Source organism: Kiloniella sp., assembly GCF_048270245.1.
Lineage (GTDB): Bacteria > Pseudomonadota > Alphaproteobacteria > Kiloniellales > Kiloniellaceae > Kiloniella.
The window spans coordinates 1-57,671 of record NZ_JBLWTH010000005.1 but is presented as its reverse complement, the minus strand read 5'-3'; the positions used below and the strand labels follow the sequence as shown (position 1 = coordinate 57,671).

Below are 57,671 nucleotides of genomic sequence, written 5' to 3'. Positions count from 1 at the left end.
TTATCAAAGACAGAGAAATTGTCGCCGTGTGGTTTAAAGGGATCGCCCATCAAATAGGCAACATCTTTGTAGTCATCTGCGACTTTGCGGGCTTCACGGCTGATGCCAAATGCTTCCCCGACGATCAGATCGACTTTGCTTTCAGAATATTCTCTCAACACACGGACATAGTCGGTATTGGCAACTTTTTCTGAAAAGACGTATTCGATTTCACCGGCTTCTTTTGCGGCAACCAAAGCTTCGTGCAGGCGTGCATCCCATTTTTGCTGAATAGGTTGTGTATAGATACCCGCGACTTTAATGGTTTTTGCAAAAGCGCCCGTTGCGCCAAGGGTTGCACTTGCTAGGCCTGCAGCGGCAAGCGCAAGAACGGTTCTTCTGGATAAACCTGTCATGTAATCCCTCCCTGGATAGATGTAAAACAGCTCTGAAAGCGCTCAAATACAAGATCGGTATCTCACCGTTAGTCGTTATTTATTTGCTTTCAGGAACTGTGGTTCCTGTTAATCGACTTGTACAGAGCTCTTTACTTCTACAGTCAGGGCAAATTGTTCCGCCTCTTTTAAACTGTGTTCCAAATGCTAAATTTTTTTTATCACTTGGTCAAATAAAACAGCGGAAAATCTTTGTGTATTTTGAACTCTGTACTTGGCCTTGGTGTGGATTACTTATCTTTATATTATTAATGTGTCAATATTATCAAAGTTTTAGTGTTTAGGCCTTCCGAAAATAGATGGCTGATCTGCGGGGGACGATAAACAGGAATACTTGACCTAATCGCTCAAGTAGTTAAAAGGGGGCAACAGATTTTGGCTGGGCATTGATCGTTAGGTTTTAAGATCGTGCTATAATAGCCAGGCGGCAATGACCGCAATTAATCGTCAGAGAGAAATTAGCGAAGGCCAGAGTAATGCCCGAAGCCCGCCCCGAAGCCCAGAATGTTGCCCAAAATGGTACCTGCAACTTAGCTAAGAATGCTATGAATAACGAACCTGCTAAGGCCGTTAATTCTGGTAAGCTTGCGAAGAAAGAAGCGGACATCGACGCCAAGAATATCTTTTCCTATCGTAAGTATTGGGCGCAGCGTTTTGGCATTGCGCCGTTCCTTCCCATGTCTAGGGAAGAAATGGATCTGCTTGGCTGGGATAGTTGTGATGTCATTATTGTCACGGGTGATGCCTATGTGGATCATCCCAGCTTCGGCATGGCGATTATGGGACGGCTTCTCGAAGCACAGGGCTTTCGTGTTGGTATCATTGCACAGCCTGAATGGTCAGACTCAGAAGCTTTCAAGGCGCTGGGCAAACCCAATCTCTATTATGGTGTAACCGGCGGTAACATGGATTCAATGATCAACCGCTATACGGCTGATCGTCGCATTCGTCATAATGACAGCTACACCCCGAATGATGAAGGCGGTAAGCGCCCGGACCGTTCGGTCATCGTCTATTCACAGCGTTGTCGTGAAGCGTACAAGGATGTGCCGATTGTCATCGGTGGTATCGAAGCTTCCCTGCGTCGTACAGCCCATTATGATTATTGGTCTGATAAGGTCCGTCGTTCCGTCCTGATTGATAGTAAAGCTGATATTCTTCTTTATGGAAATGCAGAGCGCGCCATTGTTGATCTGACCCACCGCGTCGCTGCAGGGGAAGCGCCAAAGGATATTGATGATATCCGCGGCACAGTGATCGCCCGCAAAGAAATCCCCGAAGGCTGGACCGTTGCTGACATGACGGACATTGATGATGATAATGATCTTCATCACATTCCCGATCGTGCCGAAGCACGTAAGAAACTGCGTGACGCAGATAAAAATAAAACCGCTGTACGCCTGCCGTCTTACGAAGAAGTTATTGCAGACAAAGCCTTGTATGCTCAGGCATCCCGGGTTGTTCATCTGGAAAGTAACGCAGGTAACGCCCGCGTTATGGTGCAAAAACACGGTGATCGCGATATCTGGATTAACCAACCGCCGATCCCGCTGACGACACCTGAAATGGATGGCGTGTTTGATTTGACCTATGCCCGTGCACCGCACCCGGTTTACGGTGATGCCAAGCTTGCTGCGTGGGATATGATCCGTTTTTCCGTGAATATTATGCGCGGATGTTTTGGTGGTTGTTCTTTCTGTTCTATTACCGAGCACGAAGGCCGGGTTATTCAAAGCCGGTCTGAGGAATCAATCCTCAAGGAAATTGAAGATATACGCGACAAGGTTGATGGCTTTACCGGGCAGATTACCGATATGGGTGGCCCGACGGCCAACATGTACCGCATGGCCTGTAAGGATGACAAAATTCAAAAGGTCTGTCGTCGCTTGTCTTGCGTCTATCCTGACGTTTGTAAGAACCTTGATACCAGCCATGAAAGCCTGATCCAGCTTTATCGCAAGGCTCGTGACATCAAGGGTGTCAAAAAGATCTCTATCCAATCCGGTCTTCGTTATGACATTGCGGTCAAAAGCCCAACCTATATCAAGGAACTGGTGACCCATCACGTCGGTGGCTATCTGAAAATTGCGCCGGAACATACCGAAGAACGTGCACTGTCCAAGATGATGAAGCCGGGTATTGGTACCTATGAGCGTTTCAAGTCCATGTTCGATGCGGCGGCGAAAAAGGCAGGTAAAGAGCTATACCTCATTCCTTATTTCATCGCGGCACATCCGGGCTGTGAAGATGAAGACATGATGAACCTAGCTGTCTGGCTCAAGCAAAATGGCTTCAGGGCTGATCAGGTTCAGAACTTTATCCCATCCCCAATGGCGCTTTCCACAGCGATGTATCACAGTGAACGTAATCCATTGCGTCCGATCCGTCGTCACAGTGGTGAAGTGGTTCACACGGCAAAGGGCATGAAACAGCGTCGCTTGCACAAAGCTTTCTTGCGCTACCACGATCCTGAAAACTGGCCAATCCTGCGGGATGCGCTTAGAAATCTGGGGCGTGCTGACCTTATTGGGCCAGGTAAAAAGCATCTGGTTCCTGCGCATCAACCCATAGGTACAGGTGATAATAAGCCAGGTGCCAGAGGTTTCGCGAAAAAGAAAGACGGCAACAGCGGTGGCAAAGCTTTCTTTACCACACATGCCGGGCAGGGACGCCGTCGTGCTCATGACAGGACATCTGTTGCAAGTGGTGCCGGCGCTTCTGAAGGACCAGCCCGGGGCGCAACAGCACACGGCAAAGCCAAACCCGGCGGCAAACCTGCGCGAGGTAAACCAACTCGGGGCAAACCATCAGGTCAAAGGCGGCGGACACGGACTTAAACCGAAGTCTGTTTTGTTTTAGGAAAAGAAAAGACCTGGAATCTTGTGATCAATATTTCAGATCTTTTTTCGTTTAGTGCACGTCTTAGTATTTGGCTTCTACCAGATAGACGATCTCGGAATGGACGCCGTTGATTTCAACAAAATGGGCATCACCTGTGCGTTGGTTATGTTCGACGCGATGCCAGAATTCCTGATAGTGGTCTCTGATTTCCGTTTGAAAGACGCCGATGATTTTATAGTTAAAGCCCTTGTTATGGGCGTAATTTGCGGCTTTGTTGATTGACGACAAGCTGGTTTGCAGAAAGAAAATTCGTCCGTCTTTTTTGAGCTTTGTAACGCTGAAATCAAAAAGATCCTGGATCATTTCGATGCCATAGATCCCTCCGCTGAAAAACTCTTTCCCGGATGCTTTTACAGTCGGTAGAGACGCAGGGTTAGAGATGATAAAATCATATTTTTCATCAATAACACTGTCATCAATGAGATGAGGTTGAAAATTAGAACAGTCATTTAAGGCAATGTTTTCTTTGCTTAAATCTACCGCATCTGGATCAATATCAAATCCGGTTACTGAATGCGCGCCCCGTTTGGCGGCATAGATGCCAAGTACCCCGGTGCCACAGCCAAAATCACAAATTCGCTGGTGCGAAAATTCCAGGTTTTCCAGATAGAGCAGAAGAAATTCAGAATAGCGAGTGACACGAATTTTCTCAGTTTCGAGAATGGATAGTTCCTGTAGCCCTGCACTGAATTTCTTCATATAAAATCACCGATGCTGTTTATCCGTTTTATCTGCTCGTTGCTCGTTGCTCGTTGTTTTCCATTACTTAGTGTTTCATGATATTGAGGATATCATATGGGTTTCCTTGATACTCACTATAACATATGGGGATGAATTTCGCTCTATCATCCCCAATCACGTATAGTTTAATAGAGTTGCTGCTTCAGTGTTTCCTGAACAGCGTGGTCAAATGAGTCCGTCTCGCCCTGTCTCTTTGCCTTTTCGGCGACGTAAGCATCATACTTTGTGATAAGCTTGCTCATGGCTTTTTCAAGCTGTTCGCGTTCTTCAAGTTTGGCATCGATATATGCCTGTTTTTCCCCCTCAGATTTATCCTGTAATTCTTTTGGAAGATTGCCGTCTTCAATTTTATCAAGCGTAACAGCGCCATTTTTGATATCAGCTACCAGATCGCCACCGCCTGTTATGACTTCCTTGACGGAAGAGCGTTTGGAATAAAACTTGGAATTTTCCACCTGTACAGAACTTGGTGCTGCTTCTTTTAGCTCCATTTTATCCTGCACAGCGGATTGTTCTGCCTCTGATCCATAGGGAACAACCGTGTCATCAATACGTTTTTGCAGGATAATGATATCACCATCGAAAGGTGTTTCGATAATTTTAATCTGCCCGCCATCCTGTGGAATGGGGATATAGCGTCCGTTACCCAGTTGGGCGATTTCTTTCCAGATTTTCTTGGTTTCTCGATCACCTCCGGCCTGTACAGCATTGACAATAATGCCTTCCTTTCTGGCCGTTTTGATAACGTCGGGGTATTTCGGGGCGTTGTCGTAATCCATGTGTGGCGGCGCATCCCCGACGAGGAAGACAATGCGTTGGGTATCTTCGCCTTTTGTCCAATCCAGTTGGCGAACAGACGCATCTAGGGCTTCATTGACAGCTTCGGGTGTATCACCGCCGCCATTGGCTTGGAAGTGAACCAGATTGCCATAAAGCCCCTGTATATCCGGGCTCATGTCATAAGACTTGATGACATAATCATCACCAATGTCCCGATATCCGATCAGGGCCATTTCGATATTGGCATTGGGGTGAATGTCCACGATGGTATTGGCGATGGACCAGATCTTGCGCTTTGCCCCGTCAATCAGATCGGCCATTGATCCGGTGGTATCCAGAACAAAGGCAACCTCTATGCGTGGTTGCGCCTGTTGATTATCTGCAAAGGCCGTAGAAGCCAATAAGGGGGACGTAAATCCATAAAGTGCTGTTGATGTTAAAAGCCCTGTCATTAATCCGCGTACTGATTTTTTCATCAGATTGGTCCTATCTTTTTGTGAGAATAGGTTTTCAAGATGAACGATTATTGTGGTGTAAAAGGGAGAGGAAAAAGGCAAGAAAAGGTTACTTTAAGGTGCAAATAAGACCGTGGAATAAACCCACAGTCTTATTTCCAAACTTAAATAGGGGTCAGCTTCTAGGTTGCTGGTCCCAAGCAACGGGCGTATTCCACATGATTATTTGCTTCGGAAACCTCATCAATGGTTGCGTGATAATCAGCAAAGAAACCAAAGCTTACTATGGGATGTGCGGTTGGTGACCAGGATACCGGATCAATTGGGTGTGACATCGCAAATTGTTGTCCGGGGGCGAGTGGCGGAACATTTAAGCTCTGTTGCGTTGGGTAGGTATCATTCCAAGGCTGACCAAGGGGAACATCAAATCCGACACTCACAACGCTCGCTGGGGCCATTCCTGTGCCGACATTTCTGATGAGCCAGCGAATGGATTGATTGCCGCCATTCCAGCTGCCGCAATAACCGCTGTTAGGCATGCCGTTTGTTCCTGCTGATGCAGGCAATACAACAAGGTCTGGCGTACCATTGGGCAGACCATAAACCGGACCATTACTTCGTTTGTTCAGGGATCTGGTCGGGGCGACGTTCTTTCTTTTCTGCACAATCGTTCTGGGCGCAGTGGGCCGGGGCGGCACAATAACTTTGTATTGTGTCCTTTTCGCGGACAATGATTTTGCAGTGGCTGTCCGTGGTGATGTCGTTGCCGCCGACGCGTTACGATTGCAGTTTTTCTGTGCTGACGTTTGCCCGCTAGCCTGAGTTGCACATTCTGCCATTACTGGTGTTGTTGATAATGTAATGTAATTCACGGCAACCAGGCCGGATGTAATGGCACAAAGAGTTTTCAGTTTTGGAATATTACTCATTTTTCGTACTCCTGTTTTAAAGTCAGGGCGGAAATCTGAGCCTTTTCCATTTCAGATATGGATGCTGAATTCCGCTGGATACCTAATAGGTCGGGCGTACAGAACATAAGGTTCAATTTATTTTTGTCTGATTGGTGATGGAATTATTCAAATCTTTGCAGATTGCGTTAACTGCTTTAAGAATAAATAGAATTATTACCCCCTTAACCCTTTAATGGTGGAATTCTGATGAAACTTTGTGGGATTGAGCTTAAAGGAAACGATGCCGTCTTCGTTGTTTTGGAAGCCAGCGATGCGGGACCAACACACATTGATTTTCCGACACGAAAAATAGCATTGGGGGACAGTGATAACGCTGCTGATGTCATCTGCTTTCAAAAAGAGATCGCAGCATTCTTTGTGAACAACAATATCTCTAAGGTAGCCATCAAAAAACGCGCCAAAAAAGGCAAATTCGCTGGCGGCCCCGACACCTTCAAAATGGAAGCTTTAATACAGGTTATTCCAGATCTGGAAGTAGAATTGGTGACGCCACAAGCCTTGGCCGCCATGGAGAAAAAGCAGGATATTATCTATCCAAACAGTCTGATGAAATATCAGGAAGTGGCGTATTTGGTTGGTGTCTGGTTGTTCAAGTGATTGTAAGGTTTGATCGTAATTTACGTGAACTATTGAGATGAATTGTATTAATGGACTTCTGAACTAATCCTTATCTCTCATCATTTGATAATGGAAGTTATTAGAATGGATTATACTGGAATTCTATACGGTAATGACAAGGAACAAGCAGAACAGAAAAGAGAACAGCTAGACGACAGGATGTTCAGAGTGTTTGTTGATGGCCATGCTGGTAAAGGAAACAAACAGACATATGAACAGGCGAAGTGGTGGTGGCGAAATGCAGGTGGAAAACCACTTGTTGTTGACGGCAGGGAATTAACAGTGTGGAGAACCAGTAAAAATAGTCAGATAGTAGCTCCTATGCCTCTTGATGATCTTAAAGTTCATGGTCATGTGTCCACCAATCCGGCGAATGGTCGAATATATGACGCAGGATATGATTTTGAACCCAAAGTAATGGCTATGCCCCAAAATGCAGATATTGTGGATAAAGTCAGGATCACTTCCAGAAATTTTTTAAATGAACTTGCGATAGATGAACATGGCAAGGGAACTCCTTTTAAAATCGTATATCGCTACGAGGACAAAGATTTTGAGTAAGATCAAAAGATATCTTATATATTTCAGTGTCATGCTTGGTTGGGGAATGCTTTATCTCGTTTTTCAGGCATTCAACTCTGATAAAGAATATTCCTATCACAATTTTACTCGGCCGGATAATTACACCATTCGTAGGGATGGTGATGTTATTATTCCGGCGACAGTCGTCGACCATGATATTATGCTTGGATATTACGTTGGTTTACAGCTTCCTGCGGAATATCTGGAATGTGATGGAGGACGTGACGGATATAAAATTCGTATCCGTAATGAGGAAAATTATTTCATTCTATCCACAGAGACAGGAGAAGCCCTCTTTTATAAATCCCGGGAAGAATTTGAAAGAAACCTCAAAAAATTGGGCCTCTATAACGATTTAGAGCTAGATTACACAGCTTTTAAGACTAGTTGGAAATATCTATCCAATGGCTATCACAGAATTGATTGGGACGACTGTGAGTTGACTGACAGCCGTCCCAATGGATGAAGATGAATATTTACCGCCTATACACCCGTTCCCCCGCCACATAGGTGGCTGAGATTGCACGGTCGTCGCCGAGGATCATGAGGGAGAAAAGGACGTCTTCGAGGTTTTCTGAAACTTCCTGACGGCTTTCAAGGACGGGCGTGGCTTTGGGGTCTAATACAACTATATCAGCGTACTTTCCGGCCTCTAGATTACCGATGTCTTTGTCTTGTTTGAGTTGCTTGGCATTGCCAAGGGTGGCGAGATAAAAGGCATCGTGGGCGGTAATTTTACGACCTTTGAGCATAGCGACTTTATAGGCTTCGCCCAGAGTTTGCAGCATGGAATAGCTGGTGCCGCCGCCGACGTCTGTGGCAACGCCGACACCCACGGGACGTTCCGGTTTGGACAGGTGGTCGATATCAAACAGGCCGGACCCGAGGAAGTTGTTGGATGTCGGGCAATGCACCACGGTGGAACCGCTTTCGGCAAGGCGCTGGCATTCCCGTTCAGACAGGTGGATACCATGGGCAAAGAAAGAATTTTCGCCCAACAGGTTAAAGTGATCGTAAACGTCAGTGTAATCCTTGGACCACGGGAACTGTTTTTGCACTGTGGCAATTTCTCCGGGGCTTTCCGACAGGTGGGTTTGCATCAAACAATCTGGATTATCTTTGTAGAGATCGCCTGTCACCTGTAGTTGTGCATCGGTCGAAGTAACGGCAAAACGTGGCGTGATGGCGTATTTTAGGCGACCCTTGTTATCCCATTTGTTGATTAGATCCTGTGAGTCCCTTGCCGCTGTTTCGGGCGTATCCAAAACAGCATCGGGTGCAAGCCTGTCCATCATTGTCTTTCCGGTGATCATGGACATGCCGCGCTTTTCAGCAGCGGCGAATAGCGTATCGGCACAGGCTTTGTGCACAGAGGAAAAGGCGAGGGCAGAAGTGGTGCCATTGGCAAAAAGGCGATCGAGGAAAATTTCTGCAGCTTTGGCAGCATATTCTTCAGAGCTATAGCGGCTTTCTTCGGGGAAGGTAAAGCGGTTGAGCCAATCCAGAAGGTCTTTACCGGGGGCCGCAAGAATTCTGTATTGCGGAAAGTGAATATGCGGATCAATAAACCCGGCCATAATGATTTTATCATCGTAATCATCACATGGCAGGTCTTTAAATTCATCCGGCAGTCGGGCAAAAGCGCCTTGCCAGAGTATACGCCCGCCTTCGCTGATAACCACAGCGCCCTTGGTTTCGTATTGAACCGAATTATCATCACCCTTGATGCGGGGATTATCGGTAAAGTTAACGGTCGCCCCGCGGAGTAGTTTGGCAGCTGTTTGATCTTTGTTCGTCATCATATGACCTTGGCGTTATCAGCCGGAAATTCGGCAGTTAATCTTCAATGCGATAAAGTATCTCTGTTTAAGAAAGTGTGGACACCTTTGACCGTGATTTACGCGCGGCTAATAGATGCCAAGTCTTTCCCAACAGGCACGACATAAATCCAAGGTTATCGACCTCTGCGGGTTTACCCACCAGACAACAGGCCTTGGGACTGTAATTTTGATTTTTTTATCTTGTTTGGATGGACGAATGAAAAGGTAACCCGTTTTAGGCCCTGATCTTTTCGATTATCCAGCTTATCTTTTTAAAGCTTATCTTATTATCTGGGCACCAACCCCCGATTTTTCAGGGGTTGGTGTTGTCCCAGTATTTTTCTTCAAGATGCCAAGTTCAAGATGTTAGGTTACTGGACACCTTTGTAACTTTTATTGTGGCAACTGATCGTCAACACCCTGAACATACCAGTTCATGCCAAGAAGATCGCCAACGGCAACTGTCTCGCCTTCTTTCACAGCAACAGAGCCGTCTTGTTTGGTGATTGGTCCTTGGAATGGGTGCAATTCACCAGACGTGATTTTGGCTTCAGTTTCCTGAGCCATCTTTTTCACGTCGTCTGGAAGGTTTGTGTAATCGGCCATCACAACCATCTTCTCGTTCAGGCCACCCCAAGTATCTTCGGATTTCCATGTACCATCCAATACAGCCTGTGTACGGTTTACATAGTAAGATGCCCAGTCATCGATAATGGCGGTCAGCTGTGCTTTTTCAGCAAAGGCATACATGTTTGACGCCTGACCAAAACCGTGAACACCCTGTTCCTGTGCGATTTGAAGCGGTGCTGTAGAATCAGTGTGCTGAGTGATAATATCAGCGCCCTGACCAATCAGAACCTTGGCGGCATCGGCTTCTTTACCGGGGTCAAACCATGAGTTTACCCAAACGACTTTCAGTTTGAAATCAGGGTTTACGGATTGAGCGCCAAGCATAAAGGCGTTGATACCACGTACAACTTCTGGAATTGGGAAAGAACCAATATATCCTGCTACACCAGATTTTGATTGTTTGGCAGCAATTTGACCAATGATGTAACGGCCTTCGTAAAACCGTGAAGAATAGGTCGAAACGTTATCTGAGCGTTTATACCCTGTGGCGTGTTCAAACTTTACATCCGGGAAGCGTTTGGCAACTTTCAGGGTTGGTTCCATGAAACCAAAGGAAGTTGTGAAAATTAGTTTGGACCCTTTACGGGCCAGACGCTCAATTGCACGTTCTGCGTCCGGACCTTCGGCAACTTTTTCAACATAAGTTGTTTCAATTTGATCGCCAAATTTTTCTTCGATGGCTTTACGTCCCTGATCATGTTGGTAGCTCCAACCGTGATCACCAACGGGGCCAACGTATATAAAACCAACTTTCAGCTTATCTGCAGCAGATGCCGGGACTATCGCGAGAGATAGTGCTATCGCGGCGGCAAATCCCAAGATTTTCTTCATGTGGGTTATCCTTCCCTGATTACTGAATTCCCTTGGGCAAGAGAACTCTTTGCGGCCGTTTCATTCTTTTGACGTCAACGCTGGCCGATGTATGCGATGACACCTGTATTAATTTCATTCTTCTCTCTGTTGGCCTCGCCTGAATTAACGCTTTGGGTGTATGGCTCAACAGGGAAATCATATTATCGATCGGGAACAAAGGTTTGACCGATACATGCTGGTGTATTTACACGAGTTAGCGTTTTGTTGCCAGAAATAATGACCAACGCAATGATGGTTACAACATAAGGCAATGATGACAGGAACTGTGATGGTATGCCAAAGCCAAGCGCTTGAACATAAAGGCCCATAATCCAAACGGCCCCGAACAGATAGGCACCAATCGCAAGACGTTTGGGCAACCACGTTGAAAAAACCACTAAAGCCAGTGCAACCCAGCCACGTCCGGCGGTCATGTTCTCAATCCACTGTGGTGTATAGGCGAGCGACAGATAGGCCCCGGAAAGACCGGAACAGGCCCCCCCGAACATAATACAGGCATAACGTACAGCGATCACATTGTACCCAAGTGCATGAGCTGAATTGTGATTATCGCCGACAGAGCGAATGATCAGGCCTATTCTGGTTTTAAACAGTACATAGGTCGTGCCAAAAATCAGAGCGATAGAGGTGTAAACAAGGATATCCTGTCCAAAGAGGATCGGCCCGACAAAAGGTATTGTACTTAGAAACGGAATGGAAAGCTGTTGTAGTTTTACGCCGGGAAGTCCAACAAATGATTCCCCGATAAGTCCTGATAACCCGAGCCCCAAAAGGGTGAGAGCCAGTCCTGTCGCAACCTGATTGGTGGCTAATGTTTGTGTCAGAATTGCAAAGAAGAAGGAGAGGGCAACGCCCCCAAGAACGCCAGCAAGAATGCCGATGTAGGGGTTACCTGTTGTGTAGGCCGCGGCAAATCCGCAAACAGCCCCCATAACCATCATGCCTTCGACACCAAGGTTGAGAACGCCGGATCTTTCGGTAACCAGTTCACCAATTGCTGCAAGGAGCAAGGGGGTTGAAGCGGTAATAATTGTCAAGATGACAGCTTGTGTTGCATCCATATGTCTTACTCCGCCGCTACTGATTGTTGTTTTGTTGAGCCCAGCATCTTTATCCGGTAGAGGATCAAGGTGTCACAGGCCAAAATGAAAAAGAGCAAGATGCCCTGAAAAACCTGTGCTGTTTTATCGGATACACCCAAATCAATTTGGGCGGCTTCTCCACCGATATAGGTAATGGCCAACATGACCCCGGCAAAAAGAACGCCGATGGGATTTAAGCGACCAAGGAAGGCCACGATAATAGCTGTAAAGCCATACCCAGGTGAAATGGTGGGCTGTAACTGTCCGCTTGGCCCCGCTACTTCGCCAATTCCGGCAATTCCGGCTAATCCGCCGGAAAGCAACAGGCAAAACCAGACGACCTTCTTTCTTGAGAAACCTGCAAAACGTCCTGCACGCGGGGAATTTCCGATGACCAGTATTTCAAAGCCTTTAAGTGTTCTGCTCATAAGAACTGTCAGGATCGCAACAACGATCACCGCAAGGATAATCCCGATATGGACACGCCCATCACCAAGCGTCGGCATAAGTTGCCAACCTTCAAAGGCAATAGATTGTGGAAAGTTAAAGCCTTTGGGGTCTTTCCACGGACCACGAACAACCCAATCTAGAAAGAGTTGCGCGATATAGACCATCATCAAAGATGTCAGAATTTCGTTGGCGTTAAATCTGTTTTTTAAGAAAGCAGGGATTGCGGCATAGAGCGCGCCACCCAAAGCGCCGAGCGTTATCATGGCGACGAGGGCAATTGGTGATTGCCATGATGTGAAAACGATCGGGATAATTGATCCCACAACCGCGCCCATGGTCAACTGGCCCTCTGCACCGATATTCCAGACGTTGGCCATGTAGCATACCGATAACCCGGCACCGATGAGGATGAGGGGAGCGGCCTTCACGAAGACTTCTTCAAGCGACCACATAGATGTCAAAGGCTCGATGAAATACACATAGAGTGCTTCGAAGGGGTTAAGCCCTTGAATAGCAAAAATGATGGCACCAGTAAGAACCGTTAGGGCAATCGCCAGCAACGGTGACATAAGGGTCATGAATTCCGAGTGTTCGGAACGTTTTTCCAACACGAGTTTCATGCGCTTACCTTTTCATTTGTCCCTGTTACATCAGGGTTTTTCTTCTCGTGAGCACCAGCCATCAGCAAGCCGATTTTTTCCAGTGTCAGATCGCCAGCGGGGAAAGCTTCTGAAAGCTGTCCGCGAGAGATAACCGCAATTCTGTCGGCTATTTCGAAAATTTCATCCAAATCCTGTGATATCACCAAAACCGCAGATCCAGCCAGAGCAAGGTCAATCATGGCTTGCCGGATCAAGGCGGCTGCCCCGGCATCGACCCCCCATGTGGGCTGGTTGATAACAAGTACCTTTGGCTTACGATCCAGTTCGCGACCCACAACGAATTTCTGTAGGTTTCCCCCGGATAATGACCTAGCTTCGGGATCAGGTTTGCCCTTGCGGACATCATAGTCCCGGGTGATCCGTTCGTTGATTGCAACGGCATTCTCACGGTTGATAAAGCCAGACTTTGACAGGCCAGCATCATCAGAATGACGGGTCAGAACGATATTTTCTGATAGGGAAAGTCCGGGAACAGCACCGTGCCCCAGTCGTTCTTCCGGCACAAATCCAGCTCCGTTGCGTCGGCGTTGGGTTATATTGTCCAAGCCACTGTCTCGTCCATCAATCTGTATTGTTCCGGCTGTGCCTGAGATGCGTTCCCCAGAAATAGCATCAAAGAGCTCTGACTGCCCGTTACCGGCAACGCCCGCAATGGCAACAACTTCACCCGCTTTGACATCCAGATTGATATCGACCAGAGAAACGCCAAAGGGACCATCGGCATCTTGGGATAGTCTGTTAAGTTTCAACAGGGTCTCGCCAGGTTTATGCTCTCTGTTTGCATTGATTGCATGAACATCAGCACCGACCATTAGTCTGGCGAGACTGGCTGCGGTTTCTTTCTGCGGATCCACCTGTCCAACAACTTTTCCCATTCGCAAGATTGTTGCATCGTGACAAAGCCGTTTCACCTCATCAAGACGGTGAGAAATGTAGAGAACGGCACAGCCTTCTTTTGCAAGGCGCTCTAACGTCAGGAATAGCTGATCAGCTTCTTGTGGCGTTAGGACGGCTGTTGGTTCGTCCATGATTAACAGACGCGGTTCCTGTAACAGGCAGCGAACAATTTCAATACGCTGCCTTTCACCGACGGAAAGGTCCGCAACCAATGCTGTGGGTTCTAGGGGAAGACCATATTCTTTGGAAACGTCGGAAATTTTTTGGGAAAGGTCTTTGATGTCTGTATCTTTGGGCAGGGCGAGGGCAATGTTTTCAACAACGTTCAAGGCTTCGAACAGGGAGAAGTGTTGAAAAACCATACCAATACCCAAGTTACGGGCCGCAGCAGGATTGGCGATGGACACTTCTTGCCCCAGCCAATGCAAGGAGCCTGTGGTGGGCTGTAAGGATCCGTAGATAATTTTGACAAGCGTTGATTTGCCCGCGCCATTCTCGCCGAGCAGCGCGTGAATTTCGCCCGGGGCTAGCTTCAGCGTGACATCGTCATTCGCTGCCAGATCCCCGAACATCTTGGTGATTCCGCGTGCTTCCAACAGATAATCTGTCGTTGCAGCTGTGCCGCCTTTTGTGGATACATGATCCCCCAATTGCTGGCCCTCCCAGTAAGCCTATGTTCCCAGTTCAGTAAGTTTTTAACTCTCCGGTTTTTAACTTACTAGTTTTTATTCATTTTTTTGTCTTATTGGACAAACTTTAGGGCTTTTTTATCCCTTACCAAGTCGATCCGATCATTAGAATCCAAGACTGTACCCTGTTGGGTTAACTCTTCATCCCTGATGAGTAATTCTGCTGTAACTGATGCGGCGATTGCCGCCGGGTGTTTTGATTTTATTCCGTGAATACCAATAGGACAGACGAGCTTGTTGATATTCTGGTTTGCCAGGCCGAATGATTTCAGACGGCTTTTAAAACGTGCTTTTTTGGTATCTGATCCTATAACACCGACATAGGCAAAGCGTTCGGCGGATAAGGCTGCATTGACCAAATCCAGATCAAGTGCATGGCTGTGGGTCATGATCACAATAAAGGTGCCGTCTGGCGCTGTAGCTAAGGTTTCCACAGGTGTTGGTGTATATATCTTTTCTACATTGCCGGGGGTAACAGATGGCAGGGCGTTGTGTCGTGAATCAATCCAGACAAGATCAAATGGTAGTGCAGCCATATTGAGCATCAAGGCCCGTCCGATGTGTCCCGCACCATAGAGATAAACCTGACGCTTCTTTTCGCCGAAACTTTCGAGAATATCTCCGTTGCGATCAAAGCTCAGTTTCTGTTGTGATTCCTCAGTTATCTTACGGACAACACGATCTGTGTTAAAACTGCCCCGTGTAGAAAAGGGTCCTGTTTCTTCCATAACTGCTAATTCTTTTACGTCGCTCAGTTGTTCTTTTGTAAAAATTTCGATGAGCAACTTTACTGCTCCACCACAACACTGCCCCAACTCTGGGCCAAGGGCATGTTGGCTAAAGTTTAGCAATGCTTTTTTGTTGCGCATGAGCTTTTGCGCGTCGGCCTGTGTGCGCCATTCAAGCGTGCCGCCGCCAATTGTTCCGTGAAAACCGCCATCTGGTCGAATAACCATGCGTGTTCCGGCTTCTCGCGGTGCAGAACCCAGCACCTCTGTCATGGTGACCATAGCGCAACAACCCGCGTCTTCCAGATGTTTTGCGATGAGCGACCAGACTTTCATTATTCTTCACCCATTATTTTTACACTGGCCTTTCTGTCTCGCTTCTTCATATCTTGAACGGAACGAAGAATATTCTCTGGTGTGGCTGGCGTGTTTATTTGCGGTACTTGTCCGGGAGAGAGCGAAGCGATGGCATTGGTTACGGCCGAGAAAACAGCCGTCGCCAACATGACTGGGGGTTCACCAACGGCTTTTGATCTATAGATTGTATCTTCTCTGTTTCCTGTTGAATTCCATAAGTTTACACGGAAATCTTCAGGTATATCCGACGCTGTTGGGATTTTATAGGTTGAGGGGGCGTGGGTCCGCAGACGTCCCTGATCATCATAGACAAGTTCTTCTGTGGTTAACCATCCCATGCCTTGGACAAAGCCGCCTTCGATCTGTCCGATATCTATGGCAGGATTCAGAGATTTTCCAACATCGTGCAGAATATCGATCCGATCCACTTTCATCTCACCCGTTAAGGTATCAATGGTAACCTCTGCACAACAGGCACCATAGGCAAAGTAGAGGAACGGGCGGCCGTCTTTAGTGTCTCTGTCCCACGTAATATGCGGTGTTGCGTAGTAACCCGTTGACGAAAGGGATACCCGTTCCAGAAAAGCCTGTTGCGTCAGTTCCGCAAAGGCAATTTCCTGGTCACCAACTTTTACCTTGTTATGGGCAAAGCTGATGGCTGTTTTATCAACTTGATAAAGTTTGCTCGCGAGTTCAGTCAATCGGTCTTTGATGGTTTGGGCAGCTTGTTTCGCCGCCATACCGTTCATATCAGAGCCAGATGAAGCGGCTGTGGGAGCTGTATTTGGAACTTTATCCGTTTTGGTTGCCGTTATTTGGACGTGGTCCAGATCAATGCCAAATTCTTCGGCGACCACCTGGGCAACCTTGGTATAGAGACCTTGCCCCATTTCGGTGCCGCCGTGGTTCACCTGTACAGATCCATCGGTATAGACATGAACAAGGGCACCAGCCTGATTGAGGTGCTTAAGGGTAAAAGATATGCCGAATTTTACCGGATTAAGCGCGAGGCCTTTTTTGAGGAAAGGGCTTTTTTCGTTAAAGGCGGCTATTTCTTTGCGACGGTTGCGATAATCACTGGTGCTTTCCAGCTCCGACACAAGTTCATCAAGGATGTTATCTTGAACCTGCATGCCGAATGGTGTGATATTGCGACCTTCATCGCCATAGAAATTGACCTTCCGCACGTCAAGCGGGTCCATACCAAGTTTAATGGCAATGGTGTCCATCATACGTTCAGAAAAGACCATACCTTGCGGACCACCAAATCCGCGAAAGGCGGTGTTGGAAACGGTATTGGTCATTACACGACGGGACAGGATACGTGCTTGCGGATAGTAATAGGAATTATCCGCATGAAACATCGTGCGATCGTTAACGCCAAGCGAAAGATCTGCGGAACAGCCGCAGCGGGAATTGAACTCAACGTTTACCGCTGTGAGCTTGCCTTGATCATCATATCCGGCTTGCCAATGACAGGCTTGATCATGGCGTTTTCCTGTCATAATCATATCGTCATCACGATCCAGACGCATCTTTGCCGGGCGTCCGGTGACATGGGCAACCAAGGCTGATAATGCGGCCCATTGTGCTGCCTGAGATTCCTTGCCCCCAAAAGCACCACCCATGCGGCGACATTCACAAACAACTGCAGCATCCTGAACGCCAAGCATTTTGGCAACGGTGTGTTGAATTTCTGTGGGATGTTGAGTTGATGAATGAACCAGTATCTCACCATCATCCCCCGGTATGGCCATGGCGATCTGACCTTCCAGATAAAAGTGTTCCTGTCCGCCAATATGGAAACTATCTGTGATTTTATTCGGGGAAGACGCAATCACTTCATCCGGCGAACCGCGTAAAAATTCGTAAGGTGGCAGGACAGATGCGTCTTTTTCAAGACCATCTTCCACAGTCACCATCGGCGTCGTTTCTTCTATTTCGATCTTGGCCAGTCTAGCGGCTTTTCTGGCCTCTAGGTGGCTTTTCGCAGCGACAGCAAAGATAACTTGCCCATGAAAGAGAATGCGTCCATCAGCAAGGATCATGTCATCGCCCATCGCCGGGCTACAGTCGTTAACCCCGGGAATGTCTTTGGCTGTTAAGACGGCGACAACGCCGGGGGCAGATTTTACAGCACTTAAATCGAGGCTTTTGATTTTACCGCAAGAGGCTTGTGCATAGCCGGGGGCGAGGTGAAGTGTGCCCAGCGGTTCACGAATGTCGTCGATATAGAGCGCAGTTCCCTTAATATGCCGTTCTGCACTATCGTGTTTGTTATTTTTACCAACGGTGACTGTGGGGGCGTTTGTTACAGGTGACTTATGAAGCATTTGGTTACACAGCCTCCCTTACATCAATGGCTCTGGCACCGATAACTCTTGTTTGATCGCTTTTATGACCAACTGTCTCGTTAGAAATTTCATGAAGCGCTTTAATCAACAGCCCCTTTGCGGCTTCCATTCGATAATCAGCGGACGCACGCATATCTGAAAGAGGGGTGAAATCCTGTTCCAAGTTTTGAACTGCGGTTTCCCACGTTTCGGAAATATTTAAATCAATACCTAGCAGGGCTTTCTCAGTATGCTTTGCTCGTTTGGGAGTACCCGCCATTCCGCCATAAGCGATGCGGGCCTGTGTTATTTTGTTATTATCAATGGTTATCTTGAACGCCGCGAGCAGGGCGGATATGTCTTGATCAAAGCGTTTGCTTATTTTGTAACTTCGAAAGATTTCATCCTCGGCAAGCTTTGGCACACGGATCTTGCTGACAAACTCGCCTTCTTCTCGGTCCTGCTTTCCATAGTCGATGAAAAAGTCCTCTAGATCAATTTCTCTGGATTGCGTTCCTTTTTGCAAGGATAGCTTGGCATTCAGGGCAATAAGTAACGGTGGACTGTCCCCAATTGGTGATCCGTTTGCGATATTGCCACCAATGGTGCCAGATGCCCGAACCTGTGTTGATCCGATCCTGCGAATAATCTCGGCAACATCTGGATCAATAGTCGCAAGTATTTCCTGTGCATCTGCGTAGGTTACACCAGCACCAATGATAACTTCATTGGTGTTATGGGTAATTTTTTGCAGTTCGACAACGCGTCCAATATGAATGATCTTAGGAAGGTCTCTCAGTTGCTTGGTAATCCACAGACCCACATCAGTTGCACCCGCGACGATCACCGCATCGGGATGTTTTTCGTAAATCGAGGCCAACGTTTTCGTGGATGCTGGTGCGGCAAAGAATTTTGCCTCATCCTCGATAAACAGATCTTCTTTGTCATCCAGTTCATTGAGTTTGGTTGTTCTTGCCTGTGCGTCTTGACGAAAGCGGTCTTCAGCTTTCCCGGTACAACTTTCCAAGGCGGCGTCAATGATAGGACGATACCCCGTACAACGACACAGATTTCCCGCGAGTTGATTGTTGATGGTGTCTCTGTCTGCTTTCATTTCCGCATGGTAAAGCGTGAAGAGCGACATAACGATGCCGGGGGTACAGAAACCACATTGTGATCCGTGGTGGCGCAGCATTGCATCTTGAACAGGGTGTAGTTGTTGCGATCTTTTGGCTTGGGAACCTTTAACCAGAGGCCCTTTTGAGAGATCATCAACAGTAATAATTTCCTTGCCGTCCATCATACCTAGCAATTGAATGCAGCTGTTCACAGCCTGATATTGTAGTTTCCCATCTTTCAGAGAACCGATTGCCACAGTACAGGCCCCACAATCGCCTTCACCGCACCCTTCTTTTGTGCCGCATGATCCTTCTCTCAGTCGTAAATAATCAAGCAGGGTTTCATTGGGATCGATATTATTAAGTTCGATCAGTTCACCGTCGCGAAGGAATTTAACGTCTTGCCGCATAACTGTTAGCTCCCGCGATAGGTCGAATAGCCGAAAGGCGAAATAAGAAGGGGCACATGGTAATGAGCATCTTTGTCAGCAATTCCAAAACGGATTGGAATGATGTCAAGAAATAGGGGGTCGGGAAGGTTATCGGCTTGTGATTTTAAATAATCACCGGCCATAAATCTCAATTCGTATTGGCCGATTGTGAACTCGGCGTCGTCCAGCAATGGGCTATTGACCCGCCCATCATCGTTCGTTTGAACACGTTTCACAAAGTTACAGCTCGCACCTTCGTGCTTCCAAAGCTCAATGGTCATATTTTTAGCTGGTGTACCGCGTGCGGTATTCAATACATGTGTTGTCAGTCGCCCCATGCGACTTTACTCCCCTGAAAAAAATCACTGTTGTGAATTTACCGTCTTGTCTTGCACCGCTGGTTTCCAGCGTTTTTAACGAATACAAGCAAACGATTTTTATTATTTGAATAAGAGTATGACAGTGTTTGTGTGATCTAAAAAGAATAATGTTTAGATATCAGGGAGCTAAAAAAGGCATCAGATGATCAGATGTTTTTTCAGATAATCGACGGCAAATTTTTCAAACATCTGGGTCGCTGGCGAAGGGGTTCTGCTTGATTGCCTGATGAGCATTAAGCGATCCATCGGCAGGTCGTGATCTGTCAGGGGCAAAAAGGTCAGAGCTCCTGATTTCAAGTGATGCTCGATGCCTATGCGCGTTTGAAAGGCGATACAGCGGCCTTCCTGCGCCATTGCCGCCATAACTCGTAGTGAATTTGCTTCCAGAATTGGTTTATTTATTTCTCCCTTCATGTCGGTGCTATCTTCCATGGCTTTATCAAGGGCATGGCGAAGGCTGAGCCCCTGTGCTGGAAAGGCATAGGGGTGTTTAAAGCAATCTGCGAGACAAACCGTTTCTTGTTGGGTTAGCGGATGGTTCGGTGCCGCAATTGCGCCGACTTCAATGCTTTTTTCAAATCCAATCTCCAAACCATCCAGGGTAGAGGGATTATAGGTAAAGCCGAGATCAGCATCACGAGAATGAACCATTTCCGTTACTTTGTCCGCGACGGTTACGGTCAGAAAAGTTTCAATCGAAGGATACTGTTCTGAAAATTTTGCAAGTATCTTGGGCAGTAAATTCACGGAAACTGATTCCGCCGTTGCGATCCTCACGCGCCCGCGCTGCAGGCCGCGAAGTTCATCTATAACGCCCAAAGCATCTTCATAGTCTCTCAGTGAAACCTTGGTTTGCTTAAGAAGAACATTTCCGGCTTCTGTTAGAACCATTGCCCGTCCTGTCCGTTCAAAAAGAGGCATTCCAAGCGCTTCTTCCAGCATCAGAATTTGTCTGTTTACTGCTGATGAGGCGATGTTCAGTTCCCGTGCAGCAGCTCTGATTGACCCCGCCTCAGCTGTGGCTGCAAAATAACGAAAAGCAGTAGAGACAAAAGCATTATCAATGCGCATTAAACGGTCCGATAGTTTTATTAATAGTATTCATTTATAGGCGGTTTTTGTTGTGATGGTTTTGTCTTAGGCTATAAGAAAAGAAAATATTTTCAAAGGGATTGTCTTTAATTGATCTGAGATCTCTTGCTTTACAAAGGTAATGATCATTGAAAATTGAGCGTGCACATACATTGTATTCCCCAGCTTTACGGTACTTTGTTGCTGTGGCAGAGCATGGCTCAATTCGTGAAGCTGCTCGACAGCTCAACATTGCTTCGTCGGCTGTAAATAGGCAGATCTTGAGCCTTGAAGATGAGTTCGGCGTTCAGGTTTTCGAACGTGTAGGTCGTGGCTTGCGTATTTCCGAGGCCGGGGAAATATTACTTCAACATGCTCGAACTGTTTTGTCAGACTTTGAGGCTGTAAGCGAGCAGTTGGATGATCTAAGAGGGGTCAAACAGGGCATTGTCCGCGTTGCCTCGGTTGAATCGGTTGCTGATGCCGTATTGCCTGATTTGACGCAAAGCTTTCACGACAGTTATCCCGGTATCACGCTAGAGGTGACGATAACCAGTTCGGAAAAGGTCAGTCGCATGATTTCTTCGGCTGAAGCCCATATCGGCTTTACTTTCAATCCGCCTGATCAAGACAGCTTGCGTGAAATGGTAAGTTGGGAACTTAAGGTTGGTGCGGTTGTTGCGCCTGAACACCCGCTCGCCAAAAAAGACAAGTGCGCTTTTGAAGATTGTTTAAGGTATCCCTTAGCATTGCCAGCGGGGAACCTTTCGCTAGCCCGAATTATCGACGTACCGCTGAGCAAGTTAAAATCAAAGCCGAAGTCCTTTATCAAAGCCAATTCCCTCAGGTTTATGCGGTCCATGGCACGAAATGCAGAATACGTCAGCTTTCAAACCGTTCTGGGGATTGAGGTGGAAAGAAAAGCAGGCTTACTGGCGCATGTAGAACTTACGGATAAAGACATTCCTTGTGATCGGCTTGTGGTTTTAACCAACGCAACGCGCCAGCTATCCCTTGCTCCCTCTATTTTCGCTAAGCATGCCGAGGCTGCATTGAGAGATTATATCTCACTCAATTGATCACTTATTGGCATCAATATGATCTAAAAAGACTTCTTTTGCGTTCATGTGGACTGCGACATACTGCCTCACATAATAATGAAAAAGCACTTCAGGGTGAGGTAACAATGGGATTTTTAACAACACATGTGCTGGATACAGCATTAGGTGTCGCAGCTTCGGGGGTACGTATAGAGCTATTCCGGGGTGGCGAAACTATTCCATTACGGGATGTAACAACAAACGAAGATGGGCGTGTTGATGGCCCCATTCTGGAAAAGGAAGATTTTTCCAAAGGTAGTTACGAACTCCACTTTCATGCTGGGGATTATCTGAAAAGTAAAGGTCACGGCCTACCTGACCCGGCTTTTCTTGATGTGATTGTCATACGTTTCGGTATTGCCGAAACAGACCAGCATTATCACGTTCCCCTGTTGCTATCGCCTTATGGTTATTCAACCTATCGGGGGAGTTAGCTTTACCAACTCAATCCGATAGTTTCCGGGGTTTGCTTTTATTACCCATCATGTCAAAGCACACCCCTAACAAAGCCGGAATAAATAGTTGTTTAACTTGGTTTTTGCGTTAGGCGTGAAGAGAGAAGTGTAGATAGCCTACACGAACGATGAAGCAACCCATGAGATATTGGGAAAACAAGAGTTAAGTTAAACAGCTATAACAATAATAACCGGCTGGTTTATTTAACAGGGGGAAACCTGAAATGACTGAAGCAACCCACTCAAAAGACAGTGCGGAAACGGCGAATGCCGAGAATTTAAAAGACCCGAATTACTGTCCACCACTTAAGGAAGCTGTGCCACTTGGCTTGCAACATGTTTTGGCAATGTTTGCGGGTAACGTCACGGTGCCGATTATTATCGCGGGTGTTGCCGGGTTATCTGGTGGGGACAAAATATTCCTTATCCAGACGGCGATGTTTGTTGCGGGGATCGCAACACTTATGCAGACCATTGGTATTGGTCCGATCGGGGCGCGGCTTCCGATTGTACAGGGGACAAGCTTTGCCTTTATCCCCATCATGATCCCCATTGTAAAGACGGCGGGTCTTGGCGCTCTTTTTGCTTCAGCGGCTATCGGTGGTGTTTTCCACTTTATTCTCGGGACTTTTATTGGCCGTATTCGCGGTATTTTACCCCCTTTGGTAACGGGCATCGTCGTGCTTTCCATCGGCTTGGCCCTTATTCCCGTTGGCATAAAATACGCTGCGGGTGGGGCTGGTAAAGTGCCTGACTTTGGGGCTTTACATCATATCTTCCTTGCGACGCTGGTCATTGTTGTGACCCTCGGCGTGAAGTTCATGACCAAAGGTTTCCTTTCAGCTTCGGCCGTTCTTATTGGTTTGATTGTCGGATATATCGTTGCTATCCCGATGGGAATGATTGACTTTGGTCGTGTTGCTTCTGCGGGGTGGTTTGCTGTTCCGTCATTGTTGCAATACGGATTTGAAATCAATACAGCGGCCGTTCTGGGAATGCTTTTGGTCTCTGTAGTCAGTGCAATTGAAACTGTTGGTGATATCTCGGGTATTACAACGGGGGGTGCTGGTCGGGAAGCAACAGATAAAGAGCTTGCTGGCGGAACAATGGCGGATGGTCTGGGAACTGCTGTTGGTGCGCTTTTCGGGGCGATGCCAAATACATCTTATAGCCAGAACGTCGGGCTGGTTGCCTTAACGGGTGTGATGAGCCGACATGTGGTAACTTGTGGTGCAGTCTTTCTGATTGTCGCAGGTCTGTTTCCAAAGATTGGTGCAGTGATTTCGGTGATGCCAAATGCTGTTCTGGGCGGGGCATCAATTATTATGTTTGGCATGATTGCGGGCGCAGGGCTCAAGCTGTTGTCCATGACGGCTTTAACCCGTCGTGACATGGTGATTATTGCGGTTTCTTTGGGAATAGGTCTGGGCCTTAAATCTGTGCCCGAAGCTGTAGCCACTATGCCTGAAACAGCTAAAATCTTGCTAACATCGGGTTTGGTGCCTGCTGCATTCCTGGCAATTTTCCTCAACCTGATCTTGCCTAAAGATGCTTCTGACGAAGTGTAAACGACTTAACGAATAGAACGATATGAAAACTCTTTTGATTAAAAACGCACGGGTTCTTGTTACAATGGACGAGAACAAAAGAGAACTCAAAGATGGGTCTCTCTTTGCCGTGGATGGTGTTATTAAGGCTGTGGGGCCTGCTGATGAACTTCCCCGCGAAGCTGACACCACACTTGATCTCAGGGATCATATCGTTCTACCGGGCTTGGTGAATACGCACCATCATCTTTATCAATCCCTGACCAGAACTTTTGCACAGGATGAGCCGCTTTTCCCGTGGTTACAGTCGCTCTATCCCGTCTGGTCACATCTGACACCAGAGGCCATCAAGGTTTCAGCACAGGTGGGAATTGCCGAACTTTTGTTATCCGGATGTACAACCACCAGCGATCATCTTTATCTTTTCCCAAATGGCAGTCGTCTGGATGATTCTATTGAGGGGGCAATGGAAATGGGTATCCGTTTTCATGCCACGCGCGGATCAATGTCTGTGGGGGAAAGCGATGGCGGTTTACCGCCTGACAGTCTTGTGGAAAATGAAGCCGCGATTTTAAAAGATAGTCAGCGGCTTATTGAAACCTATCACGATGCGTCAGAAGGATCGCGCCTTCGTATCGCGTTGGCCCCTTGTTCGCCTTTTTCTGTTTCTCAGGATTTGATGCGGGAATCAGCGGTGCTTGCCCGTTCAATGGGGGTGGGACTGCACACACATTTGGCTGAAAATGTCGAAGATATTGCCTTCAGTAAGGAAAAGTTTGGTCTGACGCCCGGTGAATATGCACAGGAATTAGGATGGATTGGGGATGACGTCTGGCATGCACATTGCGTGCAGTTGAACCCGGACGAGATTTCTCTTTTCGCCCAAAGCGGGACAGGTGTTGCCCATTGCCCTTGCTCAAACATGCGCTTGGGGTCTGGCATTGCCCCGGTTCGGGAAATGTATGATGCCGGGGTAAAAGTCGGCCTTGGCGTTGATGGATCAGCGTCAAACGACAGCGGACATTTACTGGCAGAAGCAAGACAGGCGATGCTGTTACAACGTGTTAAACATGGTGCGCGCGGTATGAAAATCCGCGAAGCGATCGAAGTTGCAACTGTTGGCGGTGCACGTGTTCTTAACCGGAACGATGTCGGTATTCTGGCGCCGGGCTATCAGGCTGATTTTGCAGCTTTCAAACTGGACCCGCTTTACCATTCAGGGGCTGAACTGGACCCTGTTGCAGGCTTGATGCTCTGCACGCCAGCGAATGCGAACTATACTGCCGTTGGCGGCGAGTTACTGGTCACAGAAGGGAAAATTACCCGACTAGATATGCAGCCGCTTTTACAAAAACACAGAAACATTGCCATCGATCTCGCGAATAAAGCGCATTAGAACGCGCCTTAAGAAAGCGTAATAGATCTCGGCAACAACGAATGATAAAAACGCGCTATAGCGCGTGAAAATACGATCAGGAAGGATGAACAATCATGGAATCATTTGCAGCAGATTGGCTGAACCTGCTTTTTCGCTGGGCTCACTTGATTGCAGGTGTTGGCTGGATCGGAACATCCTTTTACTTCATAGGCTTGGACCTGTCTCTTCGCAAACGTGAAGGCTTGGATAAGGATGTTTATGGATCAGCGTGGCAAGTGCATGGCGGTGGCTTTTACAATGTCGAGAAATATCTCGTCGCGCCAAAAAAACTGCCTGATGATCTGGTCTGGTTCAAATGGGAAGCTTACCTGACATGGGTGACTGGTTTTGCGCTTTTGGTTGTTCAGTACTACTACAATGCGTCTGCCTATTTGATTGATCCGAATGTCATGGCGCTGGAACCGTGGCAGGCGATTTCAATCTCGGTTGCCAGTTTGATTGGCGGGTGGTTGATCTATGATGGCATCTGCCGTTCTCCCCTTGGCAAGAACACAGGCGTTCTGGCTGTTTGCCTCTTTATCCTGATTATGGCGGCGAGCATCCTCTTTAGTTATGTTTTCTCTGGCCGTGGTGCGTTAATCCATGTCGGTGCCTTTGTGGGTACGATTATGGCGGTGAATGTATTCGGAATTATTATCCCAAATCAAAAAAAGGTTGCCGCCGCTTTGATGCGTGGGGAAGAACCCGAAGCCCGATTTGGCATTATGGGCAAGCAGCGATCAGTTCATAACAACTATCTGACCCTGCCAGTTCTTTTGATGATGGTCAGCAACCACTATCCGATGCTGACGGGCCATCCACACAGTTGGTTGCTGGTGGCCCTGATCCTGATTATCGGTGGTGCTGTCCGTCATTTACTGAACCGTCACGAAGCTGGCGATACCTTCAAGCAGTTCGCATGGACCTTGCCTGTTGCTGGTATTGGCGTCATCGTTGCCATGATTATGACAGCGCCGGTGGAACGTGACTATGGAGGTAACACTGTTACTGATAGTATTGCGCTTGGGGTAATGGAAAAGCACTGTACCAGTTGTCATGCCGCTCAACCAACCAGTGACATGGTTGACGAAGCTCCCCAAGGTATTGAGCTTGAAACGATTGCGGACATGAAACGCTATCTCGATCGGATCAAGGCACAGGCTGTGGACAGCGATGCTATGCCGTTGGGGAATGAGACCGGCATGACAGAGGCCGAGCGGACCACGCTGGGTGCCTGGATCGCCCAAAATAAAGAGTGAATGCTGATAACCCTTATGTACGAGAACATTAAATGACAGATAGCTATTCACTGGAAACCGTAAATGCCATGTCACCCAAAGATTTCGCTGAAACCTTTGGTGATATCGCCGAGCATTCTCCCTGGGTTGCGGAGGGGGCGGAAAGCCATCGCCCTTTCCAAAACCGAGAGGAAATGATCACCTGCTTTGCGGACGTCATGCAATCAGCTAATGAAGAAACACAATTGGCGTTAATTCGCGCACATCCTGATCTTGCGGGAAAAGCTGCCTTATCGGGGGAGCTTACGGAAGATTCCAAAAACGAACAGGCGGGTGTCGGGCTTGATCAATTAAGTGAAGATGAATTCAAACGCTTTACTGATTTGAATAAACGCTATCTTGATCGGTTTGGCTTTCCTTTCATCTTTGCGGTGAAAGGGGCAACCAAATTTATGATACTCGATGCCTTTGTTGAACGTCTGGAAAATGATCAGGCCAAAGAGTTTGAAACGGCGCTGCAACAGATTGCGCGTATTATACGTTTTCGATTAGAGGATAGAGTAGGATGAGCAGTTCTGATTATTCCCCTAATGATTTAAAGATCTATCCGCGCGATCTTGTGGGCTATGGAGATGACAGACCAACAGTTGTCTGGCCGGGAAAAGCCCGTGTGGCGGTACAGTTTGTCCTCAATTATGAAGAGGGCGGTGAGAACTGTGTTTTGCATGGTGATCCGGCATCGGAAACTTTTTTATCTGAGATTATCGGTGCGGCTGCTTTTGACGGCGCGCGACATATGTCCATGGAATCAATATATGAATACGGGGCCCGTGCGGGTGTCTGGCGCATTCTGAAACTGTTCAGGGAACGCAATATTCCAATTACGCTTTTTGCTGTTGCCATGGCGATGGAACGTCATCCCGAAGTGATTGAAGCCGCCATGAAAGATGACCATGAAATCTGTAGTCATGGTTATCGCTGGATCAACTATCACGGCATGTCACGCGAAGAAGAACGCGAACATATGCAAAAGGCGATAGAAATCCAAAAGCGTATAACGGGCGAGCGTCCGTTGGGATGGTATACGGGACGGACATCGGAAAACACCCGTGCACTGGTCGCGGAAGAGGGCGGTTTTATCTACGATGCAGATGATTATTCCGATGATCTGCCGTTTTGGTCGCGCGTGGTGGATAAGCCGCATCTGGTGGTGCCCTATACTCTGGATACCAACGACATGCGTTTTGCTTCGGCACAGGGGTTTAACACAGGGGATCACTTCTTTACTTACCTGAAAGATGCTTTTGACACTCTTTACGAAGAGGGTGCAGATGAACCCAAAATGATGTCGATCGGATTGCATTGTCGCTTGATCGGACGTCCGGGGCGTTTTGCCGGGCTGAAGAAATTTGTTGATTATATTCAATCACATGATCATGTCTGGTGCGCGCGCCGTATTGATATCGCCAACCACTGGATTAAAAATCATCCAGTTACGGGGTCTTGATATTGTTAATAACCAAAGGTTCTCTAGCTGTTTAAATTTATTTTTGCTCAAGGCGTGAAGAGATAGATGTAGTTACTTGCTACATGAACGATGAAACAACGATAAGAAAAAGTTAAGATGAATAACTATAACAGAGTGGAAAATTCAATGACGTCAGATCTTGTCGAACTTCGCCCCGTTCCACTTACTGCAGAGGCCTTTGCCCCCTTTGGTCAGGTTATCGAAGCGGACCACGACAAAAGCTATCTGATTAATGAGGGAACGACCCGCCGTTTCCATGATCTGGCTCAGGCAGATGTAAAAGATGGTGAGGGCGAAGCTATCCTCTCTATCTTTCGGGGAACGCCGAGGCCCTTGCCGATTGCCCTATCCATGATGGAACGACATCCGTTGGGGGCGCAAGCCTTTGTGCCGATGCAGCCCGCATCGTGGCTGGTTGTGGTTTGTGAAGACGAAATCCCGACACCTGCGGGATGTCGTGCTTTTATGGCATCGGGAAGTCAGGGGGTTCAGTATGCCAAGAATGTTTGGCACCATCCCTTGCTGGTTCTGGCACCGACACAGGATTTCCTGATCGTGGACAGAAAAGGTCCTGCAGGCGAAGGAACAGCTAACTTGGAAGAATATTGGTTCGACGGCACAGGTGCTGTTCTGAAAATTCCTTAATACGCGCTTGGTAAAGCTGCCTTATACTAGGCCGTATATAATAATTTTTACTATTCAGATTAATCATAAGACTGGGACAGATAACAATGACTGATCGCATTAAGGTCGGCGCGCTACAAATAGATAAAACGCTGCATAATTTTATGAATAACGAAGCCCTGCCCGGAACAGGTGTTGCCCCGGATGATTTTTGGGCGGGTATGAACGATCTTCTTCTGGATCTGATGCCGGACAATGCAAAGCTGCTCGCCCGACGGGCAGAGTTACAAGGCCAACTAAATGACTGGCATCGAACCCACCCCGGCCCCATTACAGATCATGCGGCGTATAAATCATTTCTGGAACAAATCGGTTATCTGGTTCCCGAAGGCGCTGATTTCACCATTGAAACAGCAAATGTGGACGAAGAAATAACCTCTGTCGCCGGACCACAGCTTGTGGTGCCTGTCATGAACGCGCGTTATGCGCTGAATGCCGCCAATGCGCGCTGGGGAAGCCTTTACGATGCGCTCTATGGCACCGATGCGATCCCGGAAACGAATGGTGCGGAAAAGAAAGCTGGATTTAACCCCGTTCGCGGGCAAAAGGTCATTGATTGGGCCAAGAATTTTCTGGATCAGGCTGCACCGCTGAACGGTGGCTCTCATAAAGATGTTGTGTGTTACAAAATCGACGACGGCAAGCTGGTTGTGACACTGGAAAACGGTCAGCGTGCAACTCTTTCAGAGGGGGCTGAATACAGAGGTTATCGCGGTGATCTAAATACGGCCTTTGGTCTTTTGATCCGTCACAATGGATTACATCTGGAAATCTCTGTTGATCGGAAACACCCCATCGGCAAGACCGATCCGGCGGGTGTGGCCGATGTTATTGTCGAGGCTGCGCTTTCAACCATTATGGATTGTGAAGATTCCGTTGCTGCGGTTGATGCCGAGGAAAAGGTTGCTGTCTATCGTAACTGGCTTGGCCTGATGCGTGGCGACCTGTCCACGGATCTGCAAAAGGGCAGCAAAACCATCACCCGTCGATTGAAAGATGATCGAGTTTATCAGACAAATTCCGGTGAAAGCCTCACCTTGCAAGGGCGGAGCCTGATGTTGGTCCGCAATGTCGGCCACCTTATGACCAATCCTGCTATTCTGGTTGGGGATGACGCCCGTGAAGTTCCCGAAGGTTTGATGGATGGCATGATCACGGCGGTTATTGCCAAACACGATCTGCTGAAGTCTTCTGGTTCTAATGGCGCTTCATTACGCAACAGCCGGACAGGCTCTGTCTATATCGTAAAACCAAAAATGCACGGGCCTGACGAAGTAGCTTTTGCCGACAAGATTTTCACGAAGGTTGAAGATCTATTAGGGCTGAAACGTCATACCCTCAAAATCGGCATTATGGATGAAGAGCGCCGGACCACGTTGAATTTAAAAGAAGCAATCCGCGCCGCCAAACATCGGGTGTTCTTTATCAACACAGGCTTCTTGGACCGCACAGGCGATGAAATCCACACAGCCATGGAATCTGGTCCCATGATCCGCAAAGGTGATATGAAAAACGCCGCATGGATCAAGGCCTATGAAGACTGGAATGTGGATATCGGCCTTGCCTGTGGCCTCAGTGGCCGTGCGCAAATTGGCAAAGGCATGTGGGCCATGCCGGATCTGATGGCGAATATGCTGGATCAAAAGTCCGGACCCCCCCAAGCGGGCGCAAACACGGCTTGGGTGCCATCCCCCACAGCGGCAACCCTGCACGCCACCCATTATCACGATATCAACGTCTTTGACCGTCAAAAGGAGCTGGCGCAAAGAGAGCGTGCTTCGCTCAACGATTTGATCTCAGTCCCCGTTGCCAAAGACACCAACTGGTCACCTGATGAGGTACAACACGAATTGGATAATAACGCCCAAGGCATTCTGGGCTATGTTGTCCGCTGGGTCGATCACGGCGTCGGCTGTTCCAAAGTCCCGGATATCAACAACGTCGGCCTGATGGAAGACCGCGCAACCCTGCGCATTTCCTCCCAACACATCGCCAACTGGCTCCACCACGGCATCTGCACCGAAGCCCAAGTCATGGAAACCATGAAACGCATGGCAAGCGTCGTCGACGGGCAAAATGCAGATGATCCAGCCTACAAGCCTATGGCCGATGATTTTGATGCTTCAATCGCCTTCAAGGCCGCCTGTGATCTGGTCTTGAAAGGCGCTGTACAGCCGTCCGGATATACCGAACCAATTTTGCATGGGAAGCGGTTGGAGTTGAAAAACTAAAGTTTTAAACCTTTTATACTCTTGGGTATGAGTAGGTGGACAATAAGCCAGGTATAATATCTATTAGCTCTTTCACAACATGGTCTAGGTTTGTTCTAGCAATTTCAGGAAAATCTCTATACTGATGAAATATAAAATTTCGAATTGGGTATAGGTATTCGTGAAACTCTTTTCCTGGCTCTCTGTCAAGATGCCTTAGTAGCTGATTACAATTTTCCTTTAATGCTTCTAATTCTGACTTTGTAGTCGTGTAGTCGTCGATTAAAAGTGATAAACGCTTTTTCTCTTTTACTGATTTATTTATGTTCTCCAAAACGTCTTTTACTTTTCCTGAATCAGATCTAATTTCAATAAGCTTATCTACTAAAGCATTTTGCTGATTTTGAAAAATATCATCCATCAATAACTCTATTATTTGATATAAAAAGAAAAATTGAAAAAAAGAATTTTTCTCATATGCAAAAGATGAGTTAAGTAACTCGCTAACTAGCTGATAATTTTGTATGTTTTCAGATATTGGTGTGATGAATATAGATTCTAGATTGTGAGGATCAGAAGTGAGCCAGATCGTATCTGGGCTATTAGAGGTTAATTTTACATATCCATGTTTGATTAAACTGGGGGAGGCTTTGTCTATGTCAAACTCTACTTGATTTTCAACTAAAGTTTCTTTGCTAATTATCAATATTACCGTATTTTTGTGGAATATATCACTTAGGTTAACTCTTCCTGATGAATCGCATGTTGCGAGGTGCATATAAATATCAGGACTAGCATGTATTATTGCTTCTTCAATTGCTTTATAAGCATACTTTAAAAAATGTGGGTTTTCTGAATAATCGTGTTGATCGGAATCTAATGAATTTGTTGGTATGAGCCATCCAACTCTTTTTTTGTCTCTGGGGTCATTAGCTGTATAGATTTGAAATATTTCGTTCTCTTTAATATCCTTTTTTGTTAAAAAGTGAATTTCAAAATCTTTTTCATTGAAATCTGTATCTAATTTAAGCGGACTTGTTATATATACCTCATCTTTATTGTCAGGTAATTCAGGATCAATCGTCTGATTTGTTAAGATAAATCCTTTGTCGGTGTCATACCTGGAATAGGTATATTCGATAGAATCACTGTTTATCTTTAGAAGAACTGACACTGTCGATAACCTTACATGTATTGGGCTTTGTATTTTTGTAATGCAGAGGTTGCAGATGATTTCAGATTGCAATAAGCATCTGAGTCTTTATTAAACAACTCTCTAAAGTAAAAAGTAAAAAACATTCTCTGAGCGTTACCTATTTTGTTGGTGTTATTTTTAAGCCACAACAGTGATTTATTTATCTCTTCTAGAAAATCCTCTGGATCATCTACTTGTATTTTTGCGATTTCTTGATTTAGTTGGTCTAAATCAGTAAAGATTTTAAAATCTATTAGCTTTCCAGATGCAGCCCCAAAACCAGATACAGCCTGGGGTCTTTTAAAAATTTTTAAAAAATTCTTTCCAAAAGGTGCTCCAAATTCATCGACAAAATCTTGCCCAATTTCTGAACCGTTGCATAAATCTTCTCCTGTCAAAATGAAGTTGTTAAGAGACTTTACAAATAATTCAAATAAATCATTTCCTTGATTTTCCTTTGAAAGTTTGTCTAAACTACTAATGTTTTCAAGAATATCAGCTTTATCTAATGGAAGAGCATCTCTATCTAAGTAGGCATTAAAGCCTTCAATGATATCTTTGAAATTATATTGATTGGAGTTATTGACCATACCTCCGTCGGCTTCTCTGACAAACTCAACGCCTTTAACACCATCTAAGGCATAATCAAGATAAAGTATTTCGATTTGTTGGCGTAATGACATAGGAGTTTGACCTGTGTTCAGGGTTAACATCCGATATAAAATACCAAGTCGATTAATCCCTACGTATACTTCTACTCTTATTTTAATATTTTCTAACTTATTAAGGTCATCTTGGTTGTCAGAACTTCTAAGTTCGTTTAATAAATCGATTATTGTATGAGTTCTTTGGAGGCCATCAAGTATTACTAAGTGATCTTTCTCTTCTATTAGCTTCTTTTCAAATTCGTTATCATCACCTAAATCGCTGTGTTTTGTATTCGTAGTGAGAGCTAATACAACAGGCGGAATTACACATTGTTGAAGAATATCCTGTTTTAATAGAGCATAAACAGTTTTTGATGAACGAACTCTACGTCTTTGAAATTCATTTTTTTGTAAAATATCTTTTACTAATTCCTCGTACTCTTTTATTTTCATCTCTATAAGCATATTTGATGCATTTATACGTAAATCTTCGAGAACGGAGGTTATTTGCATGGATGACCTTGTAGGAAGCTGTGGTTTTATTATAAAATTACGCTTATCAAAAATATATATATTAGAAATACAATCAAGATAAAATACGACTATAGGCCGCTTTATTTGTGGAAATTATCTTTTTGGTTGTGTTTTTTGTCTCAAACATACTTCCGCACCGCCCGCCCACTCACGCGTGTAAATAGTTCATAGGCTGACGTTCCGGCCATGGCGGCGGCGTTTTCGACGGGGCTGTGGTTGCCGAATATTTCGACCATGGAGCCGATTGCGCGGGCTTCTTTGGGGACGGTTGTCAGGTCGATGGTGATCATGTCCATGGAAACGCGACCAAGAATTGGGGCTTTGTAGCCGTTGATGCTGACTTGGTGGCCTTCTTTGCTATCGGGTTTGAACAGCGCACGCATGACGCCGTCTGCATAGCCGCAAAGGATCACGCCGATGGTACTGTCTCGGTCCAGTTCTGTTGCACCGTAACCCACAGCTTCGCCAGCTTTGAGATCTTTAACTTGTGCCAATGGCGCGGCAAAGGTCGCGACGGGTTTCAGACGCGATCCCTGATTTTCGTAATAGTGTGGATCATGCCCGTAGAGACCGATCCCCGGACGGACGAGATCAAAGTGGTAGTTTGGGCCGAGGAAGATTCCGGCGGTGTTCGCAAGGCTGGCTGGCGTGTTCGGGAATTCGGCACGAATGCGTTTGAAGGCTTCTAACTGTTGTTGATTATGCTCAGATTGCTGTTCATCTGCGCTGGAAAGGTGGCTCATGATCAGCTTGAGATCCAGTTTGTTGAGCCGTGACCGGTTGCTCAGAAGCTGTTCGAGGTCCTGCGTTGATAGCCCAAGGCGATTGATCCCGGTTTCAAAATGTAATGCAGCAGGTGCAGCCGTGTTGTTGGCTGTAATCCAGAGGTCAATGCCATCGAGATCATAGAGGCATGGGATCAGGTGATATTCCCGCAGTAAATCGGCATCAAGGCTGAGATAGGGGGACAGCACATAGATTGTTGCCTCGGGGAACAGGGTGCGTAACTTTACGCCTTCGCCGACCAGTGCAACAAAGAAGGTCTTGCATCCCTCTGCCCAAAGGGCCTCAGCCACGCGTTCGTACCCCATACCATAGGAGTTGGCCTTGAGAACACCAGCGCAGATGCTGCCACCCTGCTGTATAGCATTGCGCAGGGTATTAAAATTCGAAACCAAAGCGCCGAGATCAACGGTTAACTGTGGACTGGTGCCTGAAAATTCGGCGGACGGGGATTTGGTCTGTAACTGTTTTTGGGACTGGATCATGCTGCTGGCTCTGTTTTTACTCTCGTCCCACTTATTTTATCTTCGTCGTTGCTTCATGGCACAGGTAGATGTTTCTACATTGTACTCTTTGCGCCGAGTGGAAAAGCGAGTTGGGAAGAGTATAGGGGCTGCAACAGTTGAGTGCAGCCCCTATAATTAACTTATTATGTTGTTCGTGTCTTTTAACTGGGTCGTTATTTTTAACTGGCGAGTGCTTGCTTGATGTAGAGCTGACGCAAACGCTTGGTTAATTCACCCGGTTTGCCATCGCCAATTTTCTCACCGTCCAGTGAAACAACAGGTGTCACAAAGGTGGTGGCAGAGGTTACAAAGGCCTCGGCGGCATTGCGAACTTCATCCAACGTAAAGGGGCGTTCTTCCACTTCCATATCGGCTTCGTTGGCAAGTTCCAGAACCGCGCGACGGGTAATACCGTGCAGGATTTCATTGCCCAAATGACGGGTAATGATCTTGCCTTCTTTGCTGATGATATAGGCGTTATTGGAACTGCCTTCGGTCACAAAACCATCTTCGTACATCCACGCATCGTCTGCACCGGCAACCACGGCGGCCTGTTTGGCGAGGGCAGGGGCCAGAAGGCCAACGGTCTTGATATCCCGACGTTGCCAGCGAATGTCTTCGACAGAGATCACAGACAGACCACGTTCCGCAGATGGGCTGTTCAACAGGTTCTTTTCCTGTGTGAACATGACCAGTGACGGCGTAGCGTCTTTCGGGAAGGCAAAGTCACGATCTGCGGCACCCCTAGTGATTTGCAGATATAACCCGCCTTCTTTCAGGCCGTTTTGTTTGATCAACTCGTTCTGAATGGTCACGATTTCATCCATGGAAACCGGGCTGGTCATCTGTAGCTCATCCAGTGAACGCTGAAGGCGGATAAGATGTGCCTGATTGTCGATCAGGCGGCCTTCCAATACGGTGGAGACTTCATAAACGCCATCGGCAAAAAGAAATCCGCGATCAAAAACGGAAACCTTGGCATCTTCTTCGGGCAGGTAAGACCCGTTTACATAAACTGTTCTGCTCATAACTTTTGTTCCAAATTTTCGCCCTGCAGGGCCTTAATCCCAGAGGAGTTTAACCCTATAGGGTTTTAACCCCAGAGTGCTTTTTCAGGCGCGGCGATTTCAACACCCGTGAAAACCAGACCGGGTTCACAATCTTCTGCCAACAACAATGGCGCATCCAGATCAACAACCTTGCTTCCTTGGGCAACAACCATCGCCGGAGCCATAGCAAGGGAAGACCCCAGCATACAGCCGGTCATGATTTCAAAGCCGAGCTTTTCTGCTTCGAGTTTCATGGCAAGGGCTTCGGTCAGACCGCCGGTTTTATCCAGCTTGATGTTGATCATGTCGTACTTGCCAACCAGCTTGGGCAGGGATGCACGATCGTGACAGGACTCATCGGCGCAGATTGTAATCGGACGATCCAGTTCCTTGAGCAGGTCATCATCACCCGCAGGAAAAGGCTGTTCGATCATTTCCACGCCCAGCTTGACCAGTTCAGGTACAATTGCGTTGTAAACCTCTTTGGTCCAGGCTTCATTGGCATCAACGACGATACGGGCTGTTGGATGGCCTTTGCGGACCGCTGCAACACGGGCCAGATCACCTTCGCCGCCCAATTTGAGCTTTAGAAGCGGCTTGTCCTGATTATCACGGGCATCCTGTTCCATGGTTTCTGGATCAGACAGGGACAGGGTATAAACCGTCGTCGCGGGTTCCATAGGGATACCAGCGATTTCCCAAGCCCGTTTGCCTGTCTTTTTGGCTTCCAGATCCCAAAGGGCTGCATCAACAGCAAAGCGCCCGGCACCTGCGGGCATTGCGGTTTGCAGTTCTGTGCGTGTCATTCCTGCTTCGAGCGCGGGCAGTATTTCGTTGATCTGTGCGGTCACAGATTCAACGGACTCACCATATCTGGGGTAAGGAACGCATTCGCCCTGTGCTTTGATGCCGTCTTCTTCGATATAAACGTTGAGAACGACAGCTTCGGTTTTTGATCCACGGGAAATGGTAAAAGACCCGCGGATTGGCCAAGGCGTTGAAGAGATTGTTACTTTACGGCTCATGACAGGTTGTCCACGATGGCGGCAACCCCTGTGCGGACAGGATCAACAGTCGGCAGGCCGAACTCTTCTTCTGTTTTGGCCAGATAGGCTTTTGCTTCTTCGTCGCTTAGCTTTGATGTGTTGACCGCGATACCGACAAACTTAGCATTTTTGTTGGTCAGTTTAGCCGCAGCAAGATTTGCTTCCATGCAATCTTTGATGGATGGCAAACCAAAGTCTGGCAGGCCGCGCATGTGTGTACGTGTTGGTTCGTGGCAAAGCACCAGTGCATCAGGCTGTGACCCGTGGATCAGGCCAAGTGTCACGCCAGCGAAAGAGGCATGGAACAAAGAACCCTGACCTTCGATGATATCCCAGTGATCGTCATCGTTGGCTGGCGCGTGTGTTTCCACAGAACCAGAAATAAAGTCAGCAGCCACGGCATCAACGGAAACACCATCACCCGTGATCAGGATACCGGTTTGACCTGTCGCGCGGAAGTCAGCCTTAACACCACGGGCGCGCAGTTCTTTTTCGATGGCGAGGGTGGAGTACATTTTACCACAAGAACAGTCTGTTCCCACAGCAAGCAGGCGTTTACCTGAACGTTTTGTCCCTGCGGCAACTGGATAGCTGCGGGAAGGGTGGCGCACGTCATGGATTTCACGGCCAAGACGTTTTGCGGCTTCAGCCAGTTCGGGAACATCGGCAAGTTTGTTGTGAAGACCTGCGGCCAGATCAAGGCCGGCTTCCATGGCTTCGATCAGGGCAGCTACCCACGTTGCATCGATAACACCACCCCGGTTGGCAACACCGACAACCATGCTTTTCGCGCCATTAGCAACGGCTTGTGCAGGTGACATGTCGGTCAGCCCCAGATCAGCGTTACAGCCATCAAGACGTAATTGTCCGACACAGTTTTCCGGGCGCCAGTCTTTAATACCTTGGGCTACCTTGGCGGCAAGGGGATCAGCGGCATTGCCGAGGAAAAGAAGATAAGGTGTTTTAATGCTCATACTTGTTACTCCCTCATTGCATCTTGTTTGGGATGCAAGGTTATTGTTCTTGTGCTCTGGTGTCTGTCCGTTGATGACAGTCAGCGCGGTTTCTGGAAGCTATTTTGTATAGTCTTACCAGTTAGGGCCAGTTTTGGTCAATTTTGCGAATATTATGACAAGATTGAACTCGAAATGTTTCCTAAATTTTAGTATATGTGGTTTTAATTTTGGAATATAATTTCATATTACAATTAAAATGAAGGAAATTATTCGATGGACAAGATTGATGCGAAAATTCTTACGGCTATACAGAAGGATTGCAGAATGCCAATCGCCAGCTTGGCTGATGCGGTGGGGTTATCGCCTTCGGCGTGTCATCGGCGCGTTAAGCTTTTGGAGGCTGGGGGGCAGATTGCGGGGTATGTCGCACGGTTAGATCCCAAGGCTTTGGGCTATTCGATCGAGATATTTATGGAAATAACGCTAACTTCGCAAAGTGAAGAAGCTTTTGATAAGTTCGAGACGGCGGTAAAGGCCACGCCAGAAATATCTGAATGTTATTTTATGGCGGGGCAAGCGGATTACTTAATGCGGATCGTCGCGAAGAATGTTGCGGACTATGAACGTATCCACAGATCAGCACTGTCCCGGTTACCGGGGGTGGCCCATATGCAATCCAACTTTACCTTGCGAACAGTCCGTCCATGGCGGGGATATCCTGTGGGGGATAATCTTTAAGGTTAATGACGAATAACGTTACTGATACTTGTCGTGTATACGGGCCATTGTGCCATCATCATGCATGTCTTGGATGGCTTGCCCGATTTTTGAGAGAAGGGCTAGATGCTTTGATTTTCGTGACACAGCAAAATAAAGCGGAACCTCGACGTTGGGGGTGTAGGCTGCTTTTTCCAGTTTCGTTTTAAAGCCTTTGGTTAGGACTTCATAAGATGCGTTAGGGTCTGTGCCGACATAAGTGTCAATTCGATTTGAATTGAGCATGGGTAATAGTCGTTGCTCTTTGGCAACCTCGACCTTTTGGATGGCTGTGTCCTTGTTAAAGGGATCAAAATAGTGCGATTTAGAGACATATCCGACCCTTAATTTATAAAGATCATCATAGTTTCTTAGGGTGTCCGCTTCGCCTTTTCTGACATAAAAAACAACAGATACAGCAGAATAGGGCGGCGAGGAATATGACAGGTATTTTTCGCGTTCATCATTCTTGGCAATCCCGGAGAAGAGATCCAAAGCGCCACTTTCCAGTTCCAACAAACATCGTTTAAAGGGACAAACTCTTGGCTGTAGGGTTACGCCCAAACGCTTTTCAAGTTCTAGGCCTATATCATAGTTAATCCCATAAATTTGGGACTGTTCTGTCATCCCATAGGGTGGCCAATGGGAAATACCATACTTGATAATCTCGTCTGCGGTGACAGGTTTCTGAAGCAGTAAAGAACACAATAAAGAGCTCAGAATACTTAATATGCGATATTTACTTCTAGTCATGAACATTTGGTTTTGCCTTTGACTGTCAGCAAGCAATTAGATTGTAGCATACAAGTGTTAATCATCAGACAATAAAATTTAAGGCTACTATTGATCGTAATGAGGATTTTAAATTTCCTACTTATCTTGTTGTAAATAATAATAAAACCTTGAGTGTTTAGGTGAAAAATTTATCAAATGATAAAAAAAATTGACGGGCGTTATGATTTTACCTTAGAATTATACCAAACAGGGATAGATACCACCCCATAAGAGGGCGGATCTAACGTCAAAAGTATAATAATTATATATACGTCAGGGAGATTTTGGATGAGTACCAACGCCGGTAGTCGGCCCGATATCCAGTCTAGCCGTCTTGAAGACGAAGACTATAGCAAGAACTTTAGCGATATCCATCCGCCACTAAGTAAGCACGAGGCCTTTGTCGAAGCAGACCGCTGTTATTTCTGTTATGACGCACCGTGTACTGTCGCATGCCCGACTTCTATCGATATTCCCATGTTCATCCGTCAAATTTCTGCTGATAACCCCAAAGGATCAGCAAAGACGATTTTTGAACAGAATATCCTTGGCGGCATGTGTGCCCGTGTTTGTCCGACTGAAACCCTGTGCGAACAGGCTTGTGTTCGTGAAGAAGCAGAGGGCAAACCCGTTAAAATTGGTTTGCTACAACGTTATGCAACAGATCACCTTCTCGAAGATGGGGATAAGATCTTTAAGCGTGCTGCCTTGACAGGTAAGCGGGTTGCTGTTGTCGGTGCTGGTCCGGCGGGACTATCTTGTGCACACCGTTTGGCGATGCATGGGCATGATGTGGTGGTGTACGATGCCCGTGAAAAGGCTGGTGGTCTGAATGAATATGGCATTGCTGCTTATAAGTCTGTCAATGATTTCGCCCAAAAGGAAGTTGAATTCTTGCTTTCTATCGGCGGTATTACAATTGAAAACGGCAATCGTCTTGGCGAGACAATCTCCCTTGCTGATCTAAGACAGAATTTCGATGCTGTTTTCTTAGGCATGGGCCTTGCGGGAATTAATGCTCTGCGTGCCGAAGGGGAAGACCTTGAGGGTGTTCTCGATGCGGTTTCCTATATTGCTGATCTTCGTCAGGCACAGGATTTGTCGAAAATCTCTGTTGGTCGCAAAGTTGTTGTTATTGGTGGCGGTATGACCGCGATTGATGTCGCTGTTCAAACCAAGCTGCTGGGTGCTGAGGAAGTAACCATTCTTTACCGTCGTGGTAAAGAGCAGATGAATGCCAGTGAATACGAGCAGGAACTGGCACAAACCAACGGTGTTACCATTCGCCATTGGGTCAAGCCAAATAAACTGATTGGTGAAAATGGCAAAGTTGTTGCCATTGAATGTGAATATACTGAAAACAAAAACGGTTCTTTGTCTGGTACTGGCGAAACGCTGACCTTAGAAGCCGACATGGTCTTTAAGGCTATTGGTCAGAACTTTGTCGCGGCGCCGTTGAACGGATCTGCCGAAGCAATTGAACTGGATAGTGGTCGTATCAAGGTGGATGACAATCGCCGTACCAGCCTGGGCAATGTCTGGGCCGGGGGGGATTGTATTGCGGGTGGTGAAGACCTCACCGTCGCAGCAGTAGAGGACGGAAAGGTTGCTGCCGAAGCAATCAATGACGTGCTGAGCGCTTAACACAGTCGCTCGCTACTGCTTATCCCTTTGGGGAATATCGATAATGACTTTTCTGATGTTCCCGCTCTTACGACACTCCTTATTTAAGGAACAAGATTATGGCTGATATTAGTTGCAATTTCCTTGGTATTAAATCTCCGAACCCTTACTGGTTGGCATCTGCACCGCCAACGGATAAAGAATATAACGTCGTCCGTGCCTTCGAAGCTGGTTGGGGCGGGGTTGTCTGGAAAACCTTGGGCGAAGGCGATCCCGTTGTGAACGTCAATGGTCCGCGCTATGGTGCGATCCACGGACCTGATCGTCGCCTGTTGGGGCTTAATAATATTGAGTTGATCACAGACCGTTCGCTTGAAACCAATTTGGAAGAAATCACCCGGGTCAAAAAGAACTGGCCTGACAGAGCATTGATTGTCTCTTTGATGGTTCCATGCGAAGAGCAAAGCTGGATTGACATTCTAAAGCGCGTTGAAGAAACAGGCTGTGATGGCGTCGAGTTGAACTTTGGCTGTCCACACGGCATGTCAGAGCGTGGAATGGGGGCTGCGGTTGGGCAGGTTCCTGAATATGTTGAGATGGTAACACGGTGGTGTAAGACACACTCTGATCTTCCGGTTATTGTTAAACTAACACCGAATATTTCTGATATACGTCAATCTGCACGGGCTGCTCATCGCGGGGGGGCGGACGCGGTTTCTCTGATCAATACCATTAACTCGATTGTATCTGTTGATCTTGATGCAATGGCACCTAATCCAACGGTTGATGGCAAGGGAACGCACGGTGGGTACTGCGGCCCTGCTGTAAAGCCAATTGCGCTGAGCATGGTTTCCGAAATTGCCCGTGATCCGGAAACACAGGGATTACCTATTTCGGGTATTGGTGGCGTTACCACGTGGAAAGATGCGGCCGAGTTTATGGCGTTGGGGTCTGGTTCTGTACAGGTTTGTACAGCAGCAATGACCTATGGCTTTAAAATTATAGAAGAACTGAATGCCGGATTATCCAATTGGATGGATGAGCAGGGGTATGACAAGCTGGATGACTTTGTTGGCCGCGCTGTTCCGAATGTGACTGACTGGCAGTATCTGAACTTGAACTATATTGCCAAAGCCAAGATTGATCAGGATGCCTGTATTAAATGTGGCCGTTGTCATATTGCTTGTGAAGATACGTCGCATCAGGCCATTACTTCAATGGTTGATGGTGTACGTAAATTCGAAGTGATTGATGAAGAATGTGTTGGCTGTAATCTTTGCGTCAGTGTGTGCCCTGTGGAAGATTGTATTACCATGGAACAAATGACCGAAGGCAGTGATCCGCGGACCAACAAGCCTATCGATCACGATTATGCAAACTGGACAACACATCCCAATAACCCCTCTGCGGCGAAAGCAGCAGAATAGATCTGGTAATTTTTATCTGACGCGTTATCTTTCGCGGCCTGATTTTTTCGGGCTAGAAAAGAATTATCGAGCCATTAAAGGAAGATAGCGTGTCAGTTAGATCTAATCCGGAAGCGTCAGCGCTATCCTCAAACTCTGATAATCAGACATCAAATAATCGAACAGCGCATGGTGCCATGTTGCTGTTCATCTTTTTTGTTAGCACTTCTTTTCCTGTCGGGTCAGCGATAACGCATGCTCTTGATCCAAGTGCCCTGACATTTCTACGGTTTGTTATTGCTTCCAGTGCTTTTGGTCTATTGTTGTTGGTCAAAAAACAACGGCCGTGGCAGAGATCGGGGTCGGGGCCGCTTTTACTTCTCAAATACTTTTGGCTCGGTTTTCTGCTTGTTGTGTTTTTTATCACCATGTTCGAAGGTCTTCGCTGGGGAAGTGCGGTTAACTTGGGGGCCGTCTTTACTCTTATTCCAATGATGACTGCTGTTATTGCCTTCTTTTTGTTGGGGCAAAGAACAACTATTCGTCTGTGGGTGGGCCTGATTATCGCAGCTCTTGGGGCGATCTGGATTGTTTTCGGGGGCAGTATCGATAATCTACTCAACTTTTCTCTTGGCAAGGGAGAGCTAATTTTCCTGGTTGGATGTTTTAGTTACAGTGCCTATTCGCCGTTTGTCCGCAAATATCATGGTGGTGAAAACCTTTTGGTGCTGACGTTCTGGACTCTTATTGCCGGGATGATTTTACTGGGTATCTATGGGTTTGATCAGATTCAAACAAGCCCTTGGGGACAGCTTGATTGGACTATTTATGCCGCAATTGTTTATCTTGCGATATGTAACACAGCTTTTTCTTTTTATCTGCTGAAGTTTGCAAGCTTTCGACTGCCCGCAGCAAAGGTCATGGCCTATACTTTTCTGACCCCTGCTATTGTCCTTGTTATTCAAAGCATTATTTCTGGTTCTGTACCCGATATTAAGCTGATTATTGGTGTGGTTATTACGGCATCTGCAATGATTTTCTTGCAACGAAGTGCTGACTGACGGCTAGGGCTCGACCCCAGAAAATAACCCCAGAAAATAACCCCAGAAATCGACCCTAAAAGACTTGATAATTCGATGGATGAGGCATTCTCTGTTCGGTTTACCTCGGTTTGATGCCTTCAAAAAAGACGGTGCTGATTGTCTGTCCGGCTTTTTCGTAATAATCCGGTTGATCAACGTCGTCGCCCAATATCGCCCGCATTTGTATTTTGAAGTCGGCATAGTGCTGGGTTGTTGCCCAGATCATAAAGATAAGGTGGTAGGGATCAACCTTGGTCAACTTGCCTGACTTGACCCAATGGTGAATGACCGTAGCTTTTTCATCGACCAGATTTTTGAGTGATCCTTTGAGGACATGCTCAATCATTGGGGCACCATGAAGGATTTCATTAGCAAAAAGTCGCGATGCCGTTGGGTCATTCTGGGACATCTTTAATTTTAAGCTCGTGTATTTGCCAATTTCTTCTATGGGGTCGCCGTCTGGATCAAGTTCTGTAAGCGGAGTTAGCCATTCATCCAGTGTCCGTTCTAGAACGGAAATATAGATATCTTCTTTGCGCCGGAAATAATAAAGCAGGTTTGGCTTTGACATTTCCGCCTTTTGCGCAATCTGGTCGATGGTTGTGCCTCGAAAACCAAAGGTGGCAAAAATATCGAGGGCTGCTTCCAGAATTTTCGCCTCGTTTTTGGCTTGTATACGTGTTCGTTTTTTTGTTTGACCGGCTCTTGGGTGCATGACCGCTAACTTCTTTTTGCTTTTGTAAGGACTAACTTATCGGGCTCCGATACCCTTGAGGACAATCTCTATAGCATTGTCTTTTGCAGTTTGGTACTGCTTATCGCTTAAGGGTTTTCCCCCGTTCAACGTTTCAATCTGGTGATTGAAATCGGCATAATGCTGTGTTGTTGACCAGATCATATAGAGTAGGTAATGCGGGTCTACTGGGTTAATTCGACCCTGATCTATCCACCGTTGGATGACGGCCACCCTTGATTCAGTCCAGTCCTTCAAGGTTGTTTCCAGATAATCCTGAATAACGGGGGCGCGGCGAATAATTTCGTTTGCCCATACCTTTGATCCCATGGGGTTTTCACGGGATATATCCATTTTCTTTTCGATATAACGGGTCAGGGCTTCGACGGGGTCGTCACAGTCGTCAAATGAATCTGCGGCCTGTAGCCATATGTTGAAAATGTTATCAACAACCTGTCGATAAAGAGCTTGTTTAGTTGGAAAGTAGTAGTGAAGATTGGCCTTTGGGATTTTCGCCCGCTCAGCAATCATGCTTGTCGTTGCTCCTTGAAAACCATACTCGGCAAAAACACTCTCAGCGGCCTTAAGAATTATCTTCTCTTTTTCTTGCCGTATACTTGCCTTAGAGTTTGATTTTATTGCTCTTTCCGTTTTTATCATTTTGTTTCCTGCCGTGTTGTCCCGGCGGGATCCGGCATGTGTTTTTAGTGTTGACCAAATGGTCAGGATTTAGTAGCGTTAATTTGACCATTTGGTCAGAAATTTAAGAAAAATACGCTTAAATATTGACCATAAAGTAAATAATTATCAAGGCAGGTTAAACAACTGCCAAAATAAAAACAAGGCCGGGGATATTAAGACACCGGTAGTACAGGGAGTATAGGTACATGCATAAAATAGGTGGCAACAACTGATCTGATTGAGCTTCATACCGAAGATATCTTGTTTGTGGAGTTATCTTTAATTCAAACAGCAAAAATCGTAAAAAGTTAAAAAAAAGAATTTATAGCGATTTCACATTGTTTGGGTTGCTTACCTTTTTATGACGCAATAACAGATCATCGTTGTTGGCGTAAAACATTTCCTTATCCTTCACCCCCGTTGTCCTACGGCCGTTTGTCATAGGTTGCTTTTTGGGTTGCGAATTTGCACGCAAATGAAAAGCAATAAGTTGAAATTAAAGTAAGCGTTCTTGCGCTTGACTAATTTATGGGTGGTGAAAATGGAACGGATCAGTAATGCAATTGCGGGCGAAAGACGCCTTTCTTCCAGTACGCGAAGCTCTCAGATTTTTAACCCGGCAACGGGCGAACAGATTGCAGAGCTTCCTCTCTCAACTGTTGATGAGGTAAACCAAGCAGTTGCATCTGCCAAAGCTGTCGCAAAAGAGTGGGGGGCAACGCCGCCGTTAAAACGGGCGCGTTATATGTTCCGATTTAAAGAACTCCTAGACGCACATGCTGGTGATATAGCGCGTGAAATCAGCCGCGAACATGGTAAAACGCACGATGATGCCTTGGGCGAAGTTGCTCGCGGTATCGAAGTTGTCGAGTTTGCCTGTGGTATTCCTCAACTTCTAAAAGGCGAGTTCAGCCGGAATGTTGGTCCGCAGGTGGATAGCTATTCTGATCGACAGCCTCTTGGGGTTGTCGCGGGGATTACACCTTTTAACTTCCCTGGGATGGTACCGCTTTGGATGTATCCAATTGCTATTGCTGCCGGGAACACCTTTGTGCTTAAGCCGTCAGAACGTGATCCATCGGCGCCGATGTTGATTTGGGATCTCTTTAAAAAAGCTGGTTTCCCGGATGGTGTCTTGAACGTCGTTCATGGCGATAAAGAAGCAGTTGATACCCTTTTGGATCACCCTGATGTGAAGGCAATTTCTTTTGTCGGGTCAACCCCGATTGCAGAATATGTTTATTCGCGTGGAACGGCAAAAGGCAAACGTGTTCAGGCCCTTGGTGGTGCTAAAAACCATATGATCATCATGCCTGATGCGGATATGAATAAAGCTGCGGATGCCTTGATGGGCGCAGGATATGGTTCTGCTGGTGAGCGTTGCATGGCAATTTCTGTCGCTGTACCCGTGGGCGAAGAAACGGCGGACAAACTGGTTGAGATTCTCAAGCCCCGGGTCGAAAGTATGCGGATCGGGCCGAGTACAGATTCCGATGCTGATATGGGGCCTGTGATAACCAAAGCCCATCAGGAAAAGGTACTTGGCTATATTGACCAGGGTGTTGATCAGGGCGCTGAGCTGGTTGTTGACGGTCGTAACTTCAAATTACAGGGCTATGAAGACGGTTACTTCGTCGGGGGAACTCTTTTTGATCGTGTTACCGATGATATGACAATCTACAAAGAAGAGATTTTTGGCCCTGTTCTGTCTGTTCTGCGTGCCAAGGATTATGATCACGCTGTGGATCTTATCAATAAGCACGAATATGGAAACGGTACAGCAATCTTTACGCGTGATGGTGATGCTGCGCGGTCATTCGCAGATGATATCGAAGTCGGCATGGTTGGTGTGAACGTGCCAATCCCTGTGCCTGTTGCCTACCATTCTTTTGGTGGGTGGAAGCGGTCGCTCTTTGGTGATCATTCAATCTACGGTCCCGAGGGTGTGCGTTTCTATACAAGGCTTAAAACGGTAACGACACGCTGGCCAGCTGGCATCAAAGAAGGGGCGGTCTTTACCTTCCCGAATATGGATTAAAATATCAAGGCATCGGGAAGAACGAACAACTTCATCCCGATGCCTTTTTTAGAGATAACGAATTATAAGAAAATATTTTCAGGGAGCTTATCATGAGCAAACCAGCCGATAATATGCATATCAATTCCCCCAGACTGTGGGATTCATTGATGGAGATGGCAAAGATTGGGCCCGGCGTTCGCGGGGGAAATAATCGCCAGACCTTAACCGATGAAGATGCCGAAGGACGTCACCTGTTTAAACGCTGGTGCGAAGAAGCAGGCATGACCGTCGGGATTGATAGTATGGGCAATATGTTTGCCCGTCACGAAGGAACGGACCCAAGTCTGTTGCCTGTGATGGTGGGCTCTCATCTTGATACACAGCCAACAGGTGGAAAGTATGACGGTGTGCTCGGTGTTCTTGCTGGTCTGGAAATCATTCGCAGCTTGAATGACATGGGCATAAAGACCAAACGTGCGATCGAGGTTGTGAACTGGACCAACGAAGAGGGCACGCGTTTTGCCCCTGCGATGCTGGCATCCGGGGTTTTTGCGGGTGTTCATACGCAGGATTGGGCCTATAACCGGGAAGATGCCGAAGGCTTGAAGTTTGGTGACGAACTGAAACGGATTGGCTTTGTTGGGGATGAACCCATCGGGGAACGAAAGCTCCACGCGATGTTCGAACTCCATATCGAGCAAGGGCCAATTCTGGAAGATGAGAATGTTGATATTGGTGTTGTCACCCATGGTCAGGGTCTAAACTGGTTACAGGTCACCTTAACGGGGAAGGAAAGCCATACCGGTTCAACACCGATGCTAAAGCGTGTGAATGCAGGTCTGGGTGCCGCGCGTATTACCGAGCTGGTAAACGATATTGCGCTGCGTTATGCGCCCCATGCTGTGGGGGCAGTTGGTCATATGGATGTCTATCCTAATTCCCGTAACATCATTCCGGGCAAGGCTGTCTTTACCATTGATTTCCGTCATCCGAATAAGGATGTCATCACTGCGATGGAACAGGCCCTGCGTTTTGAAGGCCGCGAGATTATCGAAGAAATTGGGCTGACAATGGAAATTGAACAGGCTGGTGCTTTTGATCCTGTTACCTTTGACGAAGGTTGTGTCTCTGCTGTTCGTAATGCGGCTGTGCGTCTTGGCTATTCTCACCGTGATATTGTCTCTGGGGCTGGACACGATGCCTGTTGGGTTAACCGTGTTGCGCCAACCGCAATGGTTATGTGTCCTTGTGTAGATGGGCTTAGCCATAACGAGGACGAAGAAATTTCGCCTGAATGGGCGGGTGCCGGGGCTGATGTTTTGTTCCATGCTGTCGTCGAAACTGCTGAAATCGTTGAATAGGGAAAGGGTGAAATCATGAGTAAAGTCATTAAAGGCGGTACAGTTGTTACCGCAGATTTATCTTACGAAGCAGACGTCCTGGTCGAAGGTGGCAAGATCACTGAAATCGGGCAAAACCTTTCCGGTAATGAAACGTTGGATGCTACAGGGTGCTACATTATGCCGGGTGGTATTGATCCTCACGTGCATCTTGAAATGCCGTTCATGGGGACGCACTCTGCCGATAATTTCGAAAGTGGAACCCGGGCAGGTCTCGCAGGGGGGACAACCATGGTGGTTGATTTTTGCCTTCCTGCACCGGGCCAGTCCCTGATGGAAGCATTGGCAATCTGGCAACAAAAATCAGGCGCAGCCTGTGCTGACTATTCCTATCATATGGCCGTAACTTGGTGGGGTGAACAGGTCTTTAATGAAATGGAAGAAGTCGTCGGTCGCGGGATCAATACCTTTAAGCATTTCATGGCTTATAAAGGCGCTTTGATGGTTGATGATGATGAAATGTTTGCATCGTTTCAGCGTTGTTCTGCTTTGGGCGCAATGCCTTTGGTTCATGCGGAAAATGGGGATGTCGTTGCGACATTACAGCAACGTCTTTTGGCCGAAGGAAACAACGGCCCTGAAGCACATTCCTATTCCAGACCGCCAGAGGTAGAAGGCGAAGCCGCTAACCGCGCTATTATGATTGCGGATATGGCTGGGGTACCACTTTACATCGTGCATACGTCTTGTGAGCAGGCACATGAAGCCATTCGTCGGGCGCGTCAAAAGGGAATGCGTGTTTTTGGTGAACCGCTTATTCAGCATTTGACCTTGGATGACAGTGAATACGCACACCCGGATTGGGATCATTCTGCGCAACGTGTCATGTCGCCACCTTTCCGTAATAAACAACATCAGGATAGTCTCTGGGCTGGCCTACAATCTGGGTCACTTCAGGTTGTGGCGACGGATCATTGCGCTTTTACGGCTGAACAAAAACGCTTTGGCATTGGGGACTTTACCAAAATTCCAAACGGCACGGGTGGATTGGAAGACCGTATGCCAATGCTTTGGACACACGGGGTTCAAACTGGTCGCCTGACAATGAATGAATTTGTGGCTGTGACGTCAACAAACATTGCTAAAATCCTGAACATGTATCCTAAAAAAGGTGCTGTGATGGTCGGGGCCGATGCTGATTTGGTTGTTTGGGATCCAAAACGTTCTAAAACGATTTCAGCCAAAAACCAGCAATCTGTCATCGAATACAATGTTTTCGAAGGCAAAGAAGTTACTGGTTTGCCACGCTTTACCCTGACACGCGGCAAGGTCTCTGTCGAAGAAAGCGCCGTTAAAGCTGAACCGGGTCATGGCGAATTCGTTGCGCGTGATTCTTATCCTGCCGTCAACAAAGCACTTTCCAAGTGGAAAGAAATCACAGCACCGCGTAAGGTAGAACGCAAAGCTGAAAATATGCCTGCTGGTGTATAGATTTGCCCGCTGTTTTATTCGTGAAAAGTACAAGCTGAATTAATTTTGGCTGGAAGAAAAGGAGTGGCACAATCCAATTTTGTGCCACTTCAAAACAAGAACGATAACTGTCACTAAAGACAGAGTTCTATACACAGGGAGTTATGCCATGCTGCAATCTACAGCCATTAGTACAAATGGGAATGCAACTGGCGCCGCCGGAGGTTCTAAACAGGGAACGACCGGAAAGGCAGAAAAGATGGATACAAACGGGATGAACCCAAAGACGATGAAACCAGAGACAATGACTGCTGAACAGGGGCAAAGTATAAACTCTGTTGTTAATATCAAAGGGCTGTCGCTTACTTTTGAGACAAATGACGGCCCCGTTCATGCGTTATCTGATATTGATCTTACCATTAATCAGGGCGATTTCGTTTCCTTCATCGGGCCTTCCGGGTGCGGTAAAACGACTTTGCTCAGAGCTGTCGCCGACCTGGAGCAGCCTACGGGTGGTGAGCTCTTGGTTAATGGCGTTAGCGCACGCGATGCCCGACTTAACCGGGATTATGGATATGTTTTTCAGGCACCAGCCCTTTACCCGTGGCGAACAATCGCGGGTAATATTTCTTTACCGCTAGAGGTAATGGGAATTCCAAAATCAGAGCGGCAGGACCGAATTGCGCGCAATATGGAACTCGTAAATCTTTCAGGATTTGATAAGAAATATCCATGGCAACTTTCGGGTGGTATGCAGCAACGGGCTTCGATCGCGCGTGCGCTTTCATTCGATCCCGAACTTCTGTTGATGGATGAGCCTTTTGGCGCGTTAGATGAAATTGTCCGAGACCACCTGAACGAACAGCTTTTAAGGCTGTGGGACAAAACGGATAAGACGGTTTTGTTTGTGACCCACTCTATTCCCGAAGCGGTTTTTCTGTCTTCAAAAATTGTGGTGATGTCCCCAAGACCGGGCTGCATTTACGATGTTATTGACTGCAATCTTCCTCGCGATCGCGGGCTTGATATTCGCGAGACACCAGAGTTCTTGGAAATTGCCCATCGTGTCCGTGAAGGTTTGAAAGAAGGGCATAGCTATGACGACTGATGCTCTTATTTCTTCCGGTGCGTCTGGGGGACAGGGGCTTTGGTCTCGGTTAATGTCCAGGAAAACGGGCCCTGTCTTCGTGATTGTAATGGCAATCATCGCTATATGGTATTTCTCTGCTGTTATGTTGAACAGCCCTTTTCAGGAAGATATTTACAAGCGTAATAATGTTGAATGGACAACAAGCCAGCTTATCAGTGATACCTTGGCACAAGAACGTCCTGTCTTACCCGCACCACATCAAGTTGTCGTCGAACTGTACAAGACCACTATTCTTAAAAAGGTCACGTCGAAACGTTCTCTCGTTTATCACAGCTGGATAACACTATCTACCACGTTGCTTGGTTTTGTTATCGGGACAGGGTTAGGAATTTTGCTTGCTGTCGGTATTGTCCATAATCGAAGTCTTGAAAAAAGCCTGATGCCTTGGATTATTTCCTCTCAAACGATCCCTATTCTCGCAATTGCGCCAATGATTATTGTGGTGCTTAATGCTATTGGAATTCAGGGTATTTTGCCCAAGGCCTTTATTGCGACGTACCTGAGCTTTTTTCCCATAACAGTTGGTATTGTTAAGGGCCTTCGTTCACCAGAGGTTATTCATCTTGATCTTATGCGGACGTATAATGCATCGAACTGGGATCTTTTCTGGAAACTACGCTGGCCGTCGTCGGTACCTTATTTGTTCACTGGTATGAAGGTTGCGATTGCCACCAGTCTTGTGGGGGCAATTGTTGGTGAACTACCGACAGGTGCCGTCGAAGGGTTAGGGGCAAGGTTGTTGGCCGGGTCCTATTACGGTCAAACTGTTCAAATCTGGTCGGCCTTGATTGCGGCGGCTTTACTGGCAGCGGGTTTAGTTGCTCTGGTTGGTATATCCAATAAGATTGTCCTAAAGAAAATGGGGATGGCACAATGATTAACTTTCGACAATCACTTGCTATTCTCAGCGGGATACTCTCTCTTCTGGCTCTGTTTTTCTTCCCTCTTGGTGAGATAAACGGTGAAGCCATTTCTGTGTGGGATGATAGCGGGCTTACTGCTTTTGCCGTTGTTTCTTTATTGGCTTCTATAGCCGTAATTCTTAATCTTCTAAAGGGATTAATTGCTGATTTGGTGATGGTGATCCTGCCTCATGTCGGGGCATGGATCATGCTGGCGCGACTTGATGTTGCCGATCAAAACTTAACATCCGGTTTCTGGTGCTTGGTGTTATCTGCGTGGTTAATGGCGTGGATTTTGGTTGATCAGCTGTCAGCAAAGAAAACAAAAACACCTACGGCAAAACGCTTTTACAATATTGTTGTGCCTATATTGTTTGGTGTCTGGTTGTTATTACTTTGGGAGCTTGTTGTCCGCGGATTTCAAGTGCCTACAGTGCTTTTGCCGCCTCCAAGCATGATTGGGGCACGGTTTATGGCTTCGACAGATATCCTATGGGCCGATTTCCAACAAACATTCCTAAAGGCTGTTTTAATTGGATATGTTCTCGGGTGTGGAAGTGCATTTATCACTGCTATTCTGATTGACCGAAGTCCTTTCTTACAACGTGGATTGCTGCCGATTGGTAACTTGGTTAGTGCCTTGCCGATTATTGGGGTTGCCCCCATTATGGTGATGTGGTTCGGGTTTGATTGGCAGTCAAAGGCAGCAGTAGTCATCATCATGACCTTCTTTCCCATGCTGGTAAATACAGTGGCAGGCCTGTCCATTACGTCGTCCATCGAAAAAGACATGATGAAAACCTATGCCGCAAGTTATTGGCAAAGTCTGATTAAGCTTCGTTTACCATCGGCGTTACCCTTTATATTCAACGCCTTGAAAATTAACTCTACTCTTGCCATGATTGGGGCCATTGTTGCCGAGTTTTTCGGTACCCCGATTGTTGGTATGGGGTTTCGAATTTCAACCGAAGTAGGCCGTATGAACGTCGATATGGTCTGGGCTGAGATTGCAGTAGCTGCGCTTGCCGGTACTGCTTTTTATGGAATCATGAACGTTATAGAACGGGCATGTACATTTTGGCATCCGTCCTTTCGAAGCAGTCGTTAATCCGTTGGATTATTCTGTTTTGCTGAGATGGAACCACAACAGGGAGATAATAATGAAGAAACTGTTATTGGGTGCTGCTGCGCTGGCTTTTGGAGTTGCTGGTGGAGTTGCTCAAGCTGCGGATACTGTCAATCTGCAACTTAAGTGGGTAACGCAGGCACAGTTCGCGGGCTATTATGTTGCCAAAGACAAAGGCTTTTATGACGATGCCGATCTGGATGTGAATATCAAGCCCGGTGGTCCTGATATTGCGCCGCCACAGGTTATTGCAGGTGGTGGTGCTGATGTTGTGGTTGATTGGATGCCATCGGCGCTTGCTTCTCGTGAAAAGGGAGTGCCATTGGTAAATATAGCACAACCATTTAAAACATCGGGTATGATGCTGACGTGTCTAAAGGAAACAGGCATAACGTCTCCGGATGATTTCAAAGGCAGAACACTTGGCGTATGGTTCTTCGGAAATGAATATCCTTTCCTGAGCTGGATGTCGAAACTGCAAATGCCGACCAATGGTGGGGCTGAAGGTGTTTCCGTTTTAAAGCAGGGTTTCAACGTCGATCCACTTCTGCAGAAGCAGGCGGATTGTGTCTCTACAATGACTTATAACGAATATTGGCAGATTATTGATGCTGGTATTCCTGAATCAGAACTTGTTGTTTTCAAATATGAAGAACAAGGTGTTGCGACACAGGAAGATGGCCTTTATGTGCTTGAGGAAAATCTGAAAGATCCTGCTTTTGTTGATAAAATGGCACGTTTCGTTGCGGCCAGCATGAAGGGCTGGGACTATGCACGTGAAAACCCAGAAGAAGCAGCTGAAATTGTTTTGGAAAATGACGCAACTGGTGCACAGACAGAAAAACATCAGGTTCGTATGATGGGTGAAATCAATAAGTTGACGGCTGGCTCTGACGGCAAGCTCGACCCTGCTGACTATGAGCGTACAGTTAGCACGCTTCTGAGTGGTGGATCAGATCCGGTCATCACCAAGAAACCTGAAGGTGCTTGGACCCATGTTGTGGTCGATGCCATCAAATAAAGGCAATTTGGCAATCTGACTTTGATTACCACGTTTCATTTTAAATAGCTGATCACTTTGGGTCGGATATTATAACAACAGGCCATTCGTAATGCGGATGGCCTGTTTGTTTTGTGAAACAGTATGTTTTGTCCAAGACCCTGATGATGTCTTGGAATGCTTGTATTCCCAGGATTTATTTTACTGTATGATGCCCTGAATAAGGATCAAACTTTGTTATGTATCGCTTAGGTGGGGCCATTATGGGAGAGGATTTGCCGAATTTTAATTGGCTGGAGAGTTATCAATTAACCAGTGCTGTGCCTCTTTTGGAATTTCCAAAGTTGGGAAACTCCATGAACATGGCTATCACTGCTGCTTTGACGCAGATGGAAAACAGTCAATGGTGGCCCGAAGAGCAAATAGAAGAAGCTCAGTTCGGGCAACTTTTTCAACTGTTAAAATACGCAATTAAAACAGTTCCCTATTATAAGAATTTCCCTGTTCCTAACTCGCCGCTGGAATTACAGCGTACTTGGCAAGACTTACCTATTCTTGAGCGGGGTAACATCGTGGGGGAAGGAGGCGATCTTCTTTCAAAATTTCCCCCAAAAAGCCACGGTAAAATTAAAACGCAATATACGTCTGGGTCGACGGGCCAGCCCATTGCCGTCAAAAACACACAATTAAGCCGAGTGTTCTGGCGGGCCTTTACCACAAGAGATCATATTTGGCATGGCAGAAACCCAGCTTGGAAGTTGGGACATATCCGGATCGCAAAAAAAGGAGTGGCCGAGTACCCAGGAACCGTTGGGAAAGGCTGGGGTGCGCTCAAAGGTAAAGACGCCTTGATTGAAACAGGGCCGATCGCAGGGCTCAATATCAATGCTAAAGTCGAAGAACAGGCCGAATGGCTGTTACGAAATGAGCCGGATTTCCTGATCACCTATCCCAGCGTTGTTCAAAAATTAGCGGAATACTGCTTGAAACAAGGGATACGCCCGACCAACCTTAAACAGGTCGAGACAATTTCAGAGGTTCTGACTGATAAAGTTCGTCACCTTGTTGACCAGGCTTTCGGGGTCAAGATTGTTGATCTGTATTCCACGCGCGAACTGGGGTATTTGGGGTTGCAATGCCCTGAAAACAATCATTACCATGTTCAAAGTGAAGGGGTTTATCTGGAAGTGATTGACGAACAGGGGCGTGCCTGTCCTGCTGGTGTTCCGGGAAAAATTGTTGTGACTCCTTTGCATAATTTTGCCATGCCTCTTATTCGCTATGCTGTCGGGGATTACGGTGTTATTGGCGACCCTTGTTCCTGTGGACGTGGCTTGCCTGTTCTCAAATCGATCCTAGGTCGAGAGCGAAACAGGTTACGGCTACCAGATGGTGAATATCGATGGATTGCCTTATCAGCACAGGCCTATGGTGAAATGTTGGCGATTGCGCCTATTCATGAATATCAGATTGTTCAGGTGTCTTTGAACGAGTTAACCTTGAATGTTGTCATAGAGGGGGAATTGTCTGACGATCAGAGAACGGCGCTTTCGCTGTGGGCACAGACGTCTTTACCTTTTTCAGGAACGGTAAACGTAGCATCACATGCTGAACTGGAACGGTCGGCGAACGGAAAGTTGGAACTGTTTCAAAGTTTGATTGAATAATAGACTGAGTAAGTTCAAAGAAATTTTGATTTGTGGCTAGCATTTGGGGACGTTGCTTCATATCCATATTTTCGTATTTATCAGTGGACTGATCTTGAAAAGGCTTTTACTCTTTCTCGCTTATAACGAGAATAACTTTTTGGGAGTTTAAGATGTTAAAGCACCTCTCCGGAGCGGCGGCTATTGCAACTGGGCTATGTCTGATGACAGCACCTGTGCAGGCTGATTATTCCTTAAACATTCTGCATATTAATGATTTACACTCGCGCATTCTGCCGGTGAACAAGTATGATTCCACTTGCGGAGATGAAGATCTTGCCGAAGGAAAGTGCTTTGGTGGTTTTGCGCGTGTTTCAAAGGCATTAAACGACCGTCGTTCTGCTCTTGAAGCCAAAGGTGGAAACGTTTTGGTTCTTGATGCAGGTGACCAGTTCCAGGGATCATTGTTCTATACCAACTACAAAGGTCAGGCCGCGGTTGAGCTTATGAATATGACTGGCTTTGACGTCATGACCATTGGTAACCATGAATTTGATGACGGACCGGAAGTATTTTTACAGTTTATTGAAAAAGCAAATTTTCCGATCATCGGCGCCAATACGATTGCCGCACCGGGGTCCGCGCTTCGTGGTAAATACGGGACCTCTATCATTCTTGAGCGTGGTGGCGAAAAGATCGGTGTCATTGGCGCACTAGCTGAAGATACTGATGAAACATCCAGTCCCGGAGATAGTATTACCTTCTTTGATACTGCAAATGTCGTGCAGCCTATTGTTGATCAAATGCAGGCTCAGGGTGTTAACAAGATTATTTTGCTAAGTCATTTGGGTGTTCCCCGTGATAAGCAAGTCGCAAAGCAGTTGACGGGTGTCGATGTCATCGTAGGTGGCCACAGTCACACCTTGCTTTCCAATTCAAATGATCGTGCCGAAGGACCTTACCCTGTTGTTGAAACAGCCCCGGATGGCAAAAAGGTTCCTATTGTTCAGGCCTATGCCTATTCCAAGTTTATGGGGGAACTTAACTTAACTTTTGATGACGATGGTAACCTGAAAGGCTGGAGCGGGGATACTGTTCTGCTGGATCAGTCCTATCCAGAAGATGCAAAGATGCAAGCGCGCATTGCTGAATTGAATAAGCCATTGGCTGAAATTCAAAAACGCGAAGTAGGGTCTGCATTAAGTGTTATTGATGGATCAAGGTCTGTTTGTCGTGCAGGCGAATGCGCGATGGCCAACATGGTTGCGGATGCAATGCTTGCCCGTGTGAATTCAACGGGTGGCGATGCTGTTATTGCACTACAAAACGGTGGTGGCGTTCGTGCCTCTATTGATGCTGGCCCGGTAACAATGGGCGAAGTTCTTACTGTGCTGCCGTTCCAGAATACCATCGCGACTTTCAAGCTTAAGGGCGCACATTTTATCGAAGCGCTTGAAAACGGTCTGTCAAAAGTTGAAGAAGGTGCAGGACGTTTCCCACAGCTAGCTGGTGCCCGTTATACTTGGGATCCAAAAGCAGAGCCGGGATCACGCGTTGTTTCCGTCGAGGTCGGGAACGACAAGGATGGCTTTGTTGCTCTGGATGAAAACAAAATCTATAGCATGGTAACAAACAACTATGTTCGTAACGGTGGTGACGGATACAGCGTTTTGGCGGATCACGCTATTGATGCTTATGATTTTGGACCAAGTCTGGAAGATGCACTTGCTGAATATATCACAGCAAACAGCCCGGTAGAGGGTACGACCTCTGGACGTGTTACTGCTAAAAAATAAGGATGCTGTCCAAAAGATTACAACAACTCTTGTTGATGTGATTAACTTACAAAGGCTCTGCGTATTGCAGAGCCTTTATTGTTTATACTCTATGGCTGCTACCTTATCGCTGAGCGCGAGGCTTTTGTCTTTTTCCAAAAAGAAAACCCCACCAGATGGCGGGGCTTTGCACTTTCTGTGACGAGAATTCGTTAGGCCCGTTTGCGTCTGTTGCGACGTTCACCGCGTGCACTGACCTGACCTTCCGGGGCTGGCTCGCGGTATTTGG

Annotated in this window: 49 protein-coding genes (1 of these 49 running past the window's edge); 26 read left to right on the top strand and 23 right to left on the bottom strand. The window is 46.9% G+C overall.

Annotated features, from left to right (window positions below; all coding sequences use genetic code 11):
- Window positions 1–395 carry the start of a BMP family protein gene (locus ACN0W5_RS12515; RefSeq protein WP_299377685.1) on the bottom strand. It extends 610 nt beyond the left edge of the window, so only the first 395 of its 1,005 coding nucleotides appear in the window; its start codon is at window positions 393–395; its stop codon lies beyond the left edge, outside the window.
- Window positions 396–1,111: 716 nt separating this feature from the next.
- Here ACN0W5_RS12515 and ACN0W5_RS12510 point away from each other — a divergent pair.
- Window positions 1,112–3,271, top strand: coding sequence for a YgiQ family radical SAM protein (locus tag ACN0W5_RS12510; protein WP_417454733.1), 2,160 nt, complete (start codon window positions 1,112–1,114; stop codon window positions 3,269–3,271).
- A gap of 85 nt (window positions 3,272–3,356) precedes the next feature.
- Here ACN0W5_RS12510 and ACN0W5_RS12505 read toward each other — a convergent pair whose 3' ends face one another.
- From ACN0W5_RS12505 to ACN0W5_RS12495, 3 genes are all read right to left on the bottom strand, one after another.
- Complete coding sequence (locus ACN0W5_RS12505) at window positions 3,357–4,034, bottom strand: 50S ribosomal protein L11 methyltransferase (RefSeq protein ID WP_417454431.1); 678 nt, start codon at window positions 4,032–4,034, stop codon at window positions 3,357–3,359.
- Window positions 4,035–4,201: 167 nt separating this feature from the next.
- A complete protein-coding gene (locus ACN0W5_RS12500; protein ID WP_417454430.1) occupies window positions 4,202–5,332 on the bottom strand; it encodes a vWA domain-containing protein in 1,131 nt (376 codons plus the stop codon).
- A gap of 161 nt (window positions 5,333–5,493) precedes the next feature.
- Window positions 5,494–6,240, bottom strand: a complete 747-nt coding sequence (locus tag ACN0W5_RS12495; RefSeq protein WP_417454429.1) for a CARDB domain-containing protein — start codon at window positions 6,238–6,240, stop codon at window positions 5,494–5,496.
- Window positions 6,241–6,468: 228 nt separating this feature from the next.
- On the opposite strand from ACN0W5_RS12495, the gene ACN0W5_RS12490 reads away from it, so the two are divergent.
- The 3 genes from ACN0W5_RS12490 (at window position 6,469) to ACN0W5_RS12480 (ending at window position 7,948) form a co-directional block, all read left to right on the top strand.
- Window positions 6,469–6,879, top strand: coding sequence for a DUF3010 family protein (locus ACN0W5_RS12490; RefSeq protein ID WP_417454428.1), 411 nt, complete (start codon window positions 6,469–6,471; stop codon window positions 6,877–6,879).
- Window positions 6,880–6,984: 105 nt separating this feature from the next.
- Entirely contained in the window at window positions 6,985–7,461 is a 477-nt protein-coding gene (locus ACN0W5_RS12485) for a hypothetical protein (RefSeq protein ID WP_417454427.1), read from the top strand.
- Window positions 7,454–7,948, top strand: coding sequence for a hypothetical protein (locus tag ACN0W5_RS12480; RefSeq protein ID WP_417454426.1), 495 nt, complete (start codon window positions 7,454–7,456; stop codon window positions 7,946–7,948). The genes ACN0W5_RS12485 and ACN0W5_RS12480 overlap by 8 nt, the downstream gene beginning before the upstream one ends.
- A 10-nt stretch (window positions 7,949–7,958) precedes the next feature.
- Here ACN0W5_RS12480 and guaD read toward each other — a convergent pair whose 3' ends face one another.
- The 10 genes from guaD to ACN0W5_RS12430 form a co-directional block, all read right to left on the bottom strand.
- Window positions 7,959–9,281, bottom strand: coding sequence for a guanine deaminase (gene guaD / locus ACN0W5_RS12475; RefSeq protein WP_417454425.1), 1,323 nt, complete (start codon window positions 9,279–9,281; stop codon window positions 7,959–7,961).
- Window positions 9,282–9,695: 414 nt separating this feature from the next.
- Entirely contained in the window at window positions 9,696–10,763 is a 1,068-nt protein-coding gene (locus tag ACN0W5_RS12470) for a BMP family ABC transporter substrate-binding protein (RefSeq protein WP_417454424.1), read from the bottom strand.
- Window positions 10,764–10,945: 182 nt separating this feature from the next.
- Window positions 10,946–11,866 (bottom strand): ABC transporter permease, encoded by a 921-nt coding sequence (locus ACN0W5_RS12465; protein ID WP_417454423.1) that lies wholly within the window; start codon window positions 11,864–11,866, stop codon window positions 10,946–10,948.
- Between the two features lie 5 nt (window positions 11,867–11,871).
- Complete coding sequence (locus ACN0W5_RS12460) at window positions 11,872–12,957, bottom strand: ABC transporter permease (protein ID WP_417454422.1); 1,086 nt, start codon at window positions 12,955–12,957, stop codon at window positions 11,872–11,874.
- On the bottom strand, window positions 12,954–14,546 hold the full coding sequence (locus ACN0W5_RS12455) for an ABC transporter ATP-binding protein (protein ID WP_417454421.1): 1,593 nt from the start codon (window positions 14,544–14,546) through the stop codon (window positions 12,954–12,956). Before ACN0W5_RS12455 ends, ACN0W5_RS12460 begins: the two co-directional genes overlap by 4 nt.
- A gap of 92 nt (window positions 14,547–14,638) precedes the next feature.
- The gene (xdhC, locus tag ACN0W5_RS12450) at window positions 14,639–15,649 is read right to left on the bottom strand and encodes a xanthine dehydrogenase accessory protein XdhC (RefSeq protein ID WP_417454420.1); all 1,011 of its coding nucleotides are present in this window, start codon (window positions 15,647–15,649) and stop codon (window positions 14,639–14,641) included.
- Window positions 15,649–18,003, bottom strand: coding sequence for a xanthine dehydrogenase molybdopterin binding subunit (gene xdhB / locus ACN0W5_RS12445; protein WP_417454419.1), 2,355 nt, complete (start codon window positions 18,001–18,003; stop codon window positions 15,649–15,651). Before xdhB ends, xdhC begins: the two co-directional genes overlap by 1 nt.
- Before the next feature lie 4 nt (window positions 18,004–18,007).
- Window positions 18,008–19,531, bottom strand: a complete 1,524-nt coding sequence (gene xdhA / locus ACN0W5_RS12440) for a xanthine dehydrogenase small subunit (RefSeq protein WP_417454418.1) — start codon at window positions 19,529–19,531, stop codon at window positions 18,008–18,010.
- A 5-nt stretch (window positions 19,532–19,536) separates the two neighbouring features.
- On the bottom strand, window positions 19,537–19,890 hold the full coding sequence (gene uraH / locus ACN0W5_RS12435) for a hydroxyisourate hydrolase (RefSeq protein ID WP_417454417.1): 354 nt from the start codon (window positions 19,888–19,890) through the stop codon (window positions 19,537–19,539).
- Window positions 19,891–20,070: 180 nt separating this feature from the next.
- A complete protein-coding gene (locus ACN0W5_RS12430) occupies window positions 20,071–21,003 on the bottom strand; it encodes a LysR family transcriptional regulator (protein ID WP_417454416.1) in 933 nt (310 codons plus the stop codon).
- A gap of 149 nt (window positions 21,004–21,152) precedes the next feature.
- Here ACN0W5_RS12430 and ACN0W5_RS12425 point away from each other — a divergent pair, with 149 nt between their 5' ends.
- The 9 genes from ACN0W5_RS12425 (at window position 21,153) to ACN0W5_RS12385 (ending at window position 31,203) form a co-directional block, all read left to right on the top strand.
- On the top strand, window positions 21,153–22,082 hold the full coding sequence (locus tag ACN0W5_RS12425; protein ID WP_417454415.1) for a LysR family transcriptional regulator: 930 nt from the start codon (window positions 21,153–21,155) through the stop codon (window positions 22,080–22,082).
- Window positions 22,083–22,189: 107 nt separating this feature from the next.
- Entirely contained in the window at window positions 22,190–22,537 is a 348-nt protein-coding gene (uraH, locus tag ACN0W5_RS12420) for a hydroxyisourate hydrolase (RefSeq protein WP_417454414.1), read from the top strand.
- 245 nt (window positions 22,538–22,782) lie between these two features.
- Window positions 22,783–24,126 carry a uracil-xanthine permease family protein gene (locus ACN0W5_RS12415; protein ID WP_417454413.1) on the top strand — a complete coding sequence of 448 codons (1,344 nt, stop codon included), beginning with the start codon at window positions 22,783–22,785 and terminating at the stop codon, window positions 24,124–24,126.
- A gap of 22 nt (window positions 24,127–24,148) precedes the next feature.
- Window positions 24,149–25,501 (top strand): 8-oxoguanine deaminase, encoded by a 1,353-nt coding sequence (locus ACN0W5_RS12410; RefSeq protein ID WP_417454412.1) that lies wholly within the window; start codon window positions 24,149–24,151, stop codon window positions 25,499–25,501.
- Between the two features lie 95 nt (window positions 25,502–25,596).
- Complete coding sequence (locus ACN0W5_RS12405; RefSeq protein WP_417454411.1) at window positions 25,597–26,781, top strand: urate hydroxylase PuuD; 1,185 nt, start codon at window positions 25,597–25,599, stop codon at window positions 26,779–26,781.
- Between the two features lie 32 nt (window positions 26,782–26,813).
- On the top strand, window positions 26,814–27,329 hold the full coding sequence (gene uraD / locus ACN0W5_RS12400; protein WP_417454410.1) for a 2-oxo-4-hydroxy-4-carboxy-5-ureidoimidazoline decarboxylase: 516 nt from the start codon (window positions 26,814–26,816) through the stop codon (window positions 27,327–27,329).
- Window positions 27,326–28,267, top strand: coding sequence for an allantoinase PuuE (gene puuE, locus ACN0W5_RS12395; protein WP_417454409.1), 942 nt, complete (start codon window positions 27,326–27,328; stop codon window positions 28,265–28,267). Before uraD ends, puuE begins: the two co-directional genes overlap by 4 nt.
- Window positions 28,268–28,414: 147 nt before the next feature.
- Window positions 28,415–28,933, top strand: coding sequence for an ureidoglycolate lyase (locus ACN0W5_RS12390; protein ID WP_417454408.1), 519 nt, complete (start codon window positions 28,415–28,417; stop codon window positions 28,931–28,933).
- An 86-nt stretch (window positions 28,934–29,019) separates the two neighbouring features.
- The gene (locus tag ACN0W5_RS12385) at window positions 29,020–31,203 is read left to right on the top strand and encodes a malate synthase G (protein ID WP_417454407.1); all 2,184 of its coding nucleotides are present in this window, start codon (window positions 29,020–29,022) and stop codon (window positions 31,201–31,203) included.
- A gap of 13 nt (window positions 31,204–31,216) precedes the next feature.
- On the opposite strand, the gene ACN0W5_RS12380 is transcribed toward ACN0W5_RS12385, so the two are convergent.
- The 6 genes from ACN0W5_RS12380 to dgcN all read right to left on the bottom strand — a co-directional run bounded on the left by ACN0W5_RS12380 (window position 31,217) and on the right by dgcN (window position 37,916).
- Window positions 31,217–32,356, bottom strand: coding sequence for a hypothetical protein (locus tag ACN0W5_RS12380; protein ID WP_417454406.1), 1,140 nt, complete (start codon window positions 32,354–32,356; stop codon window positions 31,217–31,219).
- Between the two features lie 11 nt (window positions 32,357–32,367).
- Window positions 32,368–33,537, bottom strand: coding sequence for a hypothetical protein (locus tag ACN0W5_RS12375; RefSeq protein ID WP_417454405.1), 1,170 nt, complete (start codon window positions 33,535–33,537; stop codon window positions 32,368–32,370).
- 140 nt (window positions 33,538–33,677) lie between these two features.
- Window positions 33,678–34,826 carry an alanine racemase gene (gene alr / locus ACN0W5_RS12370; RefSeq protein WP_417454404.1) on the bottom strand — a complete coding sequence of 383 codons (1,149 nt, stop codon included), beginning with the start codon at window positions 34,824–34,826 and terminating at the stop codon, window positions 33,678–33,680.
- 200 nt (window positions 34,827–35,026) lie between these two features.
- Window positions 35,027–35,875, bottom strand: coding sequence for a D-amino-acid transaminase (locus tag ACN0W5_RS12365; RefSeq protein ID WP_417454403.1), 849 nt, complete (start codon window positions 35,873–35,875; stop codon window positions 35,027–35,029).
- Window positions 35,876–35,940: 65 nt separating this feature from the next.
- Window positions 35,941–36,921 carry an N-acetyl-D-Glu racemase DgcA gene (dgcA, locus tag ACN0W5_RS12360; protein WP_417454402.1) on the bottom strand — a complete coding sequence of 327 codons (981 nt, stop codon included), beginning with the start codon at window positions 36,919–36,921 and terminating at the stop codon, window positions 35,941–35,943.
- On the bottom strand, window positions 36,918–37,916 hold the full coding sequence (gene dgcN, locus ACN0W5_RS12355) for an N-acetyltransferase DgcN (protein ID WP_417454401.1): 999 nt from the start codon (window positions 37,914–37,916) through the stop codon (window positions 36,918–36,920). Before dgcN ends, dgcA begins: the two co-directional genes overlap by 4 nt.
- A 255-nt stretch (window positions 37,917–38,171) precedes the next feature.
- Here dgcN and ACN0W5_RS12350 point away from each other — a divergent pair, with 255 nt between their 5' ends.
- Window positions 38,172–38,636 (top strand): Lrp/AsnC family transcriptional regulator, encoded by a 465-nt coding sequence (locus ACN0W5_RS12350; protein ID WP_417454400.1) that lies wholly within the window; start codon window positions 38,172–38,174, stop codon window positions 38,634–38,636.
- A gap of 18 nt (window positions 38,637–38,654) precedes the next feature.
- On the opposite strand, the gene ACN0W5_RS12345 is transcribed toward ACN0W5_RS12350, so the two are convergent.
- On the bottom strand, window positions 38,655–39,407 hold the full coding sequence (locus tag ACN0W5_RS12345) for a substrate-binding periplasmic protein (RefSeq protein ID WP_417454399.1): 753 nt from the start codon (window positions 39,405–39,407) through the stop codon (window positions 38,655–38,657).
- Between the two features lie 309 nt (window positions 39,408–39,716).
- On the opposite strand from ACN0W5_RS12345, the gene ACN0W5_RS12340 reads away from it, so the two are divergent.
- From ACN0W5_RS12340 to ACN0W5_RS12330, 3 genes are all read left to right on the top strand, one after another.
- Window positions 39,717–41,072 carry an NAD(P)-dependent oxidoreductase gene (locus tag ACN0W5_RS12340; protein ID WP_417454398.1) on the top strand — a complete coding sequence of 452 codons (1,356 nt, stop codon included), beginning with the start codon at window positions 39,717–39,719 and terminating at the stop codon, window positions 41,070–41,072.
- Window positions 41,073–41,170: 98 nt separating this feature from the next.
- Window positions 41,171–42,478 carry an NAD-dependent dihydropyrimidine dehydrogenase subunit PreA gene (gene preA / locus ACN0W5_RS12335; RefSeq protein WP_417454397.1) on the top strand — a complete coding sequence of 436 codons (1,308 nt, stop codon included), beginning with the start codon at window positions 41,171–41,173 and terminating at the stop codon, window positions 42,476–42,478.
- Window positions 42,479–42,567: 89 nt separating this feature from the next.
- The gene (locus ACN0W5_RS12330; RefSeq protein ID WP_417454396.1) at window positions 42,568–43,518 is read left to right on the top strand and encodes a DMT family transporter; all 951 of its coding nucleotides are present in this window, start codon (window positions 42,568–42,570) and stop codon (window positions 43,516–43,518) included.
- Window positions 43,519–43,618: 100 nt separating this feature from the next.
- On the opposite strand, the gene ACN0W5_RS12325 is transcribed toward ACN0W5_RS12330, so the two are convergent.
- A complete protein-coding gene (locus ACN0W5_RS12325) occupies window positions 43,619–44,254 on the bottom strand; it encodes a TetR family transcriptional regulator C-terminal domain-containing protein (protein WP_417454395.1) in 636 nt (211 codons plus the stop codon).
- A 36-nt stretch (window positions 44,255–44,290) separates the two neighbouring features.
- The gene (locus ACN0W5_RS12320; RefSeq protein ID WP_417454394.1) at window positions 44,291–44,932 is read right to left on the bottom strand and encodes a TetR/AcrR family transcriptional regulator; all 642 of its coding nucleotides are present in this window, start codon (window positions 44,930–44,932) and stop codon (window positions 44,291–44,293) included.
- A gap of 562 nt (window positions 44,933–45,494) precedes the next feature.
- Here ACN0W5_RS12320 and ACN0W5_RS12315 point away from each other — a divergent pair.
- From ACN0W5_RS12315 to ACN0W5_RS12275, 9 genes are all read left to right on the top strand, one after another.
- Window positions 45,495–46,991, top strand: a complete 1,497-nt coding sequence (locus ACN0W5_RS12315) for a CoA-acylating methylmalonate-semialdehyde dehydrogenase (RefSeq protein WP_299371647.1) — start codon at window positions 45,495–45,497, stop codon at window positions 46,989–46,991.
- Between the two features lie 92 nt (window positions 46,992–47,083).
- On the top strand, window positions 47,084–48,334 hold the full coding sequence (locus tag ACN0W5_RS12310) for a Zn-dependent hydrolase (RefSeq protein WP_417454393.1): 1,251 nt from the start codon (window positions 47,084–47,086) through the stop codon (window positions 48,332–48,334).
- 15 nt (window positions 48,335–48,349) lie between these two features.
- Window positions 48,350–49,804, top strand: coding sequence for a dihydropyrimidinase (gene hydA / locus ACN0W5_RS12305; protein WP_417454392.1), 1,455 nt, complete (start codon window positions 48,350–48,352; stop codon window positions 49,802–49,804).
- A gap of 268 nt (window positions 49,805–50,072) precedes the next feature.
- Entirely contained in the window at window positions 50,073–50,891 is an 819-nt protein-coding gene (locus tag ACN0W5_RS12300) for an ABC transporter ATP-binding protein (protein WP_417454732.1), read from the top strand.
- Window positions 50,881–51,810: an ABC transporter permease gene (locus tag ACN0W5_RS12295; protein WP_417454391.1), complete on the top strand. Its 930-nt coding sequence runs from the start codon at window positions 50,881–50,883 to the stop codon at window positions 51,808–51,810. Before ACN0W5_RS12300 ends, ACN0W5_RS12295 begins: the two co-directional genes overlap by 11 nt.
- Window positions 51,807–52,943: an ABC transporter permease gene (locus ACN0W5_RS12290; protein WP_417454390.1), complete on the top strand. Its 1,137-nt coding sequence runs from the start codon at window positions 51,807–51,809 to the stop codon at window positions 52,941–52,943. Before ACN0W5_RS12295 ends, ACN0W5_RS12290 begins: the two co-directional genes overlap by 4 nt.
- Before the next feature lie 52 nt (window positions 52,944–52,995).
- The gene (locus ACN0W5_RS12285) at window positions 52,996–53,982 is read left to right on the top strand and encodes an ABC transporter substrate-binding protein (protein WP_417454389.1); all 987 of its coding nucleotides are present in this window, start codon (window positions 52,996–52,998) and stop codon (window positions 53,980–53,982) included.
- A gap of 254 nt (window positions 53,983–54,236) precedes the next feature.
- Complete coding sequence (locus tag ACN0W5_RS12280; protein ID WP_417454388.1) at window positions 54,237–55,628, top strand: phenylacetate--CoA ligase family protein; 1,392 nt, start codon at window positions 54,237–54,239, stop codon at window positions 55,626–55,628.
- Between the two features lie 152 nt (window positions 55,629–55,780).
- Window positions 55,781–57,403 carry a bifunctional metallophosphatase/5'-nucleotidase gene (locus ACN0W5_RS12275; protein ID WP_417454387.1) on the top strand — a complete coding sequence of 541 codons (1,623 nt, stop codon included), beginning with the start codon at window positions 55,781–55,783 and terminating at the stop codon, window positions 57,401–57,403.
- Window positions 57,404–57,671 lie beyond the last annotated feature (268 nt).

Coding starts and splice junctions, on each gene's coding strand:
- ACN0W5_RS12490 (WP_417454428.1), top strand. CDS start 6,469: ATGAAACTTTGTGGGATTGAGCTTAAAGGAAACGATGCCGTCTTCGTT.
- ACN0W5_RS12465 (WP_417454423.1), bottom strand. CDS start 11,866: ATGGATGCAACACAAGCTGTCATCTTGACAATTATTACCGCTTCAACC.
- ACN0W5_RS12290 (WP_417454390.1), top strand. CDS start 51,807: ATGATTAACTTTCGACAATCACTTGCTATTCTCAGCGGGATACTCTCT.
- ACN0W5_RS12325 (WP_417454395.1), bottom strand. CDS start 44,254: ATGCACCCAAGAGCCGGTCAAACAAAAAAACGAACACGTATACAAGCC.
- dgcA (WP_417454402.1), bottom strand. CDS start 36,921: ATGAGCCGTAAAGTAACAATCTCTTCAACGCCTTGGCCAATCCGCGGG.
- ACN0W5_RS12320 (WP_417454394.1), bottom strand. CDS start 44,932: ATGATAAAAACGGAAAGAGCAATAAAATCAAACTCTAAGGCAAGTATA.
- ACN0W5_RS12275 (WP_417454387.1), top strand. CDS start 55,781: ATGTTAAAGCACCTCTCCGGAGCGGCGGCTATTGCAACTGGGCTATGT.
- xdhA (WP_417454418.1), bottom strand. CDS start 19,531: ATGCGGCAAGACGTTAAATTCCTTCGCGACGGTGAACTGATCGAACTT.
- ACN0W5_RS12340 (WP_417454398.1), top strand. CDS start 39,717: ATGAGTACCAACGCCGGTAGTCGGCCCGATATCCAGTCTAGCCGTCTT.
- guaD (WP_417454425.1), bottom strand. CDS start 9,281: ATGACGAACAAAGATCAAACAGCTGCCAAACTACTCCGCGGGGCGACC.
- ACN0W5_RS12485 (WP_417454427.1), top strand. CDS start 6,985: ATGGATTATACTGGAATTCTATACGGTAATGACAAGGAACAAGCAGAA.
- ACN0W5_RS12310 (WP_417454393.1), top strand. CDS start 47,084: ATGAGCAAACCAGCCGATAATATGCATATCAATTCCCCCAGACTGTGG.
- alr (WP_417454404.1), bottom strand. CDS start 34,826: ATGATCCAGTCCCAAAAACAGTTACAGACCAAATCCCCGTCCGCCGAA.
- ACN0W5_RS12385 (WP_417454407.1), top strand. CDS start 29,020: ATGACTGATCGCATTAAGGTCGGCGCGCTACAAATAGATAAAACGCTG.
- ACN0W5_RS12285 (WP_417454389.1), top strand. CDS start 52,996: ATGAAGAAACTGTTATTGGGTGCTGCTGCGCTGGCTTTTGGAGTTGCT.
- ACN0W5_RS12315 (WP_299371647.1), top strand. CDS start 45,495: ATGGAACGGATCAGTAATGCAATTGCGGGCGAAAGACGCCTTTCTTCC.
- uraH (WP_417454417.1), bottom strand. CDS start 19,890: ATGGGGCGACTGACAACACATGTATTGAATACCGCACGCGGTACACCA.
- xdhC (WP_417454420.1), bottom strand. CDS start 15,649: ATGAAAGTCTGGTCGCTCATCGCAAAACATCTGGAAGACGCGGGTTGT.
- hydA (WP_417454392.1), top strand. CDS start 48,350: ATGAGTAAAGTCATTAAAGGCGGTACAGTTGTTACCGCAGATTTATCT.
- ACN0W5_RS12390 (WP_417454408.1), top strand. CDS start 28,415: ATGACGTCAGATCTTGTCGAACTTCGCCCCGTTCCACTTACTGCAGAG.
- ACN0W5_RS12430 (WP_417454416.1), bottom strand. CDS start 21,003: ATGCGCATTGATAATGCTTTTGTCTCTACTGCTTTTCGTTATTTTGCA.
- ACN0W5_RS12415 (WP_417454413.1), top strand. CDS start 22,783: ATGACTGAAGCAACCCACTCAAAAGACAGTGCGGAAACGGCGAATGCC.
- uraD (WP_417454410.1), top strand. CDS start 26,814: ATGACAGATAGCTATTCACTGGAAACCGTAAATGCCATGTCACCCAAA.
- preA (WP_417454397.1), top strand. CDS start 41,171: ATGGCTGATATTAGTTGCAATTTCCTTGGTATTAAATCTCCGAACCCT.
- ACN0W5_RS12460 (WP_417454422.1), bottom strand. CDS start 12,957: ATGAAACTCGTGTTGGAAAAACGTTCCGAACACTCGGAATTCATGACC.
- uraH (WP_417454414.1), top strand. CDS start 22,190: ATGGGATTTTTAACAACACATGTGCTGGATACAGCATTAGGTGTCGCA.
- ACN0W5_RS12405 (WP_417454411.1), top strand. CDS start 25,597: ATGGAATCATTTGCAGCAGATTGGCTGAACCTGCTTTTTCGCTGGGCT.
- ACN0W5_RS12300 (WP_417454732.1), top strand. CDS start 50,073: ATGAAACCAGAGACAATGACTGCTGAACAGGGGCAAAGTATAAACTCT.
- ACN0W5_RS12510 (WP_417454733.1), top strand. CDS start 1,112: ATGTCTAGGGAAGAAATGGATCTGCTTGGCTGGGATAGTTGTGATGTC.
- ACN0W5_RS12495 (WP_417454429.1), bottom strand. CDS start 6,240: ATGAGTAATATTCCAAAACTGAAAACTCTTTGTGCCATTACATCCGGC.
- ACN0W5_RS12365 (WP_417454403.1), bottom strand. CDS start 35,875: ATGAGCAGAACAGTTTATGTAAACGGGTCTTACCTGCCCGAAGAAGAT.
- ACN0W5_RS12470 (WP_417454424.1), bottom strand. CDS start 10,763: ATGAAGAAAATCTTGGGATTTGCCGCCGCGATAGCACTATCTCTCGCG.
- ACN0W5_RS12505 (WP_417454431.1), bottom strand. CDS start 4,034: ATGAAGAAATTCAGTGCAGGGCTACAGGAACTATCCATTCTCGAAACT.
- dgcN (WP_417454401.1), bottom strand. CDS start 37,916: ATGAGCATTAAAACACCTTATCTTCTTTTCCTCGGCAATGCCGCTGAT.
- xdhB (WP_417454419.1), bottom strand. CDS start 18,003: ATGCTTCATAAGTCACCTGTAACAAACGCCCCCACAGTCACCGTTGGT.
- puuE (WP_417454409.1), top strand. CDS start 27,326: ATGAGCAGTTCTGATTATTCCCCTAATGATTTAAAGATCTATCCGCGC.
- ACN0W5_RS12295 (WP_417454391.1), top strand. CDS start 50,881: ATGACGACTGATGCTCTTATTTCTTCCGGTGCGTCTGGGGGACAGGGG.
- ACN0W5_RS12345 (WP_417454399.1), bottom strand. CDS start 39,407: ATGACTAGAAGTAAATATCGCATATTAAGTATTCTGAGCTCTTTATTG.
- ACN0W5_RS12375 (WP_417454405.1), bottom strand. CDS start 33,537: ATGCAAATAACCTCCGTTCTCGAAGATTTACGTATAAATGCATCAAAT.
- ACN0W5_RS12350 (WP_417454400.1), top strand. CDS start 38,172: ATGGACAAGATTGATGCGAAAATTCTTACGGCTATACAGAAGGATTGC.
- ACN0W5_RS12410 (WP_417454412.1), top strand. CDS start 24,149: ATGAAAACTCTTTTGATTAAAAACGCACGGGTTCTTGTTACAATGGAC.
- ACN0W5_RS12500 (WP_417454430.1), bottom strand. CDS start 5,332: ATGAAAAAATCAGTACGCGGATTAATGACAGGGCTTTTAACATCAACA.